This is a genomic window from Methylobacterium sp. CCH7-A2 (genome assembly GCF_001557075.1).
Taxonomy (GTDB): Bacteria; Pseudomonadota; Alphaproteobacteria; order Rhizobiales; family Beijerinckiaceae; genus Allobosea; species Allobosea massiliensis.
Genome location: NZ_LSKN01000183.1, coordinates 57,672 through 113,983 on the forward strand (window position 1 = coordinate 57,672; position 56,312 = coordinate 113,983).

Annotated in this window: 54 protein-coding genes and 1 tRNA gene (2 of these 55 cut by a window edge); 31 read left to right on the forward strand and 24 right to left on the reverse strand. The window is 67.7% G+C overall.

The genetic code is table 11. The features are described 5' to 3' along the window. Nucleotides 1-814: the final stretch of a thiamine pyrophosphate-binding protein gene (locus AX750_RS14125; RefSeq protein ID WP_066716741.1), read on the forward strand. It extends 857 nt beyond the left edge of the window; 814 of the gene's 1,671 nt are visible here — the last part of the coding sequence; its start codon lies off the left edge, out of view; the stop codon is at nt 812-814. Nucleotides 815-922: 108 nt separating this feature from the next. After that, nucleotides 923-1,423 (forward strand): hypothetical protein, encoded by a 501-nt coding sequence (locus AX750_RS14130; protein ID WP_066716744.1) that lies wholly within the window; start codon nt 923-925, stop codon nt 1,421-1,423. A gap of 15 nt (nt 1,424-1,438) precedes the next feature. Here AX750_RS14130 and tal read toward each other — a convergent pair whose 3' ends face one another. Then, on the reverse strand, nt 1,439-2,395 hold the full coding sequence (gene tal, locus AX750_RS14135; protein WP_066716746.1) for a transaldolase: 957 nt from the start codon (nt 2,393-2,395) through the stop codon (nt 1,439-1,441). Nucleotides 2,396-2,587: 192 nt separating this feature from the next. Here tal and AX750_RS14140 point away from each other — a divergent pair, with 192 nt between their 5' ends. Together AX750_RS14140 and AX750_RS14145 are read left to right on the forward strand one after the other, a co-directional pair. Further along, nucleotides 2,588-3,589 carry an ABC transporter substrate-binding protein gene (locus AX750_RS14140; protein WP_066716748.1) on the forward strand — a complete coding sequence of 334 codons (1,002 nt, stop codon included), beginning with the start codon at nt 2,588-2,590 and terminating at the stop codon, nt 3,587-3,589. Then, nucleotides 3,586-5,331, forward strand: a complete 1,746-nt coding sequence (locus AX750_RS14145) for an iron ABC transporter permease (RefSeq protein WP_245282398.1) — start codon at nt 3,586-3,588, stop codon at nt 5,329-5,331. The genes AX750_RS14140 and AX750_RS14145 overlap by 4 nt, the downstream gene beginning before the upstream one ends. A 40-nt stretch (nt 5,332-5,371) precedes the next feature. Here AX750_RS14145 and AX750_RS14150 read toward each other — a convergent pair whose 3' ends face one another. After that, nucleotides 5,372-6,295, reverse strand: coding sequence for a LysR family transcriptional regulator (locus AX750_RS14150; protein WP_066716750.1), 924 nt, complete (start codon nt 6,293-6,295; stop codon nt 5,372-5,374). Between the two features lie 124 nt (nt 6,296-6,419). On the opposite strand from AX750_RS14150, the gene AX750_RS14155 reads away from it, so the two are divergent. From AX750_RS14155 to AX750_RS14185, 7 genes are all read left to right on the forward strand, one after another. Continuing rightward, a complete protein-coding gene (locus AX750_RS14155) occupies nt 6,420-7,916 on the forward strand; it encodes a CoA-acylating methylmalonate-semialdehyde dehydrogenase (protein ID WP_066716753.1) in 1,497 nt (498 codons plus the stop codon). A 49-nt stretch (nt 7,917-7,965) separates the two neighbouring features. Further along, nucleotides 7,966-8,223, forward strand: a complete 258-nt coding sequence (locus AX750_RS14160; protein ID WP_066716754.1) for a hypothetical protein — start codon at nt 7,966-7,968, stop codon at nt 8,221-8,223. Further along, a complete protein-coding gene (locus tag AX750_RS14165; protein ID WP_066716756.1) occupies nt 8,223-8,627 on the forward strand; it encodes a type II toxin-antitoxin system VapC family toxin in 405 nt (134 codons plus the stop codon). Before AX750_RS14160 ends, AX750_RS14165 begins: the two co-directional genes overlap by 1 nt. A gap of 4 nt (nt 8,628-8,631) precedes the next feature. Continuing rightward, nucleotides 8,632-9,786, forward strand: a complete 1,155-nt coding sequence (locus AX750_RS14170; protein ID WP_066716758.1) for an isobutyryl-CoA dehydrogenase — start codon at nt 8,632-8,634, stop codon at nt 9,784-9,786. Between the two features lie 109 nt (nt 9,787-9,895). After that, complete coding sequence (mmsB, locus tag AX750_RS14175) at nt 9,896-10,783, forward strand: 3-hydroxyisobutyrate dehydrogenase (protein WP_066716760.1); 888 nt, start codon at nt 9,896-9,898, stop codon at nt 10,781-10,783. A gap of 43 nt (nt 10,784-10,826) precedes the next feature. Next, complete coding sequence (gene nudC, locus AX750_RS14180; protein ID WP_066716761.1) at nt 10,827-11,783, forward strand: NAD(+) diphosphatase; 957 nt, start codon at nt 10,827-10,829, stop codon at nt 11,781-11,783. 46 nt (nt 11,784-11,829) lie between these two features. Next, nucleotides 11,830-12,558, forward strand: a complete 729-nt coding sequence (locus AX750_RS14185; RefSeq protein WP_156446408.1) for a hypothetical protein — start codon at nt 11,830-11,832, stop codon at nt 12,556-12,558. A gap of 52 nt (nt 12,559-12,610) precedes the next feature. Here the strand turns inward: AX750_RS14185 and AX750_RS14190 are convergent, their stop codons facing one another. Next, a complete protein-coding gene (locus AX750_RS14190; protein WP_066716766.1) occupies nt 12,611-13,465 on the reverse strand; it encodes a prephenate dehydratase in 855 nt (284 codons plus the stop codon). A gap of 18 nt (nt 13,466-13,483) precedes the next feature. After that, entirely contained in the window at nt 13,484-14,221 is a 738-nt protein-coding gene (locus AX750_RS14195) for a 3-deoxy-manno-octulosonate cytidylyltransferase (protein WP_066716769.1), read from the reverse strand. A gap of 201 nt (nt 14,222-14,422) precedes the next feature. Between AX750_RS14195 and AX750_RS14200 the strand changes: the two genes are divergently transcribed. The 6 genes from AX750_RS14200 (at nt 14,423) to AX750_RS14225 (ending at nt 22,146) form a co-directional block, all read left to right on the forward strand. Further along, entirely contained in the window at nt 14,423-14,962 is a 540-nt protein-coding gene (locus tag AX750_RS14200; RefSeq protein ID WP_066716771.1) for a cytochrome c family protein, read from the forward strand. Nucleotides 14,963-15,154: 192 nt separating this feature from the next. Beyond that, nucleotides 15,155-17,023, forward strand: coding sequence for an extracellular solute-binding protein (locus AX750_RS14205; protein WP_066716773.1), 1,869 nt, complete (start codon nt 15,155-15,157; stop codon nt 17,021-17,023). Between the two features lie 6 nt (nt 17,024-17,029). Further along, nucleotides 17,030-18,127, forward strand: coding sequence for a microcin C ABC transporter permease YejB (locus AX750_RS14210; RefSeq protein WP_066716777.1), 1,098 nt, complete (start codon nt 17,030-17,032; stop codon nt 18,125-18,127). A gap of 1 nt (nt 18,128) precedes the next feature. Further along, on the forward strand, nt 18,129-19,301 hold the full coding sequence (locus AX750_RS14215) for an ABC transporter permease (RefSeq protein ID WP_066716778.1): 1,173 nt from the start codon (nt 18,129-18,131) through the stop codon (nt 19,299-19,301). Further along, nucleotides 19,298-20,926 carry an ABC transporter ATP-binding protein gene (locus AX750_RS14220; protein WP_066716781.1) on the forward strand — a complete coding sequence of 543 codons (1,629 nt, stop codon included), beginning with the start codon at nt 19,298-19,300 and terminating at the stop codon, nt 20,924-20,926. The genes AX750_RS14215 and AX750_RS14220 overlap by 4 nt, the downstream gene beginning before the upstream one ends. 2 nt (nt 20,927-20,928) lie before the next feature. Further along, the gene (locus AX750_RS14225) at nt 20,929-22,146 is read left to right on the forward strand and encodes a phosphopentomutase (protein ID WP_066716783.1); all 1,218 of its coding nucleotides are present in this window, start codon (nt 20,929-20,931) and stop codon (nt 22,144-22,146) included. 2 nt (nt 22,147-22,148) lie between these two features. Here the strand turns inward: AX750_RS14225 and AX750_RS14230 are convergent, their stop codons facing one another. The 7 genes from AX750_RS14230 to murA all read right to left on the reverse strand — a co-directional run bounded on the left by AX750_RS14230 (nt 22,149) and on the right by murA (nt 28,202). Then, nucleotides 22,149-23,609, reverse strand: a complete 1,461-nt coding sequence (locus AX750_RS14230) for a methyl-accepting chemotaxis protein (RefSeq protein WP_066716786.1) — start codon at nt 23,607-23,609, stop codon at nt 22,149-22,151. Then, nucleotides 23,606-23,929 (reverse strand): hypothetical protein, encoded by a 324-nt coding sequence (locus tag AX750_RS26135; protein ID WP_066716788.1) that lies wholly within the window; start codon nt 23,927-23,929, stop codon nt 23,606-23,608. The genes AX750_RS14230 and AX750_RS26135 overlap by 4 nt, the downstream gene beginning before the upstream one ends. A gap of 166 nt (nt 23,930-24,095) precedes the next feature. Beyond that, the gene (locus AX750_RS14240; protein ID WP_066716791.1) at nt 24,096-24,500 is read right to left on the reverse strand and encodes an ArsC family transcriptional regulator; all 405 of its coding nucleotides are present in this window, start codon (nt 24,498-24,500) and stop codon (nt 24,096-24,098) included. A 45-nt stretch (nt 24,501-24,545) separates the two neighbouring features. Then, nucleotides 24,546-25,034, reverse strand: coding sequence for a UPF0262 family protein (locus AX750_RS14245; protein ID WP_066716852.1), 489 nt, complete (start codon nt 25,032-25,034; stop codon nt 24,546-24,548). Nucleotides 25,035-25,082: 48 nt separating this feature from the next. After that, nucleotides 25,083-26,375, reverse strand: a complete 1,293-nt coding sequence (gene hisD / locus AX750_RS14250; protein ID WP_066716793.1) for a histidinol dehydrogenase — start codon at nt 26,373-26,375, stop codon at nt 25,083-25,085. A 58-nt stretch (nt 26,376-26,433) separates the two neighbouring features. Continuing rightward, nucleotides 26,434-26,880, reverse strand: a complete 447-nt coding sequence (locus AX750_RS14255) for a DUF2948 family protein (protein WP_066716795.1) — start codon at nt 26,878-26,880, stop codon at nt 26,434-26,436. Between the two features lie 32 nt (nt 26,881-26,912). After that, nucleotides 26,913-28,202 (reverse strand): UDP-N-acetylglucosamine 1-carboxyvinyltransferase, encoded by a 1,290-nt coding sequence (gene murA / locus AX750_RS14260; protein ID WP_066716797.1) that lies wholly within the window; start codon nt 28,200-28,202, stop codon nt 26,913-26,915. A gap of 513 nt (nt 28,203-28,715) precedes the next feature. Between murA and AX750_RS14265 the strand changes: the two genes are divergently transcribed. From AX750_RS14265 to AX750_RS14280, 4 genes are all read left to right on the forward strand, one after another. After that, nucleotides 28,716-29,675 (forward strand): enoyl-CoA hydratase-related protein, encoded by a 960-nt coding sequence (locus AX750_RS14265; RefSeq protein WP_066716799.1) that lies wholly within the window; start codon nt 28,716-28,718, stop codon nt 29,673-29,675. 135 nt (nt 29,676-29,810) lie between these two features. Next, entirely contained in the window at nt 29,811-32,135 is a 2,325-nt protein-coding gene (locus tag AX750_RS14270) for an EAL domain-containing protein (RefSeq protein ID WP_066716801.1), read from the forward strand. Nucleotides 32,136-32,322: 187 nt separating this feature from the next. Continuing rightward, nucleotides 32,323-33,768, forward strand: a complete 1,446-nt coding sequence (locus AX750_RS14275) for an FAD-dependent oxidoreductase (protein ID WP_066716803.1) — start codon at nt 32,323-32,325, stop codon at nt 33,766-33,768. A gap of 11 nt (nt 33,769-33,779) precedes the next feature. Next, complete coding sequence (locus tag AX750_RS14280) at nt 33,780-35,237, forward strand: HAMP domain-containing sensor histidine kinase (RefSeq protein ID WP_066716805.1); 1,458 nt, start codon at nt 33,780-33,782, stop codon at nt 35,235-35,237. Nucleotides 35,238-35,244: 7 nt separating this feature from the next. On the opposite strand, the gene AX750_RS14285 is transcribed toward AX750_RS14280, so the two are convergent. Continuing rightward, nucleotides 35,245-35,874 (reverse strand): helix-turn-helix transcriptional regulator, encoded by a 630-nt coding sequence (locus tag AX750_RS14285; protein ID WP_066716806.1) that lies wholly within the window; start codon nt 35,872-35,874, stop codon nt 35,245-35,247. Between the two features lie 165 nt (nt 35,875-36,039). Here AX750_RS14285 and AX750_RS14290 point away from each other — a divergent pair, with 165 nt between their 5' ends. From AX750_RS14290 to AX750_RS14305, 4 genes are all read left to right on the forward strand, one after another. Next, nucleotides 36,040-36,384, forward strand: a complete 345-nt coding sequence (locus AX750_RS14290) for a DUF952 domain-containing protein (protein WP_066716813.1) — start codon at nt 36,040-36,042, stop codon at nt 36,382-36,384. After that, a complete protein-coding gene (locus AX750_RS14295) occupies nt 36,381-37,469 on the forward strand; it encodes a quinone-dependent dihydroorotate dehydrogenase (protein ID WP_066716821.1) in 1,089 nt (362 codons plus the stop codon). Before AX750_RS14290 ends, AX750_RS14295 begins: the two co-directional genes overlap by 4 nt. 143 nt (nt 37,470-37,612) lie before the next feature. After that, nucleotides 37,613-38,578 (forward strand): cache domain-containing protein, encoded by a 966-nt coding sequence (locus AX750_RS14300; protein ID WP_066716823.1) that lies wholly within the window; start codon nt 37,613-37,615, stop codon nt 38,576-38,578. After that, the gene (locus tag AX750_RS14305; RefSeq protein ID WP_066716825.1) at nt 38,578-39,642 is read left to right on the forward strand and encodes a neurotransmitter-gated ion-channel ligand-binding protein; all 1,065 of its coding nucleotides are present in this window, start codon (nt 38,578-38,580) and stop codon (nt 39,640-39,642) included. The genes AX750_RS14300 and AX750_RS14305 overlap by 1 nt, the downstream gene beginning before the upstream one ends. A gap of 13 nt (nt 39,643-39,655) precedes the next feature. On the opposite strand, the gene AX750_RS14310 is transcribed toward AX750_RS14305, so the two are convergent. The 3 genes from AX750_RS14310 to AX750_RS14320 form a co-directional block, all read right to left on the reverse strand. Continuing rightward, complete coding sequence (locus AX750_RS14310; protein ID WP_066716827.1) at nt 39,656-39,925, reverse strand: DUF6460 domain-containing protein; 270 nt, start codon at nt 39,923-39,925, stop codon at nt 39,656-39,658. Nucleotides 39,926-40,010: 85 nt separating this feature from the next. After that, nucleotides 40,011-40,691, reverse strand: coding sequence for a response regulator transcription factor (locus AX750_RS14315; RefSeq protein WP_066716828.1), 681 nt, complete (start codon nt 40,689-40,691; stop codon nt 40,011-40,013). A gap of 112 nt (nt 40,692-40,803) precedes the next feature. Next, entirely contained in the window at nt 40,804-42,441 is a 1,638-nt protein-coding gene (locus AX750_RS14320) for a cisplatin damage response ATP-dependent DNA ligase (RefSeq protein ID WP_066716830.1), read from the reverse strand. A 116-nt stretch (nt 42,442-42,557) separates the two neighbouring features. Here AX750_RS14320 and AX750_RS14325 point away from each other — a divergent pair, with 116 nt between their 5' ends. Further along, nucleotides 42,558-43,325 carry an SGNH/GDSL hydrolase family protein gene (locus tag AX750_RS14325; RefSeq protein WP_197426511.1) on the forward strand — a complete coding sequence of 256 codons (768 nt, stop codon included), beginning with the start codon at nt 42,558-42,560 and terminating at the stop codon, nt 43,323-43,325. A gap of 4 nt (nt 43,326-43,329) precedes the next feature. Here AX750_RS14325 and AX750_RS14330 read toward each other — a convergent pair whose 3' ends face one another. After that, nucleotides 43,330-44,406, reverse strand: a complete 1,077-nt coding sequence (locus tag AX750_RS14330; protein WP_245282399.1) for a ligase-associated DNA damage response exonuclease — start codon at nt 44,404-44,406, stop codon at nt 43,330-43,332. 23 nt (nt 44,407-44,429) lie between these two features. On the opposite strand from AX750_RS14330, the gene AX750_RS14335 reads away from it, so the two are divergent. Both AX750_RS14335 and AX750_RS14340 read left to right on the forward strand, forming a co-directional pair. Beyond that, entirely contained in the window at nt 44,430-45,392 is a 963-nt protein-coding gene (locus AX750_RS14335) for a methyltransferase domain-containing protein (RefSeq protein ID WP_067254471.1), read from the forward strand. A gap of 87 nt (nt 45,393-45,479) precedes the next feature. Continuing rightward, nucleotides 45,480-45,878 carry a response regulator gene (locus AX750_RS14340; protein ID WP_067254474.1) on the forward strand — a complete coding sequence of 133 codons (399 nt, stop codon included), beginning with the start codon at nt 45,480-45,482 and terminating at the stop codon, nt 45,876-45,878. Between the two features lie 15 nt (nt 45,879-45,893). On the opposite strand, the gene AX750_RS14345 is transcribed toward AX750_RS14340, so the two are convergent. Beyond that, the gene (locus tag AX750_RS14345; RefSeq protein WP_067254477.1) at nt 45,894-46,925 is read right to left on the reverse strand and encodes a PAS domain-containing protein; all 1,032 of its coding nucleotides are present in this window, start codon (nt 46,923-46,925) and stop codon (nt 45,894-45,896) included. Between the two features lie 155 nt (nt 46,926-47,080). On the opposite strand from AX750_RS14345, the gene AX750_RS14350 reads away from it, so the two are divergent. From AX750_RS14350 to AX750_RS14360, 3 genes are all read left to right on the forward strand, one after another. Next, nucleotides 47,081-49,567 carry a ligase-associated DNA damage response DEXH box helicase gene (locus AX750_RS14350; RefSeq protein WP_067254480.1) on the forward strand — a complete coding sequence of 829 codons (2,487 nt, stop codon included), beginning with the start codon at nt 47,081-47,083 and terminating at the stop codon, nt 49,565-49,567. Then, entirely contained in the window at nt 49,564-50,274 is a 711-nt protein-coding gene (gene pdeM / locus AX750_RS14355) for a ligase-associated DNA damage response endonuclease PdeM (protein WP_348626283.1), read from the forward strand. The genes AX750_RS14350 and pdeM overlap by 4 nt, the downstream gene beginning before the upstream one ends. Nucleotides 50,275-50,451: 177 nt before the next feature. Continuing rightward, a tRNA-Thr gene (locus AX750_RS14360) sits at nt 50,452-50,526 on the forward strand. A gap of 567 nt (nt 50,527-51,093) precedes the next feature. Here the strand turns inward: AX750_RS14360 and AX750_RS14365 are convergent. The 7 genes from AX750_RS14365 to AX750_RS14395 form a co-directional block, all read right to left on the reverse strand. Continuing rightward, the gene (locus AX750_RS14365) at nt 51,094-51,330 is read right to left on the reverse strand and encodes a hypothetical protein (RefSeq protein WP_067254485.1); all 237 of its coding nucleotides are present in this window, start codon (nt 51,328-51,330) and stop codon (nt 51,094-51,096) included. Further along, nucleotides 51,330-51,554, reverse strand: a complete 225-nt coding sequence (locus tag AX750_RS14370; protein WP_067254487.1) for a hypothetical protein — start codon at nt 51,552-51,554, stop codon at nt 51,330-51,332. The genes AX750_RS14365 and AX750_RS14370 overlap by 1 nt, the downstream gene beginning before the upstream one ends. Nucleotides 51,555-51,830: 276 nt before the next feature. Beyond that, a complete protein-coding gene (locus AX750_RS14375; RefSeq protein ID WP_067254490.1) occupies nt 51,831-52,499 on the reverse strand; it encodes a cyclase family protein in 669 nt (222 codons plus the stop codon). Beyond that, nucleotides 52,499-53,494: a TRAP transporter substrate-binding protein gene (locus AX750_RS14380; RefSeq protein WP_067254494.1), complete on the reverse strand. Its 996-nt coding sequence runs from the start codon at nt 53,492-53,494 to the stop codon at nt 52,499-52,501. The genes AX750_RS14375 and AX750_RS14380 overlap by 1 nt, the downstream gene beginning before the upstream one ends. Before the next feature lie 58 nt (nt 53,495-53,552). Beyond that, nucleotides 53,553-54,836, reverse strand: coding sequence for a TRAP transporter large permease subunit (locus tag AX750_RS14385; RefSeq protein WP_067254497.1), 1,284 nt, complete (start codon nt 54,834-54,836; stop codon nt 53,553-53,555). Continuing rightward, nucleotides 54,833-55,378 carry a TRAP transporter small permease gene (locus AX750_RS14390; protein WP_067254499.1) on the reverse strand — a complete coding sequence of 182 codons (546 nt, stop codon included), beginning with the start codon at nt 55,376-55,378 and terminating at the stop codon, nt 54,833-54,835. The genes AX750_RS14385 and AX750_RS14390 overlap by 4 nt, the downstream gene beginning before the upstream one ends. A gap of 382 nt (nt 55,379-55,760) precedes the next feature. Beyond that, on the reverse strand, nt 55,761-56,312 hold the final stretch of the coding sequence (locus AX750_RS14395) for a methyl-accepting chemotaxis protein (protein WP_068074818.1). 2,154 nt of this gene lie beyond the right edge of the window; the window shows 552 of its 2,706 coding nt (coding positions 2,155-2,706); its start codon lies beyond the right edge, outside the window; the stop codon is at nt 55,761-55,763.

The window sequence follows — 56,312 nt, forward strand, 5'->3', positions numbered from 1 at the left end:
CTTCGGCATTCCCAATCCCGGCCGACCGCTGGTTCATGTCCATCCGGATCCGGAGGAGCTGGGACGTGTCTATCGCCCGACGCTGGCGATCAACGCCTCGCCCACCGCTTTCTGCGCCGCGCTGGAGACGGTGCATCCCCCGCAGCAGATCCCCTGGGCCGGTGCGGCGGCTGCGGCGCATGAAGCCTATCTCGGCTGGAGCGAGCAGCCGGCGCCGGTCGCCGGCACGTTCCATCCCGGCGAGATGGTGCGCTGGCTGCGCAACCACCTGCCGGAGGACGCGATCCTCTGCAACGGCGCCGGCAATTACGCGACCTGGGTGCACCGCTTCCACCGCTTCACCAAGTTCGCGACGCAGTTGGCGCCGACCTCGGGCTCGATGGGCTATGGCGTTCCGGCAGCCATCGGCGCCAAGCGGCTCTATCCGGAGCGCACCGTCGTCGCCTTCGCCGGCGATGGCTGCTTCCTGATGAACGGGCAGGACTTCGCCACGGCCGTTCAGTACGATTTGCCGGTCATCGTCATCGTCGTCGACAACGGCATGTACGGCACCATCCGGATGCATCAGGAGCGGGAGTATCCGGGCCGCGTCTCGGCGACGACGCTGAAGAACCCCGATTTCGCCGCCTATGCGCGGGCCTTCGGCGGTCATGGCGAGCGCGTCGAGACGACCGCGGAATTCGGCCCTGCCTTCGAGCGGGCGCAGGCCTCCGGCAAGCCTGCCATCATCCACTGTCTGCTCGATCCCGAGGCGATCACGCCGGCCCGCTCGCTCTCCACCATCCGCGCAGAGGCGCTGGCGGCGAAGCGCTGACCGAACGCTCCGCCTGCCGCGCCAAAAATGTTAACCGCTTCGGTGAACCGGGGCTGAACCTTTTGCGACCATTGCTCGTTGATCAGCCGATTGACGGAGGATGGTGCGATGATGGCGCGGCGAGCGACGATGGTGGGGCTGGTGGCCGTGATCGCGGCGGCGGGAGCGCCGGCGCAGGCGGCCAACATCTTCGAGGAGCTGGGTCGCGCCATCTTCGGTGGCGGTCCGCGCCTGCGCGCAACGCCGATCTATGAATATGACGAGCCGCGACAGGTGCTGCCCCGCCAGAAGGCACCCGAGGTCTCGTCCAAGCCGAAGCCGCCGGTCGTTCAGCTCGATCCATCCTCGGACCCGAACTGGTATCTGAAGGACCCGACCCTGCGGCGCGGCGACATCGTCGTCACCGCGCAGGGCGTGATGGTCTATCAGGGCGGACGCGGCGGCGACGGTCGGCGCAGCGACTTCACCGCCCTCAGCGCCGGCAAGGACAGCAAGGGCTGGAAGGCCCAGCTCGAGACCGCCGCGGCGGGCGGACGCAGCTTCTTCGAGGGCGCCACGGCCCCGCCGAAGCCCGCCATCACCGCGCAGGCCGAAGCGAAAGCCCCCTGATCGACGCGAGACGCCTCAGACGAGGCGCGCGGCGACCAGCTTGCGCAGTGCGCGCAGGTCCTTGACGAAGCCGCGGATGCCCTCCGCCAGCTTTTCTGTCGCCATCGCATCTTCATTGAGTGCGAAGCGGAAAGCCTTCTCGTCGAGATGAAGACGGGCCGGCGCCTCGCGCGGCGTATCGGGAGAGAGTTTGCGCGGCAGCTCGCCGGGCGCGGCGGCGAGTTCATCGAGCAGCCCTGGCCCAATCGTCAGCCGGTCACAACCTGCGAGGGCCTCGATCTCGCCGGTATTGCGGAAGGACGCGCCCATCACGACCGTTTCGATGCCGTGAGCTTTATAGTAGTCGTAGATCGTGCGCACCGACACCACGCCCGGATCGGTCTCGGCCGTGTAGGGACCGCCACCGGCCTTGACGTGCCAGTCGAGGATCCGCCCGACGAAGGGCGAGATCAGAAAGGCCTTGGCGTCAGCGCAGGCGACGGCCTGCGGCAGGCTGAACAGCAGCGTCAAATTGCAGTCGATGCCCTCGGCCTGCAAAACCCTGGCAGACTGGATGCCCTCCCAGGTCGAGGCGATCTTGATCAGGATACGGTCCTTCTCGATCCCCCGCTCCTGATACGCGGCAATGATGGCGCGTGCCTTATCGATCGTCGCCTGCGTGTCGAAGGAGAGATCGGCGTCGACCTCGGTCGAAACCCGACCAGGGACGATCTTCGTCAGCTCGGCGCCGAAGGTCACGGCCAGCCGATCGCAGACGGCATGGACCGTCGATTCTCCCCCGCCAGCCTTCTTGCCCCAGGTCACGGCCTCCTCGACCAGATCGGCATAGGCCGGCGTCTCGACAGCCTTGAGGATCAGGGTCGGATTGGTCGTGCAATCGACGGGCTTCAGCCGGCGGACCGCTTCGATGTCGCCGGTATCGGCAACGACAGTGGTCATCTGGCGAAGCTGGTCGAGCTTTGAGGCAGTCATGTCGGTCCTGTGGAAGGCTGGGCGTGGAGCCCGAAAGTGGGACGGCGAGGTGGAAGGGTCAACCCGGCAACGCGAGCAGCCGCGCCCGCATCCGTGACAGCCGGGCAGATGACGACGCTTTCATGGATATGTCATATGCGCAGACTACCGCCAGCGCAGGCCCCGTTCCGGGCATCCGCAAAGGAGACCACCATGCGCTTCAAGGCGTTCCCCCGCGCCCTTGCCACCGGCCTCTTCGCCAGCCTTTCGGCCGCGTTCCTGCTTGCAGGCCAGGCCGCAGCGGTCGAAGGCAAGCTCGTCCTCTACACGAGCCAGCCCAACACCGACGCCCAGCAGACCATCGACGCCTTCAAGGCCAAGCATCCCAAGGTCGAGATCAGCTTCGTGCGCGACGGGACGCCGCGCGTCATGGCGAAACTGCGGGCCGAGTTCGAGGCGGGCGCGCCCCAGCCCGACCTGCTGCTGATCGCCGACGCGGTCACCATGGAAGGCCTCAAGAAGGAAGACCGCCTGCTGGCGCATGACAAGGCCGACATCTCGGCCTACCCCGCCGGCGTGCACGACAAGGCGAAATTCTGGTTCGCGACCAAACTGATCACCACGGGCATCGTCTACAACACCAAGGCGCCGCTGAAGCCGTCGAGCTGGCTCGACCTGACGAAGCCCGAAGCGAAGAACCTCGTGGCGATGCCGAGCCCCCTCAATTCGGGTGCGGCGATGATCCACACGATCACGCTCAACAGCAACCTGCCGACCGGCTGGGGCTTCTATGAGGCGCTGCAGAAGAATGGCGCCCTTGCTGCCGGCGCCAATGGCGACATCCTCCGCCAGGTCGCCACGGGCGAGAAGCTCTACGGCATGATCGTCGACTTCATGCCGATCCGCGAGAAGGCCAAGGGCGCGCCCGTCGAGTTCGTCTTCCCGAGCGAAGGCGTCTCCGCCGTCAGCGAGCCGGTCGCGATCCTGAAGACCAGCAAGAACCCCGAAGCCGCCAAGGCCTTCGTCGACTTCCTGCTGTCCAAGGAAGGCCAGGAACTCGCCCTCAAGCAGGGCTATGTCGCGGCACATCCCGACGTCGCCCTGCCCGCCGGCTACCCTGCCCGCAGCGCCATCAAGCTGATGCCGTTCGATGCCGCCAAGGCGCTGGCCGACGAGCCCGCCGCCCGCAAGCGCTTCAGCGCGATCTTCGAGTGACGCTCGCCGCCCAGACCGGCTGGCGGGAGGCGCCCGGCCGCCCGTCCTGGCGGCGCCCCGCCCTGCCGGCGGGGCTGGGGCTGCCCGTGCTGGTCGCCGCCATCGCGGTCCTGCTCGGCGGCCTGCCCTTCTTGCGTCTGGCGGGCGCCGCCCTCGCGCCCGGCGGGCAGTTCGCGCCCGCCGACGCCCTCGCCCTGCTCGCCAGCCGCTCCGCGATCAATGCGACACTGCACACGCTCGAGACGGCCGGCCTCTCGGCACTCGGCGCGCTGCTGATCGGCGGCGCGGCGGCGATCCTGCTGAGCGTCACCGACATGCGCGGCAAGAGGCCGATCGCCTTCGCCCTCGTCTTCTCGATGATGATCGCGCCGCAGGTCGCCGCGCTCGCCTTTCTCAGCCTGTTCGCGCCGCAATCACCGATCCTGGCGCTGATCGGCCTCGCCCCGCCTCCGGGCACGCCGAACCCGCTGCTCGGTCGTGGCGGGATCGCGCTGGTCATGGCGCTGCACCACGCCCCGCTCGTCGCCATCACGCTCTGGACCGGGCTGCGCAGCGTGCCTCATTCGCTGATCGAGGCCGCCCAGATGGAGGGCGCGGGACCGGCGACCATCATCGGCCGCGTGCTGCTGCCGGTGCTGCGTCCGCAGATCATCGCCGCGGCGCTGCTCGCCTTCGTGGCCGGCATCGGCAATTTCGGGATTCCCGCGCTGCTCGGCCTGCCGGTGAACTATCTGACGCTGCCGACGCTGATCTACCGGCGCCTGTCGAGCTTCGGTCCGGCCGGCCTGCCGGACGCCGCCGCACTCTCGATCCTCGTCGGGCTGGTCGCGGCGCTGGGCATTGCGGCCGGCATGCTGGCGACGCGGCGGGCCGGCGGCAAGGTCGAGATCGAGCGGCCGCTCGAGCCGTTCTGGACGCTCGGCCGGGCGCGGCCCTTCGTCACCGGCGCGCTATTGCTCCTGCTCGCAGTCAAGCTCGGCCTGCCCTTCCTGGCTCTGCTGGCAGAGGCGCTGACGCCGGCGCTCGGTGTCGCCCTGACCTGGCAGAGCCTGACCTTCGAGAAATTCGCCGAGGTTCTGCTGCGGCAGGACGTGACGATGCGGGCCTTTCGCAACTCCTTCCTCTTCGCCGGCAGCGCCGCGCTGATCCTGGCGCTCGGCTCGATTGCCTTCGCCTATGCTCTGGAGCGGCGGATGGGGAAGCTCCGCCGGATCGTCGAGGCGGTGATCGAGCTGCCCTATGCGCTGCCGGGCGTGGTGCTCGCCATCGCCTGCATCCTGATGTTCCTGAAGCCGCTGCCGCTGCTGGGCGTGAGCATCTACGCCACGCCCTTCATCATCCTCTTCGCCTATCTGGCGCGCTTCCTGCCGCTGGCGCTGAAGGCGCCGCTGGCCGCCATGGCGCAGATCGAGGCGCATCACGAGGATGCCGCAAAGCTCGACGGCGTGACGCTCTGGCAGATGCTGCGCTTCATCGTGGCGCCCATTCTCGCCCCGGCAGCGGTGGTGAGTGCGCTGATGGTGTTCCTCGTCGCCTTCAACGAGCTGACCGTCTCGGCCCTGCTCTGGTCGTCAGGCACCGAAACACTCGGCGTGGTGCTTTTCTCTCTCAAGGAAGCGGGTCTCGCCGGCGAGGCGGCGGCCGTCGCGATCAGCGCGTCCGCGGTGATCCTCGCCGCCATGCTGACGCTCGACCGGCTGGCGAAGCGGTTTCCCGGCAACGTCCTGCCCTGGCGAATCTAGCACGCAGTCGCACTGACGAGCCGCATCGCAGCCCGAGCGGTCAGGCCGGCGACGCCGCCGCCTGTGTCTCGCCCATCAGCAAGGCGCGGTTCGCCTTGGCCTCGCGGACGATGAAATCGACGATCGCCCGGACGCGGGCCACGTCCTTCAGATCGGCATGGACGAGCATCCAGAAGGAGCGCGTGATCGAGACCGTCTCGGGCAGCACCGGCACCAGCCTCGGCTCGTCCGCCGCCATGAAGTGGTGGATCACGCCGATGCCCGCTCCGGAGACGACAGCGTTCATTTGCGCCAGCACGCTCGAACTCTGCACCTGGGCGCGGAGGCCCTTGGCGATTTCGTCGAGATAGTCGAGTTCGGGGGTGAAGATCAGATCGTCGATGTAACCGACGATGCGGTGGGAGAAGAGGTCCTCAGGCTTCGTCACCGTCGGCATGGCGTCGAGATAATCCCGGCTGGCGTAGAGGCCGAGGCGGTAGTCCGAGAGCTTGCGCGCGACGACCTTGCCCTCCTTCGGCGGGGCGAGCGTGATCGCGACATCGGCCTCGCGCTTCGAGAGCGAGAGCAGCCGGGGCATGGCGATGAGCTGGAGTTCGAGGCCGGGATAGACGCCGGCGAGCTTGGCCAGTCGCGGTGCGAGGAAGACCGTGCCGAAGCCGTCCGGCGCGCCGATCCGGACCGTGCCGGCCAGCGCCATGTCGGCGCCGCCGATGTCGCTCTGGATCGCCAGCGCATCGGTTTCCATGTTCTCGGCGCGGACCAGCAGACGCTCGCCATGCGCCGTCAGCGTATAGCCCTGCGGGCGCCGCTCGAAGAGCTTGGCTTTGAGCGATTCCTCCAGCGAGGTGATGCGACGCGAAACGGTGGCGTGATCGGCGCCGAGGCGCCGGGCGGCGGCGGTCAGCCGGCCGGAGCGGGCCACGGCGAGGAAGAAGCGCAGATCATCCCAGTCGAACCGCTCCATCGCCACTCCCCGGTATTTGCTTTTCCGCACGCCGTCGGCCCGGCTTCCGCTATAGCCGTGCGCAAACAGGAATGGTAGGGGAGAGCGGAATTTCGAGCCATCACCATTGGTAGGGGAGGACGCGATGCGTCAGGTCGGGCACTTCATCGGCGGCAAGCATGTCGCCGGCACCTCGGGGCGCAGCGCCGACATCTTCCAGCCGATGGACGGCTCGGTGATCGGCAAGGTCGCGCTGGCCTCGGTCGCCGAGCTGCGCGCCGCTGTCGAGAATGCCGCCGAGGCGCAGCCGAAATGGGCCGCGGTCAACCCGCAGCGCCGCGCCCGCGTGCTGATGAAGTTCCTCGACCTGATCGCGCAGAATAATGACGAACTGGCCGAACTGCTCGCCCGCGAACACGGCAAGACCATTCCCGACGCCAAGGGCGACATCCAGCGCGGCGTCGAGGTCGTCGAGTTCTCGCTCGGCGTGCCGAACCTGATGAAGGGCGAGTTCACCGACGGCGCCGGCCCCGGCATCGACATCTATTCGCTGCGCCAGCCGCTCGGCGTCTGCGCGGGCATCACGCCGTTCAACTTCCCGGCGATGATCCCGCTCTGGAAGCTCGGCCCCGCGATCGCCTGCGGCAACGCCTTCATCCTGAAGCCCTCGGAGCGCGATCCCGGCGTGCCGATGCGCCTCGCCGAGCTGTTCATCGAGGCGGGCGGTCCTCCCGGCATCCTCAACGTCGTCAACGGCGACAAGGAGGCGGTCGACGCCATCCTGGACGACCCCGACATCAAGGCCGTCGGCTTCGTCGGCTCGACGCCGATCGCGGAGTATATCTACGCTCGCGGCTGCGCGGCCGGTAAGCGCGTGCAGTGCTTCGGCGGCGCCAAGAACCACATGATCATCATGCCCGACGCCGATATGGACCAGGCGGTCGATGCGCTGATCGGCGCCGGCTACGGCTCGGCCGGGGAACGCTGCATGGCGATCTCGGTCGCGGTGCCCGTCGGCAAGGCCACGGCCGACGAGCTGGTGAAGCGGCTTATCCCCCGCGTGGAGAGCCTGAAGGTCGGCCCCTCGACGGACGTCACCGCCGATTACGGCCCGGTCGTCACCAAGGCCGCCATGGAGAAGATCAAGAACTACGTCGATATCGGCGTGCAGGAAGGCGCGAAGCTCCTCGTCGACGGCCGCGGCTTCACGATGCAGGGCTATGAGAACGGCTTCTATGTCGGCGGCTGCCTGTTCGACAACGTCACCAAGGACATGCGCATCTACAAGGAGGAGATCTTCGGGCCGGTCCTCTCCGTGCTGCGCGCCGAGAGCTATGACGAGGCGCTGAAGCTCACCAACGACCACGAATACGGCAACGGCACCGCGATCTTCACCCGCGACGGCGACGCGGCACGCGACTTCGCCTCGAAGGTTCAGGTCGGCATGGTCGGCATCAACGTGCCGATCCCGGTGCCGCTGGCCTATTACACCTTCGGTGGCTGGAAGCGCTCGTCCTTCGGCGACCTGAACCAGCACGGCCCGGACTCGATCCGCTTCTACACCAAGACCAAGACGGTGACGGCGCGCTGGCCGAGCGGCATCAAGGACGGCGCGAGCTTCGTCATCCCGACGATGGGTTGAGAACGACCACCTCCCTTGCTATCATCTTTGCTAGCAAGGGAGGTGTGGCATGGGCAATCTGCTGATCCGCGATGTCGAGGAGGCGGTGGTGCGGCGATTGAAGCTCAAGGCCGAACTCAACGGTACATCACTGCAGCACGAAGCCAGCCTCGCGTTGACGCGTGGTGCTCCGCTGACCGGCGCGGATCGGAAGGCTCTGTTCGAGAAGTTCGAGCGCGAACACGGCTTCCCGAAAGTGAACATAAGCGGGGCCGAAATCGTCCGAGAGATCCGCGATGAAGCGGACGATTGGGAACGCGATCTGTGATGATCGTCGACACCAGCGTGCTGTTCGACGCGGTGGTCGATGGCCCTCGCAGTCACACTGCAAGGACGGCCATGGCTGAGGCAGAGACCTTGTTGGCGCCGGACCTGATCCGCATCGAGCTGGCCAATGCATTGACGCGATCGGTCCGGCGCAATGCCGTTACGTCTGAGTTCGCGCGTGCCGCTTACGATTTCGCAGAAGGGCTCGTACCGATCGAACCAAGCGTGCCGGAGGTTTCGCGTGCGCTCGAGTTGTCGCTGGAACTCGTCCATCCGTGCGCAGACTGTCTTTTTTTGGCCTTTTCGGAAAGGCGCGGCGCTCGCCTCGCCACCTCCGATGCGCGGTTCGCGCGCAAGCTCGCTGGCACGGGCTACGCCCGTCTGATCCATCTGATCGAGGCTTGACCCTATGACCGCCTTCGCCCTCTCCGAAGATCAGCTCGCCATTCAGGGCATGGCCACCGCCTTCGCCGCCGAGACGCTGGCGCCCAACGCGATGCGCTGGGACGAGGAGAAGCATTTCCCGGTCGACGAGATGCGCCAGGCGGCGGCGCTCGGCATGGGCGGCATCTACATCGCCGAGGATGTCGGGGGCTCCGGCCTCACGCGGCTCGATGCGGCGCTGATCTTCGAGGCGCTCTCGACCGGCTGCCCGACGGTCGCGGCCTATATCTCGATCCACAACATGTGCGCCTGGATGATCGACCGCTACGGCTCGGCCGAGCAGCGGGCGGCTTTCCTGCCGAAGCTCTGCACGATGGAGCATCTGGCGAGCTACTGCCTGACCGAGCCCGGCGCCGGCTCGGACGCCGCTGCGCTCAAGACGAAGGCGGTCCGCGACGGCGACCACTACATCCTCGACGGCCAGAAGCAGTTCATCTCCGGCGCCGGCGTCTCCGACCTTTATGTCGTGATGGTCCGCACCGGCGAGGCCGGTCCCTCGGGCATCTCGACGCTCGTCGTCGAGAAGGGCACGCCCGGCCTTTCCTTCGGCGCCAACGAGAAGAAGATGGGCTGGAATGCGCAGCCGACGCGGGCCGTGATCTTCGAGAACTGCCGCGTGCCCGTCGCCAACCGGCTGGGACCCGAGGGCATCGGCTTCAAGATCGCCATGGCGGGGCTGGATGGCGGGCGGCTCAACATCGGCGCCTGCTCGCTCGGCGGCGCGCAAGGGGCGCTCGACAGGGCGCTGGCCTATGCGCAGGAGCGCAAGGCCTTCGGCTCGCGCATCGCGGATTTCCAGGCGCTGCAGTTCAAGCTCGCCGACATGGCCACGGAACTGGAGGCCGCGCGCAGCCTGCTCTGGCGGGCTGCAGCGGCGCTCGACGCCAAGACGCCGGACGCCACCAAGCTCTGTGCAATGGCCAAGCGCGTCGCGACCGACACGGGCTTCACCGTCGCCAACGAGGCACTGCAGATCCATGGCGGCTACGGCTATCTCGCCGATTATGGGATCGAGAAGATCGTCCGCGACCTGCGCGTCCACCAGATTCTGGAGGGCACCAACGAGGTGATGCGGATGATCGTGGCGCGCGGGCTCGTCGGCCGGGCCAAGGGGAATTGAGATTCGGCGTCATTCTCTGGCGGAGCGAAGCTCAGATCCGAGAAGCTCCGGCAGGAGATGGTCGGCTCAAGGCCGACCATGACGTCGCAACCAACGGGAGGACACGTTGATGACCAGCATCGCCTTCATCGGCCTCGGCAATATGGGCGGCCCGATGGCCGGGAACCTCGTCAAGGCGGGGCATGAGGTCCGCGCCTTCGATCTGGTCCAGGCGTCGAAGGACGCCGCGGCCGAACTCGGCGTGGCGATCGCAGGATCGGCGCAGGAGGCCGTCGCGGACGCCGATATCGTCGTCACCATGCTGCCGGCGGGCAAGCATGTCCTCTCGGTCTGGGGCGACGTGCTGCCCCGCGTGAAGAGCGGCGCCCTGATCATCGACTGCTCGACCGTGGATGTCGAAAGCGCGCGCAAGGCACATGGGCTGGCCGGCGAGCGCGGCTGCCTCTCGCTCGACGCGCCGGTCTCGGGCGGCACGGGCGGGGCCAAGGGCGGCACGCTGACCTTCATGGTCGGTGGTTCCGAGGAGGCCTTCGCGCTGGGCGAGCCGATCCTGAAGGCCATGGGCCGGCGCATCGTGCATTGCGGCGCCGCCGGCAACGGCCAGGCCGCCAAGATCTGCAACAACATGATCCTCGGCATCTCGATGATCGGCGTGTCGGAAGCCTTCGTCCTGGCGGAGAAGCTTGGCCTGTCGCATCAGGCGCTGTTCGACGTCGCTTCGACCTCGTCGGGCCAGTGCTGGTCGCTGACGACCTATTGCCCGGTGCCCGGCCCGGTGCCGACCTCGCCGGCCAACAACGAGTACAAGCCCGGCTTCGCCTCGGCCCTGATGCTGAAGGACCTCAAGCTCTCGCAGGAGGCCGCCCAGGCGGCCGGCGCCTCGACGCCGCTCGGCGCGGCGGCCACCCAGCTCTACGGGCTCCACAACGCCTGGGGCGAAGGCGGAGCGGACTTCTCCGCCATCGTCCATCTGCTGCGCGGCCGCAGCGCCACATAACCGTGCTTGCGTGGGGGCGGGAGCGGGGTTTAGGACGGAGGGCATGAACGACGCCTCCCGTCCCCGCGAACGCTCGGCCCTCACCGGCTTCGCCGTCAACAAGCTCGACCGGCGCGAGGACCTGCGCAACAACCCCGACGCCGTCAACGCGCTGCGCCACCGCTCGGACACGCGCATCGCGGTCGTCGCCGGCGAGACGCCGATCCTGAAGAAGCTCGACGGCGAGGCGCTCTCGATCTGGTTCACCCATGGCGAGACGCAGTCCCTCGGCGACGGGCTGGAGGAGGCCTTCCTCGGCCTGGCGCCCGATGGCGCCCCGCGCTTCGGGCGGCTGCTGGACCGGTCCCAGGCGGAGGTGCTGCGGGCACGGCCGGAGCTCGTGGTCAGCGATCTGCGCTCGGTCGCGCTGAAGCGGCTGGTTCCGGAGGACGAGGTCGGCCCGCTCGGCCAGGCCAAGGCGCTGCTGGACTGGCATGCGCGCCACCGCTGCTGCGCCCAGTGCGGCGGACCGACCCAACTCGGCGCGTCGGGCTGGAAGCGCGAATGCAGCGCCTGCGGCGCCCAGCACTTCCCACGCACCGACCCGGTCGTGATCATGCTGGTGACGCGCGGCGAGACCTGCCTGCTGGCGCGCCAGGCGCGTTTCGCACCGGGGATGTATTCCTGCATCGCCGGCTTCGTCGAACCGGGCGAGACCTTCGAGGATGCGGTGCGCCGCGAAAGCTGGGAGGAGGCCGGCCTGCGCGTCGGCACCGTCCGCTACATCGCCTCACAGCCCTGGCCCTTCCCCTCCTCGCTGATGATCGGCTGCATCGCGGAGGCGCTGAACGACGAGATCGTCCTCGACATGACCGAGCTCGAGGCCGGGCGCTGGTTCACCCGCGACGAGGCGCTGGCGATGCTGGAGGGCACCCATCCCGAGGGCTTCACCAGCCCGCAGCATCTCGCCATCGCCAACACGCTGCTGCGAGCCTGGGCGGTCGAGGGTGAGACGGCTTGATCAGGAGCGATCGGTAGAGCGCCTTCTCAGCAGGGATCATAGGTCAGTGAAGCGCTGCTATTCTTGCCTGGCGTTGTTGATCCTGTCGCCGGCACTCCTGTTACTCGGCTATTATGCCATCTACAGCCGCGAATTTGCGTATCGCATCTCGCTTACGGTCGAAACCCCGGCGGGACTCCGCCAAGGCTCGAGCGTCATTCGCGTCTTCTTTGGGCCGAGTTTCGGCTGGTCGTCACGCGGAATCAGTTCGAGGGGAGAGGCAACCTTTATCGATCTCGGCGAGGGCAAGAACCTTGTCGCGCTTCTGGCACAAGGCCCGCGCGGCGACGCGGGCAATCTGCAGACGCTCGTGTCGCAGGCCTTTTTCGGCCTGAGTCCGCAGGGTTATCTCAAGCGAGCTCCGATCGAGGTCGCAGAGTTACCTATCGGCACGCGCGTTGCGCTGGTGGGTGAGACCATTCCCACGTTGGTGACCTTTTCCGATCTTGCAGACCCGAACAGCGCCAAGGTCATCGCGCCGCACGGATTCGAAGCTGTCTGCGGTTCCGGCTACGCGCTCAAGAGCGCAAGCATCGAGACCGTCGCGCCCGGCATCTGGCCATTCAACCTGCTGCCGATGCCGTGGCCGAAGTGGTTGTTCGGCGAAACGATCACGCGGGGAATCGAAAAGCAGTTGCCGTTTCTCGTCGCGCGTCGGGAAGAATTGCGAAACGTGTCCGCTGACAGACCGGGATTCAGGCCGTATTTTCATTCTTTCGTTCGGGAGAGTTTCTGATGGCCATGTCCAGAGAACTGCTCTGCCCTCGGCCACGACAACCGCCCTGCCCTCACTCCGCGGCCTCGGCGAAGTTCTCGCGCAGGGGGCTCGCCGGGTAGACGCCGAGAATCTTCACCTCCTTCGAGAAGAAGGCGAGTTCGTCGAGCGCGCGGCGCAGGGCGGGATCCTCCGGGTGACCCTCGACATCGGCATAGAACATCGTCGCCGAGAACTGGCCGTCGACCATGTAGCTCTCGAGCTTGGTCATGTTGATGCCGTTGGTGGCAAAGCCGCCCATCGCCTTGTAGAGCGCGGCCGGCAGGTTGCGGACCTGGAAGATCAGTGTCGTCACCGTCTTCGCGGCGCCCTGGCGGGTGAACTCCGGATATTTCGAGAGGATGACGAAGCGCGTGGTGTTGTGCTTCTCGTCCTCGATGTCCTCCATCAGGATCTCGAGGCCGTAGACTTCGGCCGCGATGCGCGGCGCGATTGCCGCCCGGGTGACGTCCGCCGCCTCCGCCACCTGCCGGGCGGAGCCTGCGGTGTCGGCCGCGACCTCGGCCTTGAGACCGAGCTTGCGGATGATCTTGCGGCACTGGCCGAGCGCGTGAATGTGGCTCTGCACCCGCGTCAGCGTCGCCAGGGTCGCGCCCTTCACCGCCATCAGATGGAAGCGGATCGGCAGGAAATGCTCGCCGATGATGTGCAGCCCCGAGCGCGGCAGCAGGTGATGAATGTCGGCGACGCGGCCGGCGATCGAGTTCTCGATCGGGATCATGCCGTAGCGCGCGGTGCCGTCGGAGACCGCCGCGAGCGCATCCTCGAAGGTGGCGCAGGGCAGAAGCTCGCAATCCGGAAAGACCTGCAGGGCGGCCTGGGAGGAGAAGGCGCCGGGCTCGCCCTGGTAGGAAACGATGATGGTCATGAATGCGGCTCTCGGACTTCAGGCGCTGGTCTTCAGGACCGCGCGGGCGCGATCGAGGTCGGGGGGTGTGTCGACGCCGCGGGGGACGTGGTCGATGATCATGGCGTCGATGCGCATGCCGTCCTCGAGCGCGCGCAGTTGCTCGAGGCTCTCGCGTTTCTCGAGCGTCGATTGCGGCAGGCTGACGAATCGGTCGAGCGCGCGGCGGCGATAGGCGTAGATGCCGACATGGTGGTAGAGCGGGCCCTCGCCATAGGGTGCCGTGGCGCGGGTGAAATAGAGCGCCCGCAGGCGGCCCGGTGCCACGGGGCTGCCGATCATCTTGACGACGCTGGGGGCGGTTTTTTCCTCCTCGTCGGTGATCAGCCCGACGAGCGTGGCGATCTGCACCGCCGGATCCGCCAACGGCGTGATCGAGGCGGCGATCGCGATGGGATCCAGCGTGGGGAAATCGCCCTGGACGTTGACGATGACGTCGTGGAGGCCGTTGGGATCGAGGATGTCGGCCGCCTCCTTGATGCGGTCCGAGCCCGAGGGGTGCTCGGCGCTGGTCATCACCGCGACGCCGCCCGCGGCCTCGACTGCGGCCTTGATGTCGTCCGAGTCGGTCGCGACCGCGACGGGGCCGATGCCGGCCGCGACGGCGCGGCGCCAGACGCGAACGATCATCGGCTCGCCATGGATGTCGGCCAGCGGCTTGCCGGGCAGGCGCGTCGCTCGAAGGCGCGCAGGGATCAGGATCAGCGGGTCCGACATGATGGCTGGCAGGGCTCGGTAGCGGCGGCGCACAGGCGGCGCGCGAGGCGTCAAAAGGTCTCAAAGCGGAGCGTGCTTATACGAGTTGCAATGAGGCGCGCAAAGCGGTTAAGCAACGCGCGGGTGTCGGCCCTTCCGGGTCCGCACGACGCTGTCTTGCTTCCCGTGCCGGGCGCACGGGCGGCCGAGGGTTCGGATACGATGGATATCGAAACCAACAAGATCGCCGGTGCCGTTCTCTCGACGCTGCTCGTGGTGATGGGCCTCAACATGACGGCCGGCATCGTGTTCGCGCCGAAGAAGCCCGCCGTTCCCGGCTACGACCTGCCGAGCGACGAGCCTGTGGCCGCCGCTGCTGGGCCGGCCGCCGCGGCCGAGGAGCCGATCGCGGTTCGCCTCGCGAAGGCCGACGTCGCCCGCGGCGAGAAGGCCGTCGGCGCTTGCAAGGCCTGCCACACCTTCGAGAAGGGCGGCGCCAACAAGATCGGCCCGCATCTCTACGACGTCTATGGTCGCAACAAGGGCGCCGTCGACGGTTTTGCCTATTCGGCGGCGATGAAGGGCAAGTCGGCCGAGAAGTGGGAGGCCGATCAGCTTGACGGGTTCCTGAAGAACCCGAAAGCCTACATGCCTGGCACCATCATGGCCTTCGCAGGCGTGAGCCGCCCCGACACCCGCGCCGACATGGTGGCGTATCTGAATTCGCTGGCCGACGCGCCGAAGCCGCTGCCCAAGCCCTGAGCCGCAGCCGGCCTCCGATCACACTTCATTGAAGCCGGGCGCTGCGCCCGGCTTTTTTGTTGCGGCCCCGACGCTTGCCCCGGTCACGGTGTTGCCGCCACGATGATGTGCGATGTTGCACCTGCCGGCAGAGCGGGCCAGATGACAGCGGGCGATTCGGATGCCCCGCCATCGACGAGGAGACGCGACACGATGACGATCCGCATGACGCGCCGCCGGGTCCTGAAAGGGGCCGCGCTCCTCGCCGGCGGAACGGCGCTGCCCGGCCTGGTTGGGCGCGCCACAGCGCAGGCCACCGAAACGCACGGCCTCTCGACCTTCGGCGAACTCGGGCTGCCCGCCGATTTTCCGCATTTCCCCTATGTGAACCCGAAGGCGCCCAAGGGCGGCACGCTAACCGTCCAGATCAAGCGAGCGAGCGGCAACCAGAGCTTCGACACCTTCAACACGCTCAACACCTTCGTGCTGCAGGGCGACGGCGCCGCCGGTATGGATGCCTGCTTCGACAGCCTGATGGCCGGCTCCGGCGACGAGCCGGGCACGCTCTACGGCCTGCTGGCGAAGAGCGTTTCGGTGTCGGCCGACCGGCTGACCTACCGGTTCCGCCTGAGGCCGGAGGCGCGCTTCCACGACGGCAGCCGCGTCACGGCGCGCGATGTCGCCTTCAGCATGAACCTGCTGAAGAGCAAGGGGCACCCTTCCTACCGGCTGATGCTGAACGAGCTGGCCTCAGCCCAGGCGGAGAGCGACGAGATTTTCGTCGCCCAACTGACGCCGAAGCGCAGCCGCGACCTGCATCTGGTCGTTGCCGGCCTGCCGGTCTTCTCGGAAAAATACTGGTCCACCCGCAATTTCGAGGCCTCGACGCTGGAGGCGCCGCTGGGCTCAGGTCCCTATCGCGTGGGACGCTTCGAGCAGGGCCGCTTCATCGAGTTCGAGCGCGTGGCCGACTACTGGGGGCGCGATCTTCCGGTGAATGTCGGAGTGAACAATTTCGACAGGGTGCGCTGGGAGTATTTCCGCGACCGGCAGGTGGCGTTCGAGGCCTTCAAGAGCGGCATCATCACCTTCCAGGAGGAGTTCACCTCCCGCATCTGGGCGACCGGCTACGACTTCCCGGCTTTGCACGAGGGCAAGGTGAAGAAGGAGGCGCTGCCGAAGACGGACCCGACCGGCTCCCAGGGCTGGATCTTCAACCTGCGCCGCGAGAAATTCGCCGATCCCCGTATCCGCGAGGCGCTTGGTCTGTGCTTCGACTTCGAATGGACGAATAGGAACATCATGTTCTCGTCCTTCTCGCGGATGACGTCCTATTTCGAGAACTCGGATTCGAAGGCGACCGGCCTGCCCTCGCCGGCGGAGCTCAAGCTGCTCGAGCCCTTCCGCGGCAAGGTGCCCGAAGAAGTCTTCGGTGAGCCCTTCCTGCCGCCGGTCTCGGACGGCTCCGGCAGCGACCGCGCCCTGCTGCGCCGCGCCGACGAGATGTTCCGCGCGGCCGGCTGCAAGCGCGACGGCAATGTGCTGAAGCTGCCGAACGGCCAGCCTTTCGAGATCGAGTTCCTCGATTCGCAAGGGGCGCTGCAGCCCCATACGCAGCCCTTCCAGGCCAATCTGAAGCGGCTCGGCATCAGCGCCACGTCGCGCATCGTCGACGCGGCCCAGTATCAGCGCCGGCTCGACGAGTTCGACTTCGACATCATCAGCCGCGCGCTCGGCGGCAGTGCGATCCCGAGCGATTCCTTGCGCATCGTCTATGGCTCGGAGGCGGCCAGGACCCGCGGCTCGCGCAATGTCGGCGGCGTCAGCCACCCCGCCATCGACGCGATGATCGAGGCGATCGGCCAGGCCGACAGCTATGCCGAGGTCATCATCGCGGCCAAATGCCTCGACCGGATCCTGCGCGCCGGGCGCTACTGGATTCCGATGTGGTGGAACCCGACGGAGTGGCTGGCCTATTGGGACATGTTCGAGCGACCACAGACCAAGCCGAAATACGGCTCGGGCGCGCCGGCGATCTGGTGGTACGACGCCGACAAGGCGAAGCGGATCGGGAAGGCCTGAGCCGGCATGCTGAGCTACATCGCGCGCCGCATCGCCCTGATGGTGCCGACCCTGTTCGGCATCCTGCTGATCTCCTTCGTGATCGTGCAGTTCGCCCCCGGCGGGCCGGTGGAACGGGTCATCTCGCAGTTGCAGAACCCCAACAGCGGCGGGGCGGCGGATCGCGTCGGCGGTGGATCGGGTGGGGATGCGGGAGCCCAGGCTGCGGGCGACGCCGGCTCCGCCTATCGCGGGGCGCAGGGCCTCGACCCCGCCTTCATCAAGGAGCTGGAGAAGCAGTTCGGCTTCGACAAGCCGGCGCATGAGCGCTTCCTGAAGATGCTCGGCGACTATGTGCGCTTCGATTTCGGCCGCAGTTATTTCCGCGACGCGCCTGTGCTGCAGTTGATCAAGGAGAAGCTGCCGGTCTCGATCTCGCTGGGCCTCTGGATGACGCTTCTGTCCTATGCGATCTCCATCCCGCTGGGCATCCGCAAGGCGGTGAAGGACGGCTCGCGCTTCGACACCTGGACGAGCGCCGTCGTCATCGTCGGCTATGCCATCCCCGGCTTCCTCTTCGCGATCCTGCTGATCGTGCTCTTCGCCGGCGGGTCGTTCTGGCAGATTTTCCCGCTGCGCGGACTCACCTCCGACAACTTCTCGCAGCTCAGCCTGTTTGGAAAGATCGCGGATTATCTCTGGCACATCGCCCTGCCGGTGACGGCGATGGCGCTCGGGGCCTTTGCGACCTCCACGCTGTTGACCAAGAACTCGTTCCTCGACGAGATCCGCAAGCAATACGTCCTGACGGCGCGGATGAAGGGGCTGTCCGAGCGCGGCGTGCTTTATGGCCATGTCTTCCGCAACGCGATGCTGATCGTGATCGCCGGTTTCCCCGGCGCCTTCGTCGGTGCGCTCTTCGCCGGCTCACTCCTGATCGAGACGATCTTCTCGCTCGACGGGCTCGGGCTCCTCTCCTTCGAGGCGATCGTCAACCGCGACTACCCGGTGGTCTTCGCCAATCTCTACATCTTCTCGCTGATCGGCCTCGTCGTGCATCTCATCACCGACCTGACCTACACCTGGGTCGATCCCCGCATCGATTTCGAGACGCGGGAGACGTGAGATGAGCGACACGCTGATCGCCCCGCCGGCCGCCCTGCGTGCGGAGACGCCGCTGGCCCCGGCCGAAGCCGCCCAGGGCTGGCTCAAGCTCTCGCCGATCAACCGGCGCCGGCTCAATAACTTCAAGGCCAACCGGCGCGGCTGGTGGTCGCTCTGGATCTTCCTGACGCTGTTCGTGCTATCGCTCTTTGCCGAGTTCCTGGCCAACGACCGGCCGCTCATCGTGCGCTACAAGGGCGAGTGGCTGTTCCCCGTCGCGGTAAACTACCCGGAGGAGAAGTTCGGCGGGTTCCTGGCCACGACGGATTACCGGGATCCGGTAATCGCCAAGGAGATCGACGCCAACGGCTTCTCGGTCTGGCCACCGATCCGCTACAGCTATCGCACGCATAATCTCGACCTTCCGGTGCCGGCCCCGGCGCCGCCGACCTGGATGCTCAAGGACGAGCAGTGCAAGGGCATCGCCGAGCGGACCGGCGGGACGGGCTGCCGCGATCTCGAATGGAACTGGCTCGGCACCGACGACCAGGGCCGCGACGTCGTCGCCCGGCTGATCTACGGCTTCCGCATCTCCATCCTGTTCGGGCTGATCCTGTGTGGGATCTCCTCGGTGATCGGCATCGCCGCGGGCGCCATCCAGGGCTATTTCGGCGGCTGGACCGATCTCATCTTCCAGCGCGTGATCGAGATCTGGACGTCGATCCCGGCGCTCTACCTGCTGATCATCGTCGCCGCGATCATCACGCCGAGCTTCTTCGTGCTGCTCGGCATCCTGCTCCTGTTCTCCTGGGTCGCGCTGGTCGGCGTTGTCCGGGCCGAGTTCCTGAGGGCGCGCAATTTCGAGTATGTCCGCGCGGCACGGGCGCTCGGGCTCTCCGACCGCGCCATCATGGTCAAGCATCTGCTGCCCAATGCGATGGTCGCGACCCTCACCTTCCTGCCCTTCATCCTGAACGGCTCGATCACGACCCTGACCTCGCTCGACTTCCTCGGCTTCGGCCTGCCGCCGGGCTCGCCCTCGCTCGGAGAACTTCTGGCGCAGGGCAAATCCAACCTGCAGGCGCCGTGGCTCGGTCTCTCCGGCTTCGTCGTCATCGCGCTGATGCTCTCGCTGCTGATCTTCATCGGCGAGGCGGTGCGGGATGCGTTCGACCCGCGGAAGACGTTCGCATGAGCGCCCCCCTCCTCTCCGTCCAGGATCTCTCCGTCGCCTTCCGTCAGGGCGGGCGCGAGACGCTCGCGGTCGACCGGGTGTCCTTCGATCTCGCCAAGGGCGAGACGCTCGCCATCGTCGGCGAGTCGGGCTCCGGCAAATCGGTCTCGGCGCTGTCGATCCTGAAGCTGTTGAACTATCCGGCGGCGCATCATCCCTTCGGAAAGGTGATGTTCGACGGCCAGGACCTCATCGCCGCCGACGAGGACGCGATGCGCAAGGTCCGCGGGAACGACATCACCATGGTGTTCCAGGAGCCGATGACCTCGCTCAACCCGCTGCACACGATCGAGCGGCAGATCGGCGAGATCCTCGAGCTTCACAAGGGTCTGCGAGGCGAGGCTGCGCGGGCGCGTACGCTGGAACTGCTGGAACTGGTCGGCATCCGCGACGCGAAGAGCCGGCTCGACGCCTATCCGCACCAGCTTTCCGGCGGCCAGCGCCAGCGCGTGATGATCGCGATGGCGCTCGCCAACGAGCCGCATCTCCTGATCGCCGACGAGCCGACCACAGCGCTCGACGTCACCGTGCAGGCGCAGATCCTGAAGCTGCTCAAGGACCTGCAGACGCGGCTCGGCATGGCGATGCTGTTCATCACCCATGATCTCGGCATCGTCCGCCGCATCGCCGACCGTGTCTGCGTGATGCTGAAGGGGCAGATCGTCGAGCAGGGGCCAGTGGCCGAGATCTTCGGCAACCCGCAGCACGCCTACACACAACGCCTGATCGCGGCCGAGCCGACCGGGCGCCCCGACCCTGTCGCGGACGATGCTGCCACACTGGTCGAGGCCGGGCCGATCAAGGTCTGGTTCCCGATTAAGAGCGGCTTCCTCCGCCGGACCACCGGGCATGTGAAGGCAGTCGACGGCATCTCGGTGAGCGTGCGCGAAGGCGAGACGCTCGGCGTCGTCGGGGAATCAGGTTCGGGCAAGACGACGCTCGGCCTCGCCATCCTGCGGCTGATCTCGTCGGAGGGGCCGATCCTCTTCCTCGGCGACCGGATCGATGGGCTTTCGGCTTCCCAGGTCCGACCGAAGCGGAAGGACCTGCAGGTTGTCTTTCAGGATCCCTATGGCTCGCTGTCGCCGCGCATGTCGGTGGCCGAGATTGTCGCCGAGGGGCTGACCGTCCAGGCGAAGCAGCAGAGCTATGCGCAGCGGCGCGAGGTGGTGGCGCAGGCCCTGAGCGATGTCGGGCTCGATCCCTCCGCGATGGACCGCTACCCGCACGAGTTCTCAGGCGGTCAGCGTCAGCGCATCGCGATCGCCCGGGCCATGGCGCTCGATCCGAAATTCGTCGTGCTGGACGAGCCAACCTCGGCACTCGACATGTCGGTTCAGGTGCAGATCGTCGCGCTGCTGCGTGAACTTCAGGCGAGGCGCAAGCTGGGCTATCTCTTCATCAGCCACGACCTCAAGGTCGTCCGCGCGATGGCCCATCGCGTGCTGGTGATGCAGAACGGCAAGGTCGTCGAGGAGGGTCCGGCCGAGGAGATCTTCTCCCGGCCCCGCGAGGCCTACACCCAGGCCCTGCTTGCCGCGGCACTCAATCTCGAACCCGCCGGCGCTGCCGCCGTGAGGGACTGAGCATGGCGCGCGCCATCCTGATCGTGCTCGATTCCGTCGGCTGCGGCGGGGCGGAGGATGCGCATCTCTACGGCGATGCCGGTGCCGATACGCTCGGACACATCGCACTGGCTTGTGCGGAGGGTCGGGGCGACCGCGCCGGGCTGCGTAGCGGCGCGCTGGCCCTGCCGAATCTCGTGCGGCTCGGGCTCGCCCACGCCTGCGAGGCCTCTACGGGAAGCCCGCTGGCGGGGATCGTGAAACCGGCCAGCCCCCAGGGTCGCTACGGCTACGGCGTCGAGCGTAGCCAGGGCAAGGACACTCCATCGGGGCATTGGGAGATCGCCGGCTGCCCCGTGCCCTTTGCCTGGGGCTATTTCACCGATCTGGAGAATTCCTTCCCCGCCGATCTCGTCGCCGCCATCATCCACGCAGGCGCCCTGCCCGGCATCCTCGGTAACCGGCACGCCTCCGGCACGGCGATCATCGACGAGCTCGCCGAAGAGCACATCGCGACCGGCAAGCCCATCTGCTACACCTCCGTCGACTCCGTGCTGCAAATCGCCGCGCATGAGGAGCATTTCGGCCTGGAGCGACTCTATGCGCTGTGCCGCCAGGTTCGGGCCCTGGTCGATCCCCTGCGGATCGGGCGCGTCATCGCCCGCCCCTTCGTCGGCGGCCGCGAGACGGGCTTCAATCGCACCGGCAATCGCAAGGACTTCGCCATCCCGCCGCCGGGCGAGACGATCCTCGACCGGCTCGCCGCGCAGGGACGGCCGGTCGTCACGGTGGGAAAGATCGGCGACATCTTCGCGCATCGCGCCACGGGGGCCGAGATCAAGCCCTTTGGCAACGCGGCGATGTTCGAGGCGGCGCTCACCGCCTGGTCGGATCTGCCGGATGGCGGGTTCTGCTTCGTGAACCTCGTCGATTTCGACACGGAGTTCGGCCATCGCCGCGACGTGCCGGGCTATGCGGCGGCACTCGAAGCCTTCGATGCGATGGTTCCGCGGCTCGAAGCCGCTTTGTGCCCCGGCGATCTCGCGATCCTCACGGCCGATCACGGCAACGATCCGACCTGGCCGGGGACGGACCACACGCGCGAACATGTGCCGATCCTTGCTTTCGGCCCCGGCATCGCGCCCGAGCCGCTAGGCCGGCGAGAGAGCTTCACCGATATCGCCGCGACCGTCGGGCATTGGCTGGGCCTCGGCCAGGTCGGCCCCGGCCGGGGCTGGTAGGCTCAGGCCGCCGCCACCCGCCCGCAGAAGGCGGCGACTTCGGCGCGGATTTCGCGCGTATGGGTCGCGACCGCCTCGGCCGAGCCCTGCACCTGGCGCGCCGCGTGATGGGCACCTTCGGTCATCGCCTCAAAGCTTTCGACGATGTCGGCGCTGCGCCGCGCGCCCTCGAACGACATCCGAACCTGATGCGCGATCTCGCCGGTCGCCTGGCCCTGCTGCTGAACGGACACCGAGATCGCTTCTGCCACGCGCTCGACGTCGCCGATGGCCGTCACGATGTCGCGGATCGCCTTGAGCGAACGCTGCGAGGCGTCCTGCATGGCGCCGATCTGCGCCGAGACCTCGTCGGTCGCCTTGGCGGTCTGGGCCGAGAGCGTCTTCACCTCGCCCGCGACAACGGCGAAGCCACGCCCCATCTCGCCGGCCCGCGCGGCCTCGATCGTCGCGTTCAGCGCGAGCAGGCTGGTCTGCGCCGCAATGCTGCGGATCAGCTCCACCACCGCGCCGACATTCTCGCTGTTGCGGGCGAGCACCTCGATCTCGCTGCTCGCCCTGCGGGCCAGTTCCGCGGCCGTCGCGGTGCCGTCGGCGGCGTGGGCCACGCTGCGGCCGATCTCGCCGATCGACATGGCGAGCTGATCGCTCGCCGCGGACAGGTGGTCGATGCTGAGCAGCGTTTCCGACGTCGCGTCCGATACGACGACCGTCTTGCCGCGGGCTTCGTTGGAGGTCGTCGTGAGCGCGACGGCCTCGGCCTGCATCACGCCGGCGGCGCCGTCCAGAACCGCCATCTCCTCCTCCATGCGCGCGCGGAAGACGGCAACCGTCTCGCGCAGCAAGTCGGAGCGCCGAGCGATCTCCTCGCCCAGTTGCTTTTCCCGCTCCGCCACCTGTCGCTCGCGATCCGCATTCTCCTGCGCCTTGGCGAGGCTGTTTTCGTTCAGCACGAACATGCGCTCCAGCATGACCGCGACCATTGTGAGGAAGGAGGTCTCGATGACAACGATAACCGCGTGCAGCAGCACCCGCCCGAGGCTGCCACCCTGATAGAACACAGCCGCCGGAAGGATGTATTGGAGTGCGAGGTGGTGGAGGGCCGTCAGTGCCGCCCCCAGCACGATCGGCCGCCAGTCGCAGAAGCCCGCGAGCAGCGCCAGCACGGCGAAATAGTACATGTGCATGTCGGGCTGCCAGGGGTGCCCGGCGAGGCTCGCCACCATCAGCGAAACCTGGGCGATCAGCACGATCGCAAGGGCGAGCTGGGTGACGATGGCGGCTCCGCGTGTTGCGTAGAGAAGCCAGGCAGCCGCCGCCATGCCGAACGCCAGCGCCGTCGGCAGCCACACCGATCGACCGAGCATCAGCTCGATCAGCAGCAGCAGCGGCACATGCAGGAAAGCGAGCCCGAGCAGGACGCAGGCGACGCGGCTCCGGACGGAATCGAGCGTCCAGTTCATCATGCGCGCCAATCGTCGGCAGGAGCATCGAGGCAGCCGGCGAGACCGGTCAGCGCAACCAGCAGGAGGGCGCCGCGAGGGCGGTTCGCCATGCCTTCGTCCGCAGGCGCGACGACGACGACGTTGGACGCCCGGCCCGAACGCAGCACCCGGTGCCCGGCCGCGAGGGTCAGCGCCAGCGCGTCGTCGGCCGACGTCCATGGCGAGAAGAGGATCGCGACCGGCACCCGCGTATCGGCACCCGCCTGAGGCAGTGCGGCGGCGATCGCGAGCGGGCTGGCGAGCGCGACGAGCAGGAGGACGAGACGGTCGCGTGCGGACAAGGCGCGCGACGGAGAGGGGCGCGAAACTGCAGTCGAAGGCATGAGGAACCCGAACGCTGGACCACCGTCCGCAGGCCCCCCCGGCAGACCCCGTCATTCACACAGATCGAGGTTAAAGATCGCTTACGCGGCAGGGCTGGAGGGGCGCGACAGGTACCGATCGGCCTCAGCGCGCGAGCCGCTCCTTGATGCGGCGCATCAGCCCGTCCCGAACCTCGCGATAGGCATCCATCATCTGGTCGCGAGAGCCCTGGACGGCCGTCGGATCGACGGTCGGCCAGTACTCGACCTCGGCGGCGACGGTGCGCGTCAGATCGAGGGCGCGGTGATGCGCCTCGGGCGATAGCGAGACGATGAGGTCGAAGTTGAGCCCCTCCCACTCCTCGAGTTCCTCGATCGATTTCGGCTTGTGCTTGTGGGCGTCGATGCCGATCTCGTCGAGGGCCGCGAGCGCGAAGGCATCGACCTCACCCCGCCGCGCGCCGGCCGACTGGACATAGACCGACTTGCCGAAGAAGTGCTTCGCCATCGCCTCCGCCATCGGCGAGCGAACGGCGTTGTGCGCGCACATGAAGAGCACGCTCTGAACCTTTCGCGATGCGGGCGGCTCCAAGCCTCAGCCCTTCCAGTGCAACGCGTAGATCAGCGTAAAGAGCCGCCTCGCCGTATCGAAATCGATCTCGACCTTGCCCGCGAGACGCTCGACGAGGATGCCGGCGGCCTCGTCGTGGAGGCCGCGCCGGCCCATGTCGATGGCCTCGATCTGCGAGGGCGTGGCGGTGCGGATGGCGGCGTAATAGCTTTCGCAGACCATCGCATAGTCCTTGACGATGCGGCGGAACGGCGTGAGCGAGAGATGGTGCGTGATCACCGGCGCGCCGTCGGCCTCGCGGATTTCGAAGACGAGCCGGCGCTCGACCATGGCGAGATGGGCGAGATAGGGGCCGCCCTCATGGCCGGGCAGGACGAAGCGGTTGCGCTCGATCAGATCATAGATCGCGACGGCCCGCTCATGCTCCTGATCGGCCGAGCCGCCGCCCAGCGAGGAGGGATCCAGCGTCACGCCGACGAGGCACTGCTTCGCGGGTGTCTCGGCCTGGGGCATCGGTCCCTCCGGTTCCGCCATGGCGGTCTGCCGCTCCGAGGCGTGACCTCAGAGATTCAGCCTGATCGTCACGGAACGCCCGTGAGCGTGCAAGCCCTCCGCCTCCGCCAGCGCGGCGGCAGCCGGCGCGAGCGCGCGCAGGGACTCGGGGCCGCATTTCAGCAGCGATGTCCGCTTCATGAAGTCGAGCACGCCGAGGCCCGAGGAGAAGCGGGCGGAGCGGGCCGTCGGCAGCACATGATTGGGCCCGCCGACATAATCGCCGACCGCCTCGGGCGTATGGCCGCCGAGGAAGATCGCGCCGGCATTGCGGATCAGCCCGGACAGGCGCTCCGGCTCCGCGGTCATGATCTCGAGATGCTCCGGCGCCATCCGGTCGATCAGCGGCACGGAAGCCTCGAGATCGGCGACGAGCAGGATCGCGCCGAAATCAGACCAGCTTTTTCCAGCGATCGCCGCGCGCGGCAGCGTGCGCAGCTGTGCCTCGACGGCCCGTTCGACCTGGTCCGCCAAAGCCGCATCATCTGTCATGAGGATCGACTGGGCGGACGCGTCATGCTCCGCCTGTGCCAGAAGATCGGCGGCAATCCAGTCCGGATTGGCGGTCGCGTCGGCGACGATCAACACCTCCGAGGGACCAGCGATCATGTCGATGCCGACCTGGCCGAAAACCCGGCGCTTGGCGGCGGCGACATAGGCGTTGCCGGGACCGACGATTTTCGAGACCGGCGCGATCGTGGCGGTGCCATAGGCGAGCGCCGCGACGGCCTGCGCCCCGCCGATGCGGTAGATTTCGTCGACGCCGGCGAGCCGCGCCGCGGCCAGCACAAGCGGGTTCGTCTCGCCCCGCGGCGTCGGCGCCACCATCACCACCCGATCGACGCCCGCTACCTTGGCCGGCACGGCGTTCATCAGCACGGATGAGGGGTAGCTCGCCGTACCGCCGGGCACATAGAGGCCCACCGCCTCGACGGCGCTCCAGCGCCAGCCACTCTCGACGCCCGCCGCATCGGTGAACCAGGCATCCTGCGGTTTCTGGCGGGCGTGATAAGCCTCGATGCGGTCGCGCGCGGTTTCGAGAGCCTGGATCTGCGCCGGCGAGCAGGCCGCGACGGCGGCGTCGATCTCGGCCGCCGGCACGCGCAATGTCGCTTCCGTCAGCCCGAGTTCGTCGAAGCGCCGCGTGTAGTCGATGACCGCGGCATCACCGCGCTCCCTGACCGCCGCGATGATGTCCGCCACCACGCGATCGACCTCCTCGGAGACCTCGCGTTTGGCCGACAGCAGGTCCCGGAACGCGCTTTCGAAATCGGCGGTGCTGTCGTCGAGCCTGATCGGCATCGCTGTCCCCGGAGGTGCTGGTCGGCTGGGTGGTTCGCAGGCGGGAGAGAGTTTCGGCTCAGGGACCGTCGGGATGTTCCGGCTTGGCCAGGGCTTCCCAGACAGGGCCGAGATCCTTCATCTGCGCCTCGACGCATTCGACGGCGAGGCGGATCGCGGCGCCGTCCGAAAAATGCAGCGTCACATCGCCCTCCGGCCCGTCGCTGCCGGTGAAGGCGATCGCCAGCAGGCTCAGCACACGGTCGGGGATCTGCTTGTCGATGCCGGTGCTGCGCACGGCCAGGACGCGATCGAAATGAAGCGCGGTGAGCCGGCGCCGGTATTGGCCGCGCGGAGCCCCCTCCCAGTCGAAGCGACGGGCGGCGAGTGCGAAACGCTTCTCGGCCGGCAGCCAGACGATGTCCGCCACCTTCAGGACAGCATCCTGCAGATGGGCCGACATCACGGCGAGGTCATCGGCATCGAGCGCGATGAGCTTCAGGGGGTCTGCGGCATCGTCCGACATGGCCTGTGTTCTGGCGGTGCCGCCCGCGCGCGTCAACCGCTCAGGCGCTCGACCTTGGCGCCGCACCGGGTCAACTTCGCTTCCAGCGCCTCGAAACCACGGTCCAGGTGATAGACACGGTTGATGGTGGTCTCGCCCTCGGCGGCGAGGCCGGCGATCACGAGCGAGACGGAGGCGCGCAGATCGGTGGCCATCACGGGGGCGCCCGTCAGCTTCGCCACGCCCTCGACATGGGCGGCATCGCCCTCCAGGCGGATCTTCGCGCCGAGGCGCGCTAGCTCCTGCACATGCATGAAGCGGTTTTCGAAAATCGTCTCGCGGATGCGCGAGGTGCCCTTCGCCTTGGTCATAAGCGCCATGAACTGGGCCTGGAGGTCCGTCGGGAAGCCGGGGAAAGGATCGGTCGCGATGTCGACCGCCTCGAGCGGCCGGCCGTTACGGCGGACGCGGATGCCCTCATTCGTCGTGGAGATGTCGACCCCCGCCTGAACCAGCACGTCCAGCGCCGACTGGAGCAGTTCGGGTCGGGCGCCTTCGAGCACCACATCGCCGCCCGTCATCGCGACCGCCATGGCGTAGGTCCCGGCCTCGATCCGATCGGGCAGCACCGCGTGATGGGCACCGCCCAGTCGCGCCACGCCCGTCACCACGATCCGGCTCGTGCCGGCACCCTCGATCTTCGCCCCCATCTTGGACAGGCAGGCGGCGAGATCCGCAATCTCCGGCTCGCGAGCAGCGTTCTCGATCACGGTCGTTCCCTGAGCGAGGACCGCGGCCATCAGCGCGGTGTGGGTTCCGCCGACCGTGACCTTCGGGAAGACGATCTCGGCGCCCCGCAGGCCGCGCGGCGCGCGCGCGATGGCGTAGCCGTTCTCGATCTCGATCTCGGCACCCAGCCGCTCCAGCGCCATCAGCAGCAGATCGACCGGGCGGGTGCCGATGGCGCAGCCGCCGGGCAGGGACACCTTTGCCTCACCCATGCGGGCCAGGATCGGCGCGATGACCCAGAAGCTCGCCCGCATCGTCGAGACAAGTTCGTAGGGCGCGCAGGTGTCGACGATCTGCCTTGCGGTCAGCGCGATGGTCTGGCCCGTCTCGGCCGACTGACCGATGCGCTTGCCTGCGATCGAACGATCGACGCCATGATTGGAGAGGATGCGCGAGAGCGCGCTGACATCGGAGAGGCGCGGCACATTGGCGAGCGTCAGCGTCTCGTCGGTGAGCAGGCTCGCGATCATCAGCGGCAGGGCGGCGTTTTTGGCGCCGGAGATCGGGATGGCGCCGTCAAGGCGCTGGCCGCCGGTGATGCGGATCTTGTCCATCGTCAGGTCCTGCTGAGGCCCGGGCGAATGGCCGGGCGCGAGGAAGTCGGTGTCAGGACCGGTCTGGGTCGGCCTGGGCTTGCGGCGCTTCGTCCGCCTCCACGGCCGCCCCCTCCACACGACGGGCCCGGGCCTGAGCCTTGCGGCGCTTCAGGTTCTCCCGGAGGGCGGCGGCGAGGCGCGCCCGTTTCTCGTCTTCTGCGGATGTCTGGCGGTTCACGGCAACGACTCGGCAACCGGTTTCAACGCTGGCAACGCGGCGAAATCGCGGCGCATCGTTAGCCGCATCGCCGCTTTTCGACAAGCGTGGCCGAGCGCCGGCATGCCGCTTGCCTGCGGCAAGACATCGGCCCGTCTCCGTGCCAATTCGATACAGATCCGCAAGCAAACACCTGACGTTAGGTAATATTGGTTAACAAGATTAACCATCTGTTCGGGTTTTCATTTACAGTTTGTTAACTTCGCGTAGCTTGGCGGCATCGCGCTCCTCGCTAGCGGTACGGGATCAGCAGCATGTTCCAGTCGGTTGCTTCGGTCGTGAATGCCACTCCCGCAGCGGTGCTCGATAGCTGCGAGGTCATCGACGCGATCCGTCACCGGGCGGGTTTCCTTCCCGAGACGCAGCTTTCCTATGAGCCCGAGATCAAGACGCTCTGGGTCACGATCCGGCCCGAGCTGAAGCCGGTCTTCACGCTGCAGCTGCTCGACAGCCTGGTGAAAATCCAGAGCGCGATCATGGCTCTGTGGGGCGCGCCGGACCAGTATCACCGCGCGCCGGTGCGCTTCCTGGCCTTCCGCGGCACCGGCCCGTTCTTCACGCTCGGCGGTGATCTCGATTTCTATCTGGACTGCCTGGCGAAGAACGACCGTGCGGCCCTGGCCGAGTATGCCCGGCTCTCGGCCGCCGGTGCCGTGATGAATGCGAGCGGTCTGAACGGGCTTGTGGTGACGCTCTCGACGATCCACGCCAAGGCGATCGGCGGCGGCATCGACGCCCCGCGCTCCTGCAATGTGATGATCGCGGAAGAGCAGGCGTCGTTCGTTTATCCCGAGATCAAGTTCAACCACTTCCCGATTACCGCCGTCGCGATCCTTTCGCGCCGGATGGGGGCGCGGGCGGCGGAACGGATGCTCATGTCGGGCGAGGAGATGAGCGCGCAGGCGTTCATGGAGGCGGGCGGACTCGAAGCCGTCGTCCCAACCGGCACGGGCGAGGCCTGGATCCGCAAGTATGCGCATGATTCCCTGCCCATGCATGCAGCCAAGACGGCGCTGTTTTCGGCCTTCAACCGCCGCGCCGGCGACCTGCAGGAAGAACTCGCCCAGCTCAGCCAAATCTGGACCGACTGCATGCTGCGGCTGAGCCCGAGCGCGATCTCGAAGCTGCAGCGCATCGCACAGACCCAGGATCGCATGCTCGCGCGCATGTATCAGCGCCCAGTCGTGGGCCAGGATCTGCAGCTCAGTTTCTGACCGTCGCAGCGTCGCGCTCAATGCGGCGCCGCCGGAACACCAAACATTTACCTCTGAGCGTCTAAAACTTTAAAGCGGGAGACATGTGCGGGCGTCGCAAACGAGGCGCATCAGCGACCGGCGGGACGAGAAGAGATGGCGGGCGCGCTGAAGGATTGGTGGAACGCCAGACTGCGTCGTCCCGGCGAGGACTTCGATCAGCCCAGCTACGCGCTGCTGGTCGCCTCCCTGTTCTCATCACCCGCCTCGATCATTCCCGGCGGCGTCGCCGGCATCCTGACCCCGCTCCTGTGCTGGATTTCGACCGGTCTCGTCGTCTTCGAAGCGCTCACGATCCTGGTGGCGCTGATCGTGCTGCTGCGGCTGGCGACCTTCGTCTCCTATCGGCGCACCGACCATTCGCGCGACGGCTATGACGAGACGCGGCGCTGGGACCGCGATTACTTCCTCGGCGCCACCGCCTTCAGCGCCGTGCTCGGCTACAGCTGCTATGCGGCGCTGGCGCAGACCGACGATCCGGCCGCCCATATCACCTCGGTCGCATCGACGATCGCGATCGCCTCCGGCTATGTCTCGCGCAATGCCGGTCGGCCCAAATTCGTCGCCGTACAGCTTCTGACCTTCTGCGTGCCGATGGCATTCGGCCTCATCCAGGCCCACAATCCTTATTATCAGTATATCGGCTACTTCGCCTTTCTGTATGTGGCGGCGAACATCGCCATCACCAATTCGCTGCATCGCAATCTCCTCGCGCTCAGCGATGCGACGAAGCAGTCGAAGGCGCTGGCCTCCGCGCTGCATTCGCAGAACCTGACGCTGGATGCCGCGCTCAACACCATGATCCACGGGCTGGCGATGTTCGACCGCGATCTCAAGCTCGCCGTCAGCAACGCCCCCCATCTCGCGCTCTACGGCCTGCCGGAGACGCTCGCCCTGCCAGGCACGCCGATCACCGCGATCGCCCGGTTCCTCGTCGAACGACAGGTCGTCGCCGCGGGGCAGCTGCGTGACCTCAAGGAAGCGCTGGCCGAGGTCCAGGCGACGCAGATGACGACCAGCCGCGAAATCCAGACGCGCGCGGGGCGGGTTCTGGTGGTCACCTTCGCGCCGGCGGCCGAGGGCGGCGTCCTGATGTCGACGGAGGATGCGACCGAGCGCAAGGCGACCGAGGCGCGGATCGAGCAGATGGCGCGTTTCGACGAATTGACCGGGCTCGCCAACCGCTTCGAGTACAATGCCAACATCGCGGAGGCCTTCGCGCGGCTCGACCGCACGGGCGAGCCGTTCGCGCTGCTCTATGTCGATCTCGACGGCTTCAAGCAGGTCAATGACAGCCTTGGTCACGATGTCGGCGACCGCGTGCTCGTCGAGACGGCGGAGCGCCTGCGCGGCGCGATCCGGGGAAGCGATGTCCTGGCCCGCTTCGGCGGCGACGAGTTCCTGCTGATCCTGCCCGCCGCCAACCATCTGGTGGTCACCGCGATCGCGCAGCGCATGATCGACGCGATGGCCAAGGCGTTCAGGCTCGACAACAAGACCGTCTACGTCACCGCCAGCATCGGCATCGCGATGGCGCCCGCCGACGGCGCCTCGCCCGCGGATCTGCTGCGCCATGCCGATACGGCGCTCTACAAGGCCAAGGCCGCCGGCCGCAACACGCTGATGTTCTTCGACCCGACGATGGCCGAGGAGATGACTGAGCGTCACGAGCTCGAGGTCGATCTGCGCAAGGCCTGCGAGGACGGCTCGCTCGAGCTCTACTACCAGCCGATCATCGACCTGCGCACGGGCGAGGTGGTCTCGCGCGAGGCACTGATGCGCTGGCGCCATCCCGTCCGCGGCATGGTGCCGGCGGGGCAGTTCATTCCGGTGGCCGAGCAATCGGGCCTGATCGCGACCATCGGTGACTGGGCGATCCGGCAGGCCTGCAAGGACGCCGCCTCCTGGGAGAAGCATGTCGGCGTCTCCGTCAACATCTCGCCGCTGCAGTTTCGCGAGCCGCGAAGGATCGTCGAGACGGTCAAGAACGCGCTGATCGCCTCCAATCTGAACTCGCAGCGCCTGACGCTCGAGGTCACGGAGTCGCTGCTGATCGAGGACAACAAGACGACGCTCGGGGTCATCGACGAGCTGCGGATGCTGGGCGTGACCTTCGCGCTGGACGATTTCGGAACGGGCTACTCCTCGCTCGGCTACCTCTCGACCTACCCCTTCGCACAGGTGAAGATCGACCAGAGCTTCACCAAGACGGTGCAGTCGAGCGAGGCCTCGAAAGCGATCATCGAGGCGGTGTGCCAGTTGGCGCGGCGGCTTTCCATGAACGTCGTCGTCGAAGGCGTGGAAACGGAGCAGCAGCGCATCGCCGTGCAACTGCTCGGCGCCCAGCGGGCCCAGGGGTATTTCTTCGGCAAGCCGGCGCCGGTCGCCAGTCTTGCCGAGGCCAAACGCCACGTCGCCTGAGCCACCGCCCAGCGCGCGGCCTTTCGGCGCGGAAGTGGCGCGAAACGGCGTGTAACCGCCGATGTGGTCTTGATTCCGCTCCGACGACACCCCATCAGCGAGAGGTGGATTCGTTCCGGATTGCGGGAGACAGCATGATCCGACCCGACGACGGCTCGCTTGCGCCCCTCGACTGGCGGGCCGGCGCTTGAGCGAGACGGCCGCCGCTGCTCCGCCGGCGCTGCTGGCGCCGGACCTCTGCGTCATCGGCGCCGGCACGGCCGGACTTGCGGTGGCCACCGCCGCCGCCGCCTTCGGCGTGCCCGTGGTGCTGGTCGAACGCGACCGGATGGGCGGGGAGACCGGCAGCAGCGCCATCGCGGCTCTCGCCAGTGCAGGCGCCCGGGCCCAGGCCATCCGCGAGGCCGGGCGCTTCGGCCTCGTCGTCGGCGAACCCGAGATCCGAGACCCGGCTCTGCACGACCATGTCCAGCGGGTCATCGCGGCGCGCCGGCCGAACGTCTCGGCCGAGCGGCTGACGGCACTGGGAGCCACCGTGGTTTCCGGCGAGGCGCGGTTCGTCAGCCGCAGCACAGTCGTCGTAGGCGAGCAGACGATCAAGGCCCGTCGCTTCGTGGTCGCGACGGGTGCGCGAAGCGCCCTGCCCGACATTCCTGGGCTCGCCGACCTGCCGCATTTGACCGAAGAGAGCCTGGCCAGCCTGACCCGCCGGCCGGAGAGTCTCATTGTGCTCGGTGGCGCGCCCTCGGCCGCAGCCCTTGCGCAGGCTCTGGCGAGGCTGGGCAGCCGCGTCGCGCTGGTCGAGCCTGCGGGGCTGCTGCCGGACGAGGATCCCGAGGCCGTGGCGATCCTGCGGCGGACCTTGCTGCGGGAGGGCGTCTCGCTGCACGAGAAGAGGACGATCCTGCGGGCGGAGACCTTCAAGAAGGGCCTGCGCCTCGTGCTGACGGGCGAGGGCGAGGGATCGGAGGCGGTCGTCGAGGCCGATCACATCCTGGTCGCCGGTCGACGCGTCCCGGACATCGCGGGGCTGGATCTCGAGTTGGCAGGCGTCGCCGCCAGCGCCGAAGGCATCCGGGTCGATGCCGGCCTGCGCTGCACCAACCGTCGGGTCTATGCGATCGGCGATTGCGCTGCCGGCGCCACGGGCGGCGCGGGGGGCGCAGAAGAGCAGGCGCGGCTGGTGCTGCGCAATGCGCTGTTCCGGCAGCGCGGGCGCTTCGATCCGGACGCGATCCCGCGCGTCACCCTCACCCAGCCGGTGATCGGTCATGTCGGGCTGAGCGAGGCGGAGGCGCAGCGGCGGGGCGAGGTGCGCGTCCTACGCTGGCCCTATGCGGAGAGCGACGCCGCCCAGGCCGGCCGACAGACGGAAGGGTTCGTGAAGATCCTGACCGACACCAAAGGCAGGCTGCTGGGCGCTACGATCGTCGGGCCGCAGGCCGGCGAATTGATCGCGAGCTGGAGCGTGGCGCTGGCGGCGGGGCGGAGCGTGCAGGACATGGCCGCGCTGCCGGTGCCGCAACCTTCACTGGCCGAGGTGTCGAAGCGCGCAGCGACATCCTTCCTGACCCCGCTCGCGACCAGGCCGGGGCTGCGGCGCCTCATCGGCTGGCTGCGTCGGCTCGGCTAGGATCGACGGCGATGGAGCCCCAGGGACGGGACAGCGAGCCGATCTCCGTCAGCCTGCCGCGCGGGCTGACGCGGCTCGGCCTGTCGGCGAAGCTGCTCGTGCTGACGGTGCTCTTCGTCATGGTGGCGGAGGTGCTGATCTATCTGCCGTCCGTCGCCAATTTCCGGCGCAACTGGCTGAACGACCGCTTGGCGGCGGCGCAGGTTGCCGTACTCGTCCTCGAGGGCGCCCCGGAGGACGGGCTGCCGGAGGGCAGCGAGAATCGGCTGCTGATGGGCGTCGGCGCGCGCGCGATCGCGGCGCGTGTCGGTGGGGCGCGGCGCCTGCTCAGCCTCGATTCGATGCCGCCCGCTGCGGTTTCGCGCACGGTCGACCTGCGCAGCCTGGGCTGGTTCGGCGCCATCGGGGAGGCGATGGAAACGCTCATCCTGCCGGCACAGATGCCGATCCGTGTCATCGGCGAGGCCGTCGGCGGGGCGGATTTCGTGGAAATCGTCATCGACGAGGCCCCGCTGCGGCGGGCGATGCTCAAGTTCTCGGTCAATCTCCTGCTGATCTCGCTGGTGATCTCGGGTCTGACGGCCGTGGCAGTCTATGTCGCGCTGAACTGGATGATCGTGGGGCCGATCCGGCAATTGGCGGCGAATGTCATGGAGTTCGAGGTCGATCCCGAAAATCCGCATCGGATCATCGAGCCGACGCGGCGAGCGGACGAGATCGGCGAGGCGCAGCGTGCCCTGGCGCGCATGCAGATGACGCTGGCGGGGGAGCTGCGGACCAAGAAGCATCTCGCGGAGCTCGGGCTCGCCGTCAGCAAGATCAATCACGACCTGCGCAACATGCTGGCCGCCGCGCAGCTGATGTCGGACCGGCTGACCGAAACGCGCGACGCCAAGATCAAGCGCTTCGCGCCGCGGCTGATCGCGACTCTCGGCCGCGCTATCGATTTCTGTCAGGCGACGCTGGCCTATGGCCGTGCGGCGGAGGCAACGCCGGTGCTACGGGAGGTCCTGCTGCGCCAGCTGGTGGCGGAGCAGGCCGAGCTGCTGGGTCTGGCCGAAGCGGCGCAGGTGAGCTTCAGCAACGAGGTCCCGGCCGATCTGGTCGCCCCCTGCGATCCCGACCAGATGGCCCGCGTCCTGCTCAATCTGATGCGCAACTCGGTTCAGGCACTCACCGAAGCCGGCACTGAGCCCGGCGGGCGCCCGCTGCTGGCCGTTCATGCCACACGCGACAACGGCTCCGTCGTGCTGCGCGTCACCGATAACGGACCGGGCGTGCCCGAGCGGGCCCGGGCCAATCTGTTTCAGGCCTTCCGCGGCTCGGCGACACCGGGCGGCACCGGCCTCGGCCTCGCCATCGCGGCCGAGCTGGTCCGGCTGCATGGCGGCACGATCGCGCTCGAGCCTTCGGAGATCGGGGCGGTGTTCAAGGTGACGCTGCCGGCCCCGCGGACGGTCGCGGCCTGAGGGCCGCCTACTGGCTCGCCCAGATCACGCGGGCCATGAAGGCGATCTCCGCCAGCGGCAGGACGCGGTCGCCATGCTCGGGATTGAGCGAAGCGAGCTCGACCGTCTTCGCCGTCTGGCGCTTGAGCTGCTTGGCCAGCACCTCGCCCTCGATCGTCTTGACCACGACGCGGTCGCCCCGGCGCACCGTCGCCGTCGGCGAGACGATGATGGTGTCGCCGTCGCGATAGAGCGGCAGCATCGAATCGCCGGAAATCTCCAGCGCGTAGGCCTTCTCGTCGGCGACGCCGGGAAAGGCGACTTCCTCCCAGCCGGTGCCGACGGGAAAGCCGCCATCGTCGAAGAAGCCGCCCGAGCCAGCCTGGGCGAAGCCGATCAGCGGGATGGTTCGGGAGGGCGCCGCGCCACGGCGCATCACCACGCTCATGAACTCGTCCAACGAGGCACCGGTGGCGGCCAGGATCTTCGCGATCGATTCGGTCGAGGGCCAGCGCTCGCGTCCGTCAGGGCCGATCCGCTTGGAGCGGTTGAAGGTGGTGGCGTCCAGCCCGGCCTTTCGGGCCAAACCCGAGGCGGTGAAGCCATAACGCTGGGCAAGGGCGTCGATCGCGCTCCAGATCTGGTCGTGGGAGAGCACCGCACACCTCGCGTGGGATGTTGCCTTGGCCGGGGATAAGAATAGGAAATATCCCCTATTCCCTAAGACATCAATCTGATTTCTGCCGCGGGCGACGAGAAAAATTGGCGAAGCCTCCTGACAGCCGCTAAGCCGTCCGCAACCGTCATTCGCCGAGGTCGCCCCGTGCCGCTCATCTACAAGATCTGCCCCGCCAGCCTTTGGCGCGAGGCCGAGGCCGCGGGCCGTTTCCACGGCGCGGCGATCGACCTCACCGACGGCTTCATCCATTTCTCGACCGGCGGGCAGCTGCGCGAGACGGCAGCCAAGCACTTCGCCGGACAGAGCGATCTGCTGCTGATCGCGGTGGAGGGCGATACGCTCGGCGCGGCCCTGCGCTACGAGCCGTCGCGGGGCGGGGCACTGTTCCCGCATCTCTATGCGCCGCTCGATCCGCGCGTCGTGCGCTGGGTGGTGCCGCTGGCCCAGGGCAGCGACGGCAGCCCCGTCATTCCGGAGGACATTGCGTGATCGGCTCGCTCTTCCATCTCGCCCGGCCGCTGATCCACAAGATGGATGCCGAGACCGCGCACCGCCTGACGGTCGCGGCGCTGGCGGCCGCCCCCGCACTGAGGCCAGCGCCGGATGATCCTGTCCTCGCGACGGAAGCCTTCGGCCTGTCCTTCTCCAATCCGGTCGGTCTCGCGGCGGGCTTCGACAAGCATGCCGAGGCGGTGGACGGGGCGCTCGGCCTCGGCTTCGGCTTCGTCGAGGTCGGCGGAGTCACCCCCCTGCCCCAGCCCGGCAACCCGAAGCCGCGCGTCTTCCGGCTGGTCGAGGATGCGGCCGTGATCAACCGCTACGGCCTCAACAGCGACGGTATGGAGGCCGTGGCGCAGCGCCTGGCGGCCCGGCGGGCGCGAGGCGGCATCGTCGGGGTCAATCTCGGGGCCAACAAGGAGTCGGCCGACCGGGCGGCCGATTATGCGGTGCTGACACGCAGGCTCGCACCCCTGACCGACTTCGTCACCGTCAATGTCTCGTCCCCCAACACGCCGGGGCTGCGTGATCTGCAGGCAGAGGCCGCGCTGGACGATTTGATCGCCCGGGCCCTGGACGCGCGTGACGAGGCAGCAGCGGGCGGGCGCCCAACGCCGCTGCTGCTGAAGATCGCGCCCGATCTCACCCTGCCGGAACTCGACGGCATGATCGCGGTCGCGCGCAAGCGCCAAATCGACGGGCTCATCGTCTCCAACACCACCATCGCGCGGCCGGAGAGCCTGCGCAGCCCGTCCAGGGGGGAAGCCGGCGGCCTCTCGGGCAAGCCGCTCTTCACCGGCTCGACGCGGCTGCTGGCCGAGGCCTTCCTGCGGGTCGAGCGGCAGTTCCCGCTGATCGGTGTCGGCGGCATCGACTCGGCCGAAACCGCCTTCGCCAAGATCCGAGCCGGTGCGGATCTCGTGCAGTTCTACTCAGCCATGGTGTTTCATGGCCCCGGGCTGGTGAGGACGATCAAGGCGGGACTGGCAGCCGAAGCGCGCCGCGCCGGGCTGCCGAAGCTCGCCGCGCTGGTGGGGCGCGATGCCGCCGCCATCGCCGCGGGCAAGGGTCTGTAGCGGCGATTGCGATCGGCATTCGGGCCGCGGCCTCTTGCCGCCGCCCGCGACCTGGCCTATCGGGCCTCCCGCACCCTGCGACGACAGATGCCTACCGCCGTCATCGCCGCCCGGGTGCGGCGGGATAGCGAAAGGCGGGGGCCTTGCCGATCATCGACTGGAAGAGGCTTGCGGCGAGCGCACTCGCGCCCGCGGTGCTGATCGGGCTCATTCTCGGGGCCATGCTCTGGCACCAGCACGAGAGCGTGGAGCGCGTCGCGGATCGCGATCGGGCGGCACAGATGCGGCTCGTCGGCTCGCTGCTCGACGCCAATCTCGACCAGGCGGCGAAATTCTCGCTTGCCCTGGCGGAGACCTTCGCGCGCAATCCCCAGATCCGCGAAGCCCTGGCCGCCGGCGACCGCGCCCGGCTGGAAGCCCTATCCAAGGACGCCTACCAGTACCTCAGCCGCCAGGCGAGCGTGCAGATCTTCGGCTATCACTCGCCCGACCTGCGCTACCTGCTGCGGATGCACCGGCCTGACCAGCATGGCGACGACATCTCCGGCTTCCGCGCCATGGTTGTCGCCGCCAACCGGCTGCGACGCTCCCAGACCGGCGTCGAGATCGGCATCGCCGGCATCGGCATCCGCGGCGTCGCGCCGATCGAGCAGGGCGGCGCGCTGCTGGGCAGCGTCGAGGCCGGTCTCGACATCCGCCCCATGCTGGACCTGGTGAAGACGGCGACCAATACCGAGATCGCCGTGGTGGCCGCCGCCTCCCTCAGCGGTGTCGCGCTCGACCCCAAGCTGCCCTCCATCGGCGATCTTTCGATCATGGCCTCGACCAATGAGGCCTTGTTCGCGCGCTTCCTGCGCGCCGTTCCGACGAAGCCCGTGCGGGATGTCGAGGTCGCCACGCGCCGGCTCGACGGCCAGAGCTATGGCGTGATGGCGCAGCCGCTGGTCGATTTCTCAGGCCGGCTCATCGGCATGGCGATCATGCTGAAGGAGGAGCCCAGCTCGGACTGGCGGCGACTGACGACGGAGCTCTGGGTCATCGCGCTCTGCGGCGGCATCGTCGCCTTCGTCGGCTTCCTCGTGCTGGCGCGCCGGCGGCGGGACGCGTGATGCATCGCCTGCTGCTGATCGCTGCGCTGCTGATCGCCTCGGTGGCGGGAGCCTCCGCCGAGGAGGCGGCCGCCTCCCGCACGGGTCTGCCGCAAAGCGTCGAACTGCCGGTGCGGGTCCGGGTCGCTTTGCGCGTCCTCAACGTGCTCGAGATCAAGGAGGTCGCCGGCCAAGGGCGCCTCCAAGTCGAACTGACCCAACGCTGGCAGGATCCGCGGCTTTCCTTCGATGCCATCGCGCGCGGCCTCGCTAGGGACGACCGGGTCGGGGACGAGGCGGACGAGTATCTGAAGACGATCTGGACGCCGGGCCTGACGCTCGACAACCAGATCGGCGACAAGGATTCGCGCAGCGTCGCGCTGTCGGTCCACGCCCATGGCGAGGTCATGCTGATCGAGCGGTTCGAGAGCGATTTCCGTTTTCGCATGAACATGGACGCCTTCCCCTTCGACCAGCAGAGGCTGACGCTGTCGCTCTCGCTGCCGCGCTACCCGCAGCAGGAGGCGGTGATCGTCACCACCGAGGCGGATCGGCAATTCTCGGGCGTCGATGCCACACCGTCGGTCGTCGACTGGCGCCCGATCGGCCTGCGCTTCACCAGCGAGCCGGCCATGGGCTGGAACGCGCGCTCCTATTCGCGGCTGAATGCCACGGTCACGATGGCGCGGGACGCACAGCGCTATGTGCTGCGCGTCTTCGTACCGATCATCGCCGTGCTGGCGGTTTCGCTCTTCGTGCTGTGGTCGCCCGGCCTCAAGGAGCAGGACAAGGGCGGGCTGATCTTCTCCTCGCTGCTCGCTCTGGCGGCGATCAGCTTCACCTTCGAATCGAGCTTCCCGGGTTCGATCTCGCTGAACACGCCGATCGCCGAGATGATCTCGCTCGGCTACCTCTATCTCGTGGCGGTACTGATGTTCGAGATCGCGCTGGCCGTCGTCATCGCCACGCCGCAGGGGCGCTGGACGGCCGAGGCCACGGCACTGCGCTATCACCTGCGCTGGGCGCTGCCGGCCATCATGCTGATCGTCTGCCTCGGCGCGGCGCTCAGGGCACTGCCGGGCTGAGCCGGCGCTCCGCTCAGCGGCGCGCTGCGAAGAGCCGCGACAGCAGCCAGAGCGGCACGACGATCAGCGCGCCGCCGATGATCCACTGGCCGACCTCGCGCAGCGCACCGAAGCCGAGATCGCCGAGCGAGCGGACGAAGCGGGCCGCAGCATCGAAGAGCGCGCGGGGCGAGAGGTCCAGAAAGGCCATCGCCGCGCCGACGAGCAGCGAGATGAAGAGCAGCCGCACGAGCACGCCGAGCGGCGAGCCGCCGAGAAAGCGTTCGATCCTGCCGTTGGCCATACCCTAAAATCCCAAGTCCTCTCGCGTCGAGAAGACGCCCGGGTGGTTGAACCCCGGCTGAACGGGCTGTCAACCCACTGGCCGGTCAGGAGGTGGCGGAGGCTCCGGCCGTGGCCCAGGCGGTGCCGGCGATCTTGGCGGCGGCGATGACGGCCTGGGTGCGGCTGTCGACGTCGAGCTTGGTCAGGATCGCCGAGACATGCGCCTTGACCGTCGCCTCGGAGACACCGAGCTCATAGGCGATCTGCTTGTTGAGCAGCCCCTCCGACAGCATCATCAGCACGCGCACCTGCTGGGGCGTCAGCGTCGAGAGGTTGCGCACCATCGTCGCCGTCTCGGCCTCGACCGGCGCAGTGAGATCGACGCCCGGAGGCGTCCAGACGCCGCCGTCGAGCACGGCGCGAATCGCCTCGCCCATCTGCTCGACATCGGCCGTCTTGGGCAGGAAGCCGAGCGCGCCGAACTCGATGCAGCGGCGGATCACGGCCGGATCGTCATTGGCGGAGACCACGATGACCGGGATCTCGGGATGGTCCGCCCGCAGGAAGAGCAGCCCGGAAAAGCCCTGCACGCCCGGCATGGTGAGATCGAGCAAGACGAGATCGGCGTCGCCGCCGCTGTCGAGCGCCTCGGTCAGCGCCTCCAGCGAGCCGACCTCGCTGACATCGGCGCCTTCGAGCGCGGTGGAGACGGCCTGGCGCAGGGCGCCGCGGAAGAGCGGATGATCATCCGCGATGACGATCCGTGTCGACGGCTGTCGTTTCATGGGATCCCATCCTCATGCCCGGCCCGCATTGTGCCTCAATCGGGCACCGGTTCAAGCCGTCGGCGCGGGCTGCCGACGGGCAGGCTGTGAACCATCCGGCGGCGGCGCGCAATCAGCCATTCGACGGCAGCAGCGCCTCCAGCGCCTCGATCCGGTCCGCCTCGCGGGGCGGTTTGTCCCAGCGGATACGGCTGATCCGGGGAAAGCGCATGGCGACGCCCGACTTATGGCGGGTCGAGCGCTGCAGCCCTTCGAAGGCGACTTCGAAGACGAGACCGCTCTCGACAGTGTGCGTGACCTCGCGGACCGGCCCGAAGCGGTTGAGCGTGTGCTTGCGGACATAGCGGTCCAGTTCGACCAGTTCTTCGTCGGTGAAGCCGAAATAGGCCTTGCCGACCGGCACGAGTTCGTCCGCCCCGCCCTCGCTGGCACGCCAGACGCCGAAGGTGAAGTCGGAGTAGAAGGAGGAGCGCTTGCCGTGGCCGCGCTGGGCATACATCAGCACGCAGTCGATGAGCCTGGCCTCGCGCTTCCATTTCCACCAATGGCCTTTCGGGCGGCCCGGCAGATAGGGCGAGTCGAGGCGCTTGATCATGCAGCCCTCGACGGCTTCCGCATCGGCGCCGGCGCCGGCCATCGCAGGGTCGGCGCGCGCGGCGGCGAGATCGTCCCAGTCGCGGAACGCAATCGGCGGGGAGAGATCGACGATCGGGCTGTCGAGGCGCGCGACGAAGGCCTCCAGCCGCGCCCTGCGCGCCGAGAGCGGCAGATCGCGCAGATCCTCCTCGCCATCGACGAGCAGGTCGTAGGCGCGAATATGCGCGGGATGCTCGAGCAGCATCTTCGCGGTGACGCTCTTGCGGTTGAGCCGCTGCTGCAGGCTGTTGAAGCTCTGGACGGCCGCCTCCCGCCGCACCAGCAATTCGCCGTCGAGCGCGCCGTCCAGCGTCAGCGCCTCGACAACGTCCGGGAAGGCGGCGGCGATGTCCTCGCCGGTGCGCGAGAACAGCCGCGTGACGCGCTCGCCATCCGGTCGCGTGCCGGTGACGGCCTGGACGCGGATGCCGTCCCATTTCCATTCGGCCTGGAATTCGGCCGGGTTCATCTTGTCGAAATCGCCGTCCTCGATCGGGTGCGAGAGCATCACCGGTCGGAAGGGCGCGGGATCGGTGGCCTCGGGCCGCGGCCCCCTGCCCTCGAGCCAGGCGAAGAGCGTGGCATAGGGCGGCTCGAGCCCGTGCCAGACCTGCTCGACCTCATCGGCAGGGATGCCGCCGAGGCTTGCGGCGGCCGTCTTGGCGAGGCGCGCGGAGACGCCGATGCGCAACGAGCCGGTGATCAGCTTCAGCAGCGCCCAGCGGCCGGTCTCGTCGAGCGCGTCGAGCCAGGAGGCGACGAGACGCGGCAATTCGGTCTTGCCGACGCTGCGCAGCCCTTCCACGACATCCGGCAGATGCGGCACGTCATTGGCGCCGTGCCGTGCCGGCCACATCAGCGCGACGGTCTCCGAGAGGTCGCCGACATAGTCATAGGAGAGCGCGAACAGCACCGGGTCGGTGCGCTCGGCGATCAGCGCCCGCACGAGCCCGGATTTCGCGTTGGGGAAGACCAGCCCCCCGGTCATCGCCGCCAGAGCGAGGCCGCGATCCGGATCGGGCGTGCTGCGCAGATAGTCCGCGATCAGCGCCAGCTTGGCGTTGCGGCGCGGCTCATAGGCCAGCCGGTCGAGCAGCCAGGCGAAGCGGTTCACCGGCGCGTCCCCCGACCGCGCCGGCGTTTACCAATGCGGCGAACTCTTGGCATCATTCAGTTTCCATTCATGAAGGCGCCCGCAGGCTGACCATCGCTGAGGGGGACATGCCGACCATGCGTGCTGCCATCCGGATTGCCGGCCTCGCCATTGCCCTGGCGACTGCGCTGTCGGGCGCCGCCCAGGCCGGTGCCTTCACCTGCCGTGAAACGCCGATCGTCGCGCCGAACCATAAGCTGACCGCGCTGGCGCCACGGATCGCAACAGGCGGCAAGCTGGACATCCTCGCGATCGGCTCCTCCTCGACCGAAGGCGTCGGCGCCACCAGCCGCGACAGGAGCTACCCTGCGCGACTGCAGAGCCTGCTGTCGGCCGCGTGGCCCCGCGTCCAGGTCAGCGTGGCCAATGCCGGCATCGGCGGCGAGATTGCGCCCGAGACATTGCTCCGGTTGAAGAAAGCCCTGAGCGAGCGCCGCTACGATCTGGTGATCTGGCAGGTCGGCACCAACGACGCCGTGCGCGGCGGCGACATGGCGGCTTTCCGCGCGATGATCGCCGACGGCATCGCCGTGGTGAAAAACGCCGGCGTCAGCCTCGCTCTGCTCGACCCGCAGTATTTTCCCGGCATCCGGGAGCCGGCGCGCTATCGAACCTATGTCGATGCAATCGCCGACGTCGCCAAGCGCGAGAGCGTTCCCGTGTTCACGCGCTACGAGACGATGCGGGAATGGCACGATGCCGATGCCCAGGCCTTCAAGGCCGCGCTCGCGGCGGACAGCTTCCATATGAGCGATGCGGGTTATGACTGCCTCGCCCGCGACATGGCGGCGGGTCTCGTCTCTCTGACCACCGGTGGCCGGCCCGTCGTCGCGCAGACGCGCTAGCGCTTCAGACCGGAACGGCATCGGCGCCCTCCACGGCAGCCTCGGCCTCGCCCTCATCACCATAACCCACAAGATGCAGCGGCCTGGCGCGCAGGCCGACGCTCGTGCACCAGTGGACGAGTGCATCGGCCTCGCCATGAGTGACCCAGATCTCGCCAGCGCCCGTCTCGCGGATGGTGGCCTGGAGATCGTCCCAGTCGGCATGGTCGGAGACGATCAGGGGCAGTTCGACGCCCTTCTGGCGGGCGCGGGCGCGGATCCGCATCCAGCCTGAGGCGAAACTCGTCACCGGATCGGGAAACTTCCGCGCCCACAGATCCTGGATTGCGCTCGGCGGGCAGATGACGATCTCGCCGCCCAGCGTCTTGCGCTCCGCGGCGACGACCTTGCGGACCTCGCCGAGCTGCGCGCCTTCGGAGATGTAGAACTCGGTCAGCTTCTCCATCGCGCCATGGAGATAGAGCGGGCGGTCGTAGCCGGCTTCGCGGATCAGGGCCATGACGCGCTGCGCCTTCCCCAGCGAATAGGCGCCGACGATATGCGTTCGCTCGGGAAAGAGCCGGACCGATTCCAGGAGCTTGCCGACCTCGGCATGGGCGGGCGGGTGGCGGAAGACCGGCAGGCCGAAGGTCGCCTCGGTGATGAAGATGTCGCAGGGCACAGGTTCGAAGCCGGCGCAGGTCGGGTCGCGCTCGCGCTTGTAGTCGCCGGAGGCGACGATCCGCAGGCCGCCGCATTCGACGACGATCTGCGCCGATCCCAGCACATGCCCGGCCGGCACGAAGGTGAATTCCACCTCGCCGATCCGGACCGTCTCGCCCGGAACGGCTTCCTGTCGCTGAGCCGTAAAGCCCTCGCCATAGCGCAGCGCCATGATGGCGAGGGTCTCGCGCGTCGCCAGCACGGCGCCATGGCCGGCTCTGGCATGATCGGAATGGCCATGCGTGATGAGCGCCCGCGCCACCGGCCGCACCGGGTCGATGTAGACATCGGCCGGGGGGCACCAGAGGCCGGCCGGCGTCGGGATCAGCAGATCGGAGGGGCGCATCGTCCCCGGCGCGTTGCGTCTGGCCAGCGTCATACTCCTCAGATAGACCCGCGCGCATGATCGAAAAGGCCCCGACCGCGCATTCCGCCAGTTCCGGCGATCCGACGCTGGACCGCCGCTATGGCTGGGCCGAGGCTGCGTTCAAGGAGGGAGACGCGCAGGCCTGCGTCGAGATCCTCGACCAGACGCTGGCGCAGGCCTACCACTTCACCGCCGCCTGGCATCTCTACGGCCTCGCGCAGGAGGCGCTGGGCCACAAGGAGGAGGCGGCGACCGCCTGGCGGCAATGCCTGACGCTCGACCCCAATGACCATTTCGGTGCTCGGCTCGACCTCGCGCGGATCGGCGCGATGGCAGCCGAAGACGCGACCTCCGAGAATTTCTCCGGCACGCTCTTCGATGGCTATGCCGACCGGTTCGACAGCCATCTGACGCAGGCGCTGCACTACAATGCTCCGGAACTGATCAAGGCCACGCTGGCTCGGCTCTGTGAAAACGCCGGCCGCGCCTTCCGGTTCGCGACCGTCTTCGACCTCGGTTGCGGCACCGGACTGATGGGCGAGGCGATCCGAAACGAGGCCGGTTTCCTCGCCGGTTGCGATCTCTCGCCGCGCATGATCGAGCGGGCTCGGGCCAAGACGAAAGGCGATGGCTCGCCGCTCTACGACAAGCTCGCCGTGGCGGGCCTCACCGCTTTCCTCGCCAGCCGCCCAGACGCCAGCGCCGATCTCCTGCTGGCGGCCGACGTCTTCGTCTATCTCGGCGAATTGCGGCCGGCCTTCGCCCAGGCGGCCCGCGTCCTGTCTCTGGACGGGCTCCTGATCTTCACGGTCCAGAGCCACGAAGGCGAGGGCGTGGTGGTGGGTGAGGATCGGCGGTTCGCGCATGCGGAGGGCTGGTTGAGGCAGAGGCTTGCTGAAACGGGGCTCGAGATCGTCTCGCTCGAACCCGTCAGCACGCGTCAGGACCGTGGCGCTGCGGTTCCCGGCCTGCTCGTGGCCGCCCGGCGGGCCGCCTGACTGCCGCTGCGGCAGGGTGCCGCGGTGGGAACAATCGTTCGTTTCGCGCGATATAGAAGCGCCCGCGGAGCACCGAAGCCGAAGCCCATGTCCACCAGAGTTCTGATTGTCGAGGACGAGGTCCTGATCGCCATGGAGACGGAGGCGATCGTCGAGGATCTCGGCCATCATCCCGTCGGCATCGCCGCGACCTCCCGGGAGGCGCTCGCGCTGGCCGCCACCGAAGAGCCCGATGTCGCGCTGGTCGACGTCAATCTCGCCGACGGGCCGACTGGCCCTGCGGTCGGGGCCAAGCTCGCCGATCTGGGCATCGCCGTCGTCTTCATCACCGCCAATCCGCGCATGCTGCAGCAGCGGATCGAGAATGCGATCGGCGTGTTCGACAAGCCGGTGGCCGACCGCGATCTGGCGGAACTGCTCGATTACGTCACGAGCCGCGCCGCTGGAAGACCGGCCCAGCCGCCGAGCCGGCTGCGGGTGTTCTGACCTTCGCAGCCCGTTTCAGGCTTGGGAGTCGAGATCCCGCGCCAACCGCGCCGCCGCGACCGCGACCTCCACGACCAGCCCCTCGCGCTTCCAGTCGCGTGTCAGGCGGCCCCCGAGCTGCCGGCCGACGCTCATCTCCGCCAGCCGGGTGCCAAATCCCGTCCGGCCCGGCTCGCCCTCGATCTCGGGGCCGCCCGTTTCCGTCCAGCGCAGGATGATCTCGTCGCCGTCGTGACGGATCGCGATGTCGACTCTCCCGGTTTCGGCGGACAACGCGCCATATTTGACGGCGTTGGTGGCGAGTTCGTGGAAGAGCAGCGCGATCGGCGTGGCGCCGCGGTCGTCGACCGTGGCGTCCTCGCCCGTCACCGTCAGCCGCCCCTCGCTCACCGCCGGATAAGGCGAGAACAGGTTGTCCAGCAGGCCCTTGATCGTGGTGCGGCCGATGACCGGCTGCGACGCCTCGCTGTGGGGGCGCACGAATTCATGGGCCCGCGCCAGCGCCGAGACGCGCTCGCGGAACTGGGCGGCGAAGTCCTTGGCCTCCGGGAACTCCCGGGCCGAGAGCGCGATCAGGCTGCCGACCACGGAGAAGATGTTCTTGATGCGGTGACTGAGCTCGTGGCTCAGCAATTCATTGGCTTCGGCCGCGAGCTTCGCCTCGTGGATGTCCGTGCAGGTGCCGATCCAGCGGACAATCCGTCCCTCCGCATCGCGCACCGGCTGGGCGCGGCCGATCGTCCAGCGATACTGTCCGGAATTGTGGCGCAGCCGGTACTCGACCTCATAGACCTCGCCCGTCGCCAACGAATGGCGCCAGCGCCGCCAGGCTTCCGGCTGGTCCTCCTCGTGGAACAGCCCGGCCCAGCCCTCGCCATCGGTCGAACCACGCGGGACGCCGGTGAACTCGTACCAGCGCTCGTTGTAGTAATCGTGGAAGCCGTCCGGCCGCGTCGACCAGACCATCTGCGGCATCACATCGGTCAGGATCTTGAAGGTCGCTTCGGTGACCGGCAGCCCGGCTTGGTACAGGTGGGTATCGGGCAAAGGCGGGACCTCGGGCTCCCGGCGGGAGCAGATAGCGGCTCAAACGCCGGGGACGCGGTTTTGTTGCACAGGGCCGATGCCAGGGCCAGTGCAACCGGGCGGCATAGGGATATTCGCCTTTCGTTCCGGCTGCAGCCATCCTATCTCTGTTCTCTATGGCCGCGCCCTCCCCGCTTCCTCCCGCCTTCGAGACCTGGTTCGCCAGCCGCGGCTGGAGCGCACGGCCGCATCAGCTCGCTCTGCTCGAAGAGGCCCGTGCGGGGCGCTCGACGCTGCTGGTGGCACCGACAGGAGCCGGCAAGACGCTCGCCGGCTTCCTGCCCTCGCTGGTCGAGCTGTCGCAGCGCGACGGCAAGCGCGAGGGGCTGCACACCCTCTACATCTCGCCGCTGAAGGCGCTGGCCGTCGACATCGCGCGCAATCTCGAGGCGCCGATCCGCGAGATGGGGCTGCCCATAGCTGTCGAGACCCGGACGGGCGACACCTCCGCCGCCAAGCGCACGCGGCAGATCAGGACGCCGCCCGACATCCTGCTGACGACGCCGGAGCAGCTCGCCTTGCTGGTCTCGCATCGCGACGCTGCGCCTTTCTTCGCCAGCCTGCGGCGGATCGTGCTCGACGAGCTGCATGCGCTGGTGACCTCCAAGCGCGGCGACCTGCTCTCCCTCGATCTGGCACGGCTGCGCAGCCTCGCCCCGCAGGTCAGCGCGGTCGGACTCTCCGCGACGGTGCGCGAGCCGGCCGATCTGCAGCGATTCCTCGGGGGCAGCGAGACGCCGGCCGGCCTCGTCACCGTGAAGGGCGGGGCGGCGGCGCGCATCGGCATCCTGCAGACGCCGACACGCCTGCCCATGGCCGGCCACACCACCGGCCATGCGATGGGGGCGATCTACGAGGCCATCAAGGCGCACAAGCTGACGCTGGTCTTCGTCAATACGCGCATGCAGGCGGAGTTCGCCTTCCAGGCGCTGTGGACGATCAATGACGACAATCTGCCGATCGCGCTGCATCACGGCTCGCTCGACGCCACGCAGCGCCGCAAGGTCGAGGCGGCGATGGCCGAGGGGCGGCTGAAGGCGGTCGTCTGCACCGCGACGCTCGATCTCGGCATCGACTGGGGCGATGTCGATCTCGTCGTCAATATCGGCGCGCCGAAGGGCGCAAGCCGGCTGATGCAGCGCATCGGCCGCTCCAACCACCGCATGGACGAGCCCTCGCAGGCGCTGCTCGTGCCTTCCAACCGTTTCGAGCTGCTGGAGTGCCGGGCTGCGCTCGATGCCGTGGCCGAGGCCGCGCAGGACACGGCGGATGCCCGCATCGGGGCGCTCGACGTGCTGGCCCAACATGTTCTCGGCGTCGCCTGCTCGGACGGGTTCGACTCCGAGGCGCTCTACCGGGAGGTCTGCACCGCCTCCCCCTATGCCGGGCTGGAACGCGCCGATTTCGACGCGGTGGTGAACTTCGTCGCGACCGGAGGCTATGCGCTGAGGAGCTATGAGCGCTTCGCCAAGCTCCGCCAGGACAAGGCGGGGCATTGGCGCGCCAGCAACGCCAAGGTGATCCAGCAATACCGCATGAATGTCGGCACCATCGTCGAATCGACGATGATGAAGGTCCGGCTCGGCAAGGCCCGCGCCGGCCAGCCCGGCCAGCCGCAGACTCCTCTCCGCGGCGGGCGCGTGCTCGGCGAGATCGAGGAGTACTTCGCCGAGACGCTTGTTCCGGGCGACACCTTCATCTTCGCCGGCGAGGTGCTGCGCTTCGAGGGCATCAGCGGCAACGAGGCGGTCTGTTCGCGCGCCGCGCCGGGCACGGACCCGAAGATCCCCTCCTATGCCGGCGGCAAATTCCCGCTCTCGACCTTTCTCGCCGCACGCGTGCGGGCGATGCTCGCCGATCCGAAGGAGTGGGACGCCCTGCCCGAGGAGGTCTCGTCCTGGCTGCATGCGCAGCGGCTGAAATCGCGCCTGCCCAAGCCCGGCGAATTGCTGGTCGAGACCTTCCCGCGCGGCGGGCGCTTCTACCTCGTCGCCTATCCCTTCGAGGGGCGCCTCGCCCATCAGACGCTCGGCATGCTGCTGACGCGCCGGCTGGAGCGCGCGCGGATGCGGCCGCTCGGCTTCGTCTGCAATGATTATGGCATGGCCTGCTGGGGGCTCGGCGACATGACGGCCGCGATCGCGCGGGGCAGCTTAAGCCTCGACGAGCTGTTCTCGCAGGATATGCTGGGCGACGATCTCGAGGAGTGGCTGGCGGAATCGGCGCTGATGAAGCGCACCTTCCGGCAATGCGCCGTGATCGCCGGCCTGATCGAGCGGCGCTTTCCCGGCCAGGAGAAGAATGGCCGGCAGGTCACCATGTCGACCGATCTCGTCTACGACGTGCTGCGCCGGCACGAGCCCGAGCATGTGCTGCTCAAGGCCGCACGCGCGGATGCCGCGACGGGCTTGCTCGACATCAAGCGCCTGGGCCAGATGCTGACACGGATCAGCGGGCGAATCGTGCATCAGCCGCTGGATCATGTGTCGCCGCTCGGCGTCTCCGTCATGCTCGAGATCGGCCGCGAGGCGGTCTATGGCGAGGCGGCCGACGAGATCCTGGCGGAGGCCGAGGCGATGCTGACCGAAGAGGCGATGGCGTGAACGCATTGGCGGCCAGCGACAGGGTGCCGACTGAAGCGGTCTTTCTGCTTGGCCGGCTCGTGGTCGTGCCCGATCATTCGGGCGCGCTCTGGCTGCCCGACGAGCGCACGCTCGTCGTCGCCGACCTGCATCTCGAAAAAGGCTCCTCCTATGCGAGGCGCGGCGTCTTTCTGCCGCCCTATGATTCGGCGGCGACGCTGGCGGCGCTTGCGGCCGCGATCGCCCGCCATGCGCCCACGCGCGTCATCGCGCTCGGCGACAGCTTCCACGACCGCGACGCGGAAATCCGCCTCGACGAAGACAACCGCGCGACGCTGAAGCGGCTGCAGGCAGGCCGCGACTGGCTCTGGGTGACCGGGAATCACGACCCGCAGATCAGCGCGGCGATGGGGGGCGACAGCGCCGCAACCGTCGATCTTCGCGGCGTCACCCTGCGCCACGAGCCTGATGCGTGTGAGACGGGGTTCGAGATCGCCGGCCATCTTCATCCGGCCGCAAAGATCAGGATGCGCGGGCGGGCGCTCCGGCGGCGCTGCTTCGCGCTGTCGGCCCGGCGCTGCGTCATGCCGGCCATGGGCGCCTATGCCGGCGGGCTGAACCTGCGCGATGCCGCCTTCGGGCCGCTGCTGGGCGCCGGCTACAGCGCCCATCTGCTCGGCGACGCCCGGCTCTTCCGCATCGACCCGCGGCTGCTGCTGCCGGACTGAACGCGGACGGGCCGACCCCACGCCGGCGGCCGACCGCAGGGCCATAGACCATCTCGTCCGTGCCGCGACGATGTGGGTTGCGTCCACCCGGCGCTTGTGGCATCAGGACGCCGCTTCGGAACGACGCCCGCCCTGCCCTCGCCCCGGCGACCGCAGAGCAACCTGGCCGACGATCCTGCTGCGGTAGCTCAGTGGTAGAGCACACCATTGGTAATGGTGAGGTCGAGAGTTCAATCCTCTCTCGCAGCACCAGCCTTTCTGGCTGGAAACGCTTTGAAATCAAAGAATTAGGTCCGCGCTAGCAGATGCAAGCGAAATGGCGGCTCTCAATCCCGCACTTAGCTTATGATCGCAGCAGCGGCGCCAGTGCATCAGCCAGCCGATGGCCCGTTGCCAGTTAAGTTGCGGCCTCGGTGCTCGCGGCGGAACCGAATGAACTCGCGCTGGAGCGGGCGACGAAGGCCGACCTGTTGAGCATCATCAGGACGACGCTGGTTCGCGAAGCGAAGTAACACCTAGGCCCACGGCAATTTACCACATAGGTCGCCGGCGTAGATCGGCGTGCGCTCAAGTACGGAAAATTAGTGAAATCTAGACAACGATCGCAGTCACCACAACAACGATAAAGAATGAAACCAACACAGGAAATCTAATGTTGAATCTTCTACCAATAAAATATAGTAATAAAATTAGAATTATAATCTCATACCTATAATGATATGTCATTCCAACTATAAAATATAATATCAGCTCAAAAAATTCGACGTTACCCAAACGCACATCCTCCCCACCAATGGCTCTCTATACCTTATGCGCGGGTCATTCTATCCCGCCCTCACCATAGCGCCGCTCAAAGCCCTTTCCATCCCTTTCGCCGTTCAGGATGCGTGCCATCAGATCGAGAGAGCTATTGAGCGGATCGAGGCCGAGATAAACCGCACTGCCGATAGGCACCTCCGCCGCCCAGCCCCGGACCTTCGATTGGAAGGCCTTTACCTCGCGTTGCATGTCCTCGACCTTGCCGGACGACAGCGAGCGCTTCGATCGCTGGACCACTACGCGGCCTGATCATCATCGAGCGGCGCCCTGGCGCCCTCTGAGAACATTCCGCGCAGGAAGCCCCGCGATACGGCCTTGTCGGCGTCGGCCAGCAGCGCATGGAAGTCGTGCAGGAGGGCGCGCAGGGCCTGCCGCTCGCTGCCGTGCTCCTCGACCAGTTCGATCAGTTCCCACTCGATCGCGTCGCGATCATCCTCGATCTCGGCTGGTCCGGCGGACATTGTTCGTTGCTCCCTTGAGTGAGAACAAAATAGGAACATTGTCGGGCCTGGAGTCAAGATGCCTAGAGCCTGCTGACGTCGCTCGGAAACAGACCTCCATTCCGGACAAGCGGCGAAGCTGCGCCGATCCGGAATCCATCGTCAAGCGCCGGAGGCCTCCGATGGATCCCGGGGCAAGCCCGGGATGACGGCGGCGGGCCCGAGACAATCGGCACACTCCAGACGCGCCATCCCATCAAAGGCGCTCTCCGCGATCGGCCCGAAAAGCGCCTCTCCTCAGCCCATCCCCTCGATGGCAAAGATCCGCGCCGGGGAGCCGTCGGCGTTGGGCAGCTTCAGCGGGGCGGCGCAGAGGAAGGTGCGGGGGTTCTTCAGCGCGCCGGTGTTGACGACATATTCGATCAGCGTGATGCCGGCGCGCAGGCAGATGTCATGCGTGACGTGCTGGTCGAAGGGCACGTGCTTGTCGTCGAGCAGCAGGCGGATCGGATAGTCCTGCGGGAAGTCGAAGGCGAGCGCGGTGGGCTTGCGATCCTTCAGCCAGAGCGCCGCCTCGCGGGTGAGATAGGGCGCATCGAGCCAGAACTCGCGCGTGCGGTAGTCGCGCTTCGTGTCCCAGCCGCTGGAGAGCAGCAGGATCTCGCCCTCCGGCCCGCCGGGATCGGCCGCGGCGAGTCTCTCGGCATCGATTGCCTGGTTGGGGGCGACGTCGCGCAGGTCGAGCACGCGGCACGGGCCGACGACGCGCGAGAGCGCGGTCGCCTCAATCGTCGGGCTGTGGGCGATGACATGGGCCTGCGCATCGACATGCGAGAAGCCGTGGCAGGTCATGCTGATGCGGGAGACCCGGAACGGGTCCCCCGCGGCGATGTCGCCCTTGATCGCCAGCTCGACCGGCCAGCGGAAATGCGGCTCGATCGGCATGGAGAGGTCGATGATCTCCATCAGACCGCGGCCTTCTTGATCGCGTCCAGCGTCTCGCCGCCGAATTTGGTGACGAACTCCTTCTCGACCTCGGCCGCGACGATCTTCGAGAAGGATTCGCGGTCGGGGTTCTCGACCGCCTGCATGCCGGCCTTCTTCAGCGCGGCGAGGCTGGAGCCTTCCGTGTCCTCGTTCATCTGGCGCTGGACGGCGGCGAGCTCGATCGCGGTCTCGCCGAGGATCTTCTGGAGATTGGGCGCCATCGCGTCGAACTTCGCCTTGTTCATCACCACCGGTCCCGTGGTGAAGGCGTGGCGGGTCAGCGAGAGATGCTTCTGCACCTCGGCGAACTTGGCATTGAGGATCAGCGTCACCGGGTTCTCCTGCCCGTCGACCGCGCCGGTCTCGAGCGCCGAGAACAGCTCGGTGAAGGCCATCGGCGTCGGCACGGCGCCGAGCAACTGGAAGGCGCGGATATGGGCCGGGTTCGGCGTGGTGCGGATCTTCAGGCCCTTGATGTCGGCGGCCGTCGCAACCGGGCGGCGGCTGTTGGTGAGGTTGCGCCAGCCGATCTCCCAGGTCGCCAGCGCCTTGAGGTTGGAGCCTTCGAGCTCCTTGCGCAGCCCGTCGCCGATCGGCCCGTCCATCACCGCGGCCGCATGTTTGCGGCTCTGAAACAGGAAGGGCAGGTCGAGCACGTTGAGCTTGGGCGCGAGGCCGGTGAAGAAGGGGTTGCCGGTCAGGCAGATGTCGAGCGAGCCGCCGCGCACCGCGCTGATCGTCTGCGGGTCGGAGCCGAGCGCGCCGTTCGGGAAGATCTGGACCTCGATCTGGCCGTTGCTCTTCGCCTTCACCTTCTCGGCGAACTGGAGCGCCGCCTTGTGCCAGCTGTCGGCCTCAGGATGGGGATGGGCGAAGCGCAGCTTCGTGGCCTGGGCGAGGGCCGGCCGGCCGATGGCGAAGAGGGCGAGGCCAGAGCCGGCGGTGATCAAGGCATGGCGCCTGGTGAGGGTCATCTCGTTGTCCTCCTTGGGTGTCGTTCTTGTGGTTTCTCGTTTTCGACGCGGCGCCTCCTCAGCGCCCGTAGAACCATTTCGCCGGCACGGTCACGATGTCCGGGATCAGAACCAGCAGGGTGAGCACCGCGATCTGCGCCAGCAGGAAGGGCATGACGCCGCGCACGACCTTGTCGACCGGAACGCGGCCGACGGCGCAGACCACGTTGAGCACGGTGCCCACGGGCGGTGTCAGCAGGCCGATGGCGTTGTTCATGATAAAGAGGACGCCGAAATAGACCGGGTCGATGCCCGCCTGCTTGACGATCGGCATCAGCACCGGCGTCAGGATCAGCACGGTCGGGATGAAGTCGAGCGCGGTGCCGACGACGATGACGAGCAGCATCATCGCCGCCATCAGCAGCGTCCTGTGTTCGATCAGCGGACCCAGCATCGCGCCGACCTCGGCGGGGATGTTGGCGATGGTGATGAGCCAGGCCGAAACCAGCGCCGCCGCGACCAGGAACATGACCGAGGCCGACATCTTCAACGCCGCCAGCAGCGCAGGCCGCAGATGCTCGATGCGCAATTCGCGATAGACGAACATCCCGATCACGAAGGCATAGACCGCGGCCACGACAGCGGCCTCGGTCGGAGTGAAGACGCCGAGCTTCATGCCGCCGATGATCACGAAGGGCAAAAGCAGTGCCCACAGACCGTCGAACGCGGCCTTCGCGATGCTGCGGACGCTCGGCCGCGGCAGGGGCGAAACCGGCTCGTCCTTCGCCAGCACATACCAGGTGATGACGAGCGCGAGGCCCATCAGCAGGCCCGGCACGATGCCGGCCAGGAACAGCCGGGTGATCGAAACGCCGGCCGCGACGCCGAACACCACGAAGCCGATCGAGGGTGGGATCACAGGCGCGATGATGCCGCCGGCCGCAATCAGCCCGCAGCTGCGGTCGAGCCGGTAGCCGGCCTGCCGCATCATCGGGATCAGCAGGGCGGCGAGCGCCGCCGTATCGGCCACAGCCGAGCCGGAGATGCTGGCCATGACGATGGCCGCGACGACGGCGACATAGCCGAGCCCGCCGCGGACATGGCCGACGAGCGCCATCGCGAAGGCGATGATGCGCTTGGACAGCCCGCCCGCATTCATCAACTCGCCGGCCAGCATGAAGAAGGGCACGGCCATCAACGGGAAGCTGTCGGCCCCGCCGATCAGGTTCTGCGCCAGGATCTGCGCGTCGAACATGCCCAGATGCAGCATCAGCGCGACGCCGCAGACCAGAAGAGAGATCGCGATCGGCATGCCGAGCGCCATCGCGCCGAGCAGCGAGACGAGGAAGACGAGGACGGTCATGGGCGCGGCGGCTCCTGCCGCTGGGCCTCGAACCCGGCCATTTCCTCCGATTCGGCGCCGATGACGAGTTCTCCCGGCGGCACGCGGCCGGTCAGCAGCCGGATCAGCGTGACGAGGTTGATCGCCCCGATGCCGAGGCCGCAGGCGAGGCCGGCGATGTAGAAAATCGCGGTCGGCACACCCATCACCGGCGAGAGATTGGCCATGTTGAGGCTGCTCTGCTGCCAGCAACCGAAGACCAGCAGGCCCATGCAGAACAGCGACAGGCTCTCGGCCACGAGTCGCGCCAACCGGCGGCCGCGCAGTCCGAGCATCTGCACGATCGCCGTCATGCCGAGATGGCCGCCTTCGAGCGCCACGAGGAAAGCTCCGCCGAAGGTCAGCCAGACGAAAATCATGCGCGAGGCTTCGTCCGACATGGTGATGCCGGAGTTGAACAGGTAGCGCAGCACGACATTGCCGAAGACCATCGCGATCATCACCACGAAGGCGAGGATCAGGAGGTTTTCGAGCTGGCGAAGCAGGAATCGGGACAGAGGCATCACGGTCGGTTAGCCCAGCGACCGGTCAGTCGTGAGGAAGCCGATCGACCCATCGCGGTCCGGACGCTGGGTCGGAGCGGAGCCTGTCGCGACGAGACCCACCGACGCGTGCCAATGACGGATCTGCGTGCGCGCATGTCCGCTCCTCCGATGTTCCCTGCCCGTGCCATGGCGGTTCGTGCCGCCATTCTTATTGTATGCTGCATACTGCGCGCCGCGTGCGCGCCTTGTCAATCGAGGTCTAGCGGTACAGCGGGCGAACACATCCGACAGGCTGGATGGCGACAGACGCCCCCATTTCAGCAAAAAGGGCCCTGCCGGATCGGCAGGGCCCTCGTCAGGCGCGGGCAGTCAGGCCAAGCGCGATGCCCTGAAAACCACCTCAGAACTCTTCCCACCCCGACCCGCCTGCATGGCTGTTGGCAACCTTCTTGGCCGGAGCCGGAGCAGGGGCCGCGCTCTGCGGTTGCGAAGCCGCCGGCCGGGGCATTGCACGTGGCGCCCGCGCCTTGGTCTGGGCGAAGGCGGCTTCGGCAAGCTGGCGCAGGCGTGCGGGCTCGGTCGCCGTCGAAGCGGCGATCTGGCCGGCTGAGCCGGCCTCGGGCCCGGTCCTGAAAGCCGCGACGAGGTCGTTGAGCTGTCCGATCTTCCCCGAGAGCGAGCCGGCGGATGCCGCGCTCTCTTCGGCCAGCGCCGCGTTCTGCTGGGTGATCTCGTCCATATGCGCGACGGTCTGGCTCATCTCGTCGATGCCGTTCGCCTGTTCGGAGGTGGCGGACGAGATTTCCGAAACGGTGCTCGCGACCTTGCGCGAGGCCTGAACGATCTGCTCCAGAACCGTTCCGGCCGAGCGGACCAGTCCGACACCCTGCTGAACCTCGCTGCCGGACTCTGCGATGAGCGTCGTGATGTCCTTGGCGGCGTCGCCGGCGCG

Excerpts from the sequence above, each read along its gene's own strand:
- AX750_RS14130 (WP_066716744.1), top strand. The coding sequence starts at position 923 with ATGATGGCGCGGCGAGCGACGATGGTGGGGCTGGTGGCCGTGATCGCG.
- tal (WP_066716746.1), bottom strand. The coding sequence starts at position 2,395 with ATGACTGCCTCAAAGCTCGACCAGCTTCGCCAGATGACCACTGTCGTT.
- AX750_RS14140 (WP_066716748.1), top strand. The coding sequence starts at position 2,588 with ATGCGCTTCAAGGCGTTCCCCCGCGCCCTTGCCACCGGCCTCTTCGCC.
- AX750_RS14150 (WP_066716750.1), bottom strand. The coding sequence starts at position 6,295 with ATGGAGCGGTTCGACTGGGATGATCTGCGCTTCTTCCTCGCCGTGGCC.
- AX750_RS14155 (WP_066716753.1), top strand. The coding sequence starts at position 6,420 with ATGCGTCAGGTCGGGCACTTCATCGGCGGCAAGCATGTCGCCGGCACC.
- AX750_RS14160 (WP_066716754.1), top strand. The coding sequence starts at position 7,966 with ATGGGCAATCTGCTGATCCGCGATGTCGAGGAGGCGGTGGTGCGGCGA.
- AX750_RS14165 (WP_066716756.1), top strand. The coding sequence starts at position 8,223 with ATGATCGTCGACACCAGCGTGCTGTTCGACGCGGTGGTCGATGGCCCT.
- AX750_RS14170 (WP_066716758.1), top strand. The coding sequence starts at position 8,632 with ATGACCGCCTTCGCCCTCTCCGAAGATCAGCTCGCCATTCAGGGCATG.
- mmsB (WP_066716760.1), top strand. The coding sequence starts at position 9,896 with ATGACCAGCATCGCCTTCATCGGCCTCGGCAATATGGGCGGCCCGATG.
- nudC (WP_066716761.1), top strand. The coding sequence starts at position 10,827 with ATGAACGACGCCTCCCGTCCCCGCGAACGCTCGGCCCTCACCGGCTTC.
- AX750_RS14190 (WP_066716766.1), bottom strand. The coding sequence starts at position 13,465 with ATGACCATCATCGTTTCCTACCAGGGCGAGCCCGGCGCCTTCTCCTCC.
- AX750_RS14195 (WP_066716769.1), bottom strand. The coding sequence starts at position 14,221 with ATGTCGGACCCGCTGATCCTGATCCCTGCGCGCCTTCGAGCGACGCGC.
- AX750_RS14200 (WP_066716771.1), top strand. The coding sequence starts at position 14,423 with ATGGATATCGAAACCAACAAGATCGCCGGTGCCGTTCTCTCGACGCTG.
- AX750_RS14205 (WP_066716773.1), top strand. The coding sequence starts at position 15,155 with ATGACGATCCGCATGACGCGCCGCCGGGTCCTGAAAGGGGCCGCGCTC.
- AX750_RS14210 (WP_066716777.1), top strand. The coding sequence starts at position 17,030 with ATGCTGAGCTACATCGCGCGCCGCATCGCCCTGATGGTGCCGACCCTG.
- AX750_RS14215 (WP_066716778.1), top strand. The coding sequence starts at position 18,129 with ATGAGCGACACGCTGATCGCCCCGCCGGCCGCCCTGCGTGCGGAGACG.
- AX750_RS14220 (WP_066716781.1), top strand. The coding sequence starts at position 19,298 with ATGAGCGCCCCCCTCCTCTCCGTCCAGGATCTCTCCGTCGCCTTCCGT.
- AX750_RS14225 (WP_066716783.1), top strand. The coding sequence starts at position 20,929 with ATGGCGCGCGCCATCCTGATCGTGCTCGATTCCGTCGGCTGCGGCGGG.
- AX750_RS14230 (WP_066716786.1), bottom strand. The coding sequence starts at position 23,609 with ATGATGAACTGGACGCTCGATTCCGTCCGGAGCCGCGTCGCCTGCGTC.
- AX750_RS14240 (WP_066716791.1), bottom strand. The coding sequence starts at position 24,500 with ATGTGCGCGCACAACGCCGTTCGCTCGCCGATGGCGGAGGCGATGGCG.
- AX750_RS14245 (WP_066716852.1), bottom strand. The coding sequence starts at position 25,034 with ATGCCCCAGGCCGAGACACCCGCGAAGCAGTGCCTCGTCGGCGTGACG.
- hisD (WP_066716793.1), bottom strand. The coding sequence starts at position 26,375 with ATGCCGATCAGGCTCGACGACAGCACCGCCGATTTCGAAAGCGCGTTC.
- AX750_RS14255 (WP_066716795.1), bottom strand. The coding sequence starts at position 26,880 with ATGTCGGACGATGCCGCAGACCCCCTGAAGCTCATCGCGCTCGATGCC.
- murA (WP_066716797.1), bottom strand. The coding sequence starts at position 28,202 with ATGGACAAGATCCGCATCACCGGCGGCCAGCGCCTTGACGGCGCCATC.
- AX750_RS14265 (WP_066716799.1), top strand. The coding sequence starts at position 28,716 with ATGTTCCAGTCGGTTGCTTCGGTCGTGAATGCCACTCCCGCAGCGGTG.
- AX750_RS14270 (WP_066716801.1), top strand. The coding sequence starts at position 29,811 with ATGGCGGGCGCGCTGAAGGATTGGTGGAACGCCAGACTGCGTCGTCCC.
- AX750_RS14280 (WP_066716805.1), top strand. The coding sequence starts at position 33,780 with ATGGAGCCCCAGGGACGGGACAGCGAGCCGATCTCCGTCAGCCTGCCG.
- AX750_RS14305 (WP_066716825.1), top strand. The coding sequence starts at position 38,578 with ATGCATCGCCTGCTGCTGATCGCTGCGCTGCTGATCGCCTCGGTGGCG.
- AX750_RS14310 (WP_066716827.1), bottom strand. The coding sequence starts at position 39,925 with ATGGCCAACGGCAGGATCGAACGCTTTCTCGGCGGCTCGCCGCTCGGC.
- AX750_RS14315 (WP_066716828.1), bottom strand. The coding sequence starts at position 40,691 with ATGAAACGACAGCCGTCGACACGGATCGTCATCGCGGATGATCATCCG.
- AX750_RS14325 (WP_197426511.1), top strand. The coding sequence starts at position 42,558 with ATGCGTGCTGCCATCCGGATTGCCGGCCTCGCCATTGCCCTGGCGACT.
- AX750_RS14330 (WP_245282399.1), bottom strand. The coding sequence starts at position 44,406 with ATGACGCTGGCCAGACGCAACGCGCCGGGGACGATGCGCCCCTCCGAT.
- AX750_RS14335 (WP_067254471.1), top strand. The coding sequence starts at position 44,430 with ATGATCGAAAAGGCCCCGACCGCGCATTCCGCCAGTTCCGGCGATCCG.
- AX750_RS14340 (WP_067254474.1), top strand. The coding sequence starts at position 45,480 with ATGTCCACCAGAGTTCTGATTGTCGAGGACGAGGTCCTGATCGCCATG.
- AX750_RS14350 (WP_067254480.1), top strand. The coding sequence starts at position 47,081 with ATGGCCGCGCCCTCCCCGCTTCCTCCCGCCTTCGAGACCTGGTTCGCC.
- AX750_RS14370 (WP_067254487.1), bottom strand. The coding sequence starts at position 51,554 with ATGTCCGCCGGACCAGCCGAGATCGAGGATGATCGCGACGCGATCGAG.
- AX750_RS14375 (WP_067254490.1), bottom strand. The coding sequence starts at position 52,499 with ATGGAGATCATCGACCTCTCCATGCCGATCGAGCCGCATTTCCGCTGG.
- AX750_RS14380 (WP_067254494.1), bottom strand. The coding sequence starts at position 53,494 with ATGACCCTCACCAGGCGCCATGCCTTGATCACCGCCGGCTCTGGCCTC.
- AX750_RS14385 (WP_067254497.1), bottom strand. The coding sequence starts at position 54,836 with ATGACCGTCCTCGTCTTCCTCGTCTCGCTGCTCGGCGCGATGGCGCTC.
- AX750_RS14390 (WP_067254499.1), bottom strand. The coding sequence starts at position 55,378 with ATGCCTCTGTCCCGATTCCTGCTTCGCCAGCTCGAAAACCTCCTGATC.